The sequence below is a fragment of the Micromonospora desertarenae genome, from assembly GCF_056150265.1.
In genome coordinates, this window is record NZ_JAXCFQ010000016.1 from 1 (window position 1) to 57671 (window position 57671).

50 protein-coding genes and 1 pseudogene (1 of these 51 running past the window's edge) are annotated in these 57671 nt (G+C 72.3%); 17 read left to right on the top strand and 34 right to left on the bottom strand.

Annotated features, from left to right (window positions below):
* A partial coding sequence (locus SM577_RS26645) for a hypothetical protein (protein WP_474580914.1) occupies positions 1 to 201 on the top strand: 201 nt, incomplete at its 5' end.
* A 353-nt stretch (positions 202 to 554) separates the two neighbouring features.
* A complete protein-coding gene (locus SM577_RS26650; protein WP_474588253.1) occupies positions 555 to 2489 on the top strand; it encodes an NHL repeat-containing protein in 1935 nt (644 codons plus the stop codon).
* 77 nt (positions 2490 to 2566) lie between these two features.
* Here SM577_RS26650 and SM577_RS26655 read toward each other — a convergent pair whose 3' ends face one another.
* Positions 2567 to 3085, bottom strand: coding sequence for a hypothetical protein (locus tag SM577_RS26655; RefSeq protein ID WP_474588254.1), 519 nt, complete (start codon positions 3083 to 3085; stop codon positions 2567 to 2569).
* 187 nt (positions 3086 to 3272) lie between these two features.
* Between SM577_RS26655 and ligD the strand changes: the two genes are divergently transcribed.
* Entirely contained in the window at positions 3273 to 4226 is a 954-nt protein-coding gene (gene ligD / locus SM577_RS26660; protein WP_474580915.1) for a non-homologous end-joining DNA ligase, read from the top strand.
* 65 nt (positions 4227 to 4291) lie between these two features.
* Here ligD and SM577_RS26665 read toward each other — a convergent pair whose 3' ends face one another.
* From SM577_RS26665 to SM577_RS26685, 5 genes are all read right to left on the bottom strand, one after another.
* Positions 4292 to 5221: a diacylglycerol/lipid kinase family protein gene (locus SM577_RS26665; RefSeq protein ID WP_302919719.1), complete on the bottom strand. Its 930-nt coding sequence runs from the start codon at positions 5219 to 5221 to the stop codon at positions 4292 to 4294.
* Between the two features lie 127 nt (positions 5222 to 5348).
* On the bottom strand, positions 5349 to 6188 hold the full coding sequence (locus SM577_RS26670; RefSeq protein WP_302919720.1) for an amino acid ABC transporter ATP-binding protein: 840 nt from the start codon (positions 6186 to 6188) through the stop codon (positions 5349 to 5351).
* 5 nt (positions 6189 to 6193) lie between these two features.
* Positions 6194 to 6988 carry an amino acid ABC transporter permease gene (locus SM577_RS26675; RefSeq protein ID WP_302919721.1) on the bottom strand — a complete coding sequence of 265 codons (795 nt, stop codon included), beginning with the start codon at positions 6986 to 6988 and terminating at the stop codon, positions 6194 to 6196.
* A gap of 67 nt (positions 6989 to 7055) precedes the next feature.
* Entirely contained in the window at positions 7056 to 7874 is an 819-nt protein-coding gene (locus SM577_RS26680) for a basic amino acid ABC transporter substrate-binding protein (protein ID WP_474588255.1), read from the bottom strand.
* A gap of 231 nt (positions 7875 to 8105) precedes the next feature.
* Positions 8106 to 8288, bottom strand: coding sequence for a hypothetical protein (locus SM577_RS26685; protein ID WP_474588256.1), 183 nt, complete (start codon positions 8286 to 8288; stop codon positions 8106 to 8108).
* Between the two features lie 85 nt (positions 8289 to 8373).
* Here SM577_RS26685 and SM577_RS26690 point away from each other — a divergent pair, with 85 nt between their 5' ends.
* Complete coding sequence (locus SM577_RS26690) at positions 8374 to 9030, top strand: HAD family hydrolase (RefSeq protein ID WP_474588257.1); 657 nt, start codon at positions 8374 to 8376, stop codon at positions 9028 to 9030.
* A gap of 10 nt (positions 9031 to 9040) precedes the next feature.
* Here the strand turns inward: SM577_RS26690 and SM577_RS26695 are convergent, their stop codons facing one another.
* Entirely contained in the window at positions 9041 to 9979 is a 939-nt protein-coding gene (locus SM577_RS26695) for a LysR family transcriptional regulator (RefSeq protein WP_302919725.1), read from the bottom strand.
* A 125-nt stretch (positions 9980 to 10104) separates the two neighbouring features.
* Here SM577_RS26695 and SM577_RS26700 point away from each other — a divergent pair, with 125 nt between their 5' ends.
* From SM577_RS26700 to SM577_RS26710, 3 genes are all read left to right on the top strand, one after another.
* A complete protein-coding gene (locus tag SM577_RS26700) occupies positions 10105 to 11364 on the top strand; it encodes an MFS transporter (RefSeq protein WP_474588258.1) in 1260 nt (419 codons plus the stop codon).
* A gap of 92 nt (positions 11365 to 11456) precedes the next feature.
* Positions 11457 to 13493 carry a hypothetical protein gene (locus tag SM577_RS26705; protein ID WP_474588259.1) on the top strand — a complete coding sequence of 679 codons (2037 nt, stop codon included), beginning with the start codon at positions 11457 to 11459 and terminating at the stop codon, positions 13491 to 13493.
* A gap of 247 nt (positions 13494 to 13740) precedes the next feature.
* Positions 13741 to 14754 carry a LysR family transcriptional regulator gene (locus SM577_RS26710; protein WP_302919728.1) on the top strand — a complete coding sequence of 338 codons (1014 nt, stop codon included), beginning with the start codon at positions 13741 to 13743 and terminating at the stop codon, positions 14752 to 14754.
* Here SM577_RS26710 and SM577_RS26715 read toward each other — a convergent pair.
* The 9 genes from SM577_RS26715 to SM577_RS26755 all read right to left on the bottom strand — a co-directional run bounded on the left by SM577_RS26715 (position 14637) and on the right by SM577_RS26755 (position 23100).
* Positions 14637 to 15434 carry a serine hydrolase gene (locus SM577_RS26715; protein WP_474588260.1) on the bottom strand — a complete coding sequence of 266 codons (798 nt, stop codon included), beginning with the start codon at positions 15432 to 15434 and terminating at the stop codon, positions 14637 to 14639. The two genes, SM577_RS26710 and SM577_RS26715, sit on opposite strands and share 118 nt — an antisense overlap.
* Positions 15431 to 17053, bottom strand: coding sequence for an N-acyl-D-amino-acid deacylase family protein (locus tag SM577_RS26720; RefSeq protein ID WP_474588261.1), 1623 nt, complete (start codon positions 17051 to 17053; stop codon positions 15431 to 15433). The genes SM577_RS26715 and SM577_RS26720 overlap by 4 nt, the downstream gene beginning before the upstream one ends.
* Complete coding sequence (locus SM577_RS26725; RefSeq protein ID WP_302919731.1) at positions 17053 to 17817, bottom strand: amino acid ABC transporter ATP-binding protein; 765 nt, start codon at positions 17815 to 17817, stop codon at positions 17053 to 17055. Before SM577_RS26725 ends, SM577_RS26720 begins: the two co-directional genes overlap by 1 nt.
* Positions 17814 to 18770 carry an amino acid ABC transporter permease gene (locus SM577_RS26730; RefSeq protein ID WP_302919732.1) on the bottom strand — a complete coding sequence of 319 codons (957 nt, stop codon included), beginning with the start codon at positions 18768 to 18770 and terminating at the stop codon, positions 17814 to 17816. The genes SM577_RS26725 and SM577_RS26730 overlap by 4 nt, the downstream gene beginning before the upstream one ends.
* A gap of 8 nt (positions 18771 to 18778) precedes the next feature.
* Positions 18779 to 19666, bottom strand: a complete 888-nt coding sequence (locus SM577_RS26735) for an ABC transporter substrate-binding protein (RefSeq protein ID WP_302919733.1) — start codon at positions 19664 to 19666, stop codon at positions 18779 to 18781.
* 204 nt (positions 19667 to 19870) lie between these two features.
* Positions 19871 to 20056 (bottom strand): VOC family protein, encoded by a 186-nt coding sequence (locus SM577_RS26740; RefSeq protein WP_474588262.1) that lies wholly within the window; start codon positions 20054 to 20056, stop codon positions 19871 to 19873.
* 32 nt (positions 20057 to 20088) lie between these two features.
* On the bottom strand, positions 20089 to 21594 hold the full coding sequence (locus tag SM577_RS26745) for a tripartite tricarboxylate transporter permease (RefSeq protein WP_474588263.1): 1506 nt from the start codon (positions 21592 to 21594) through the stop codon (positions 20089 to 20091).
* A 20-nt stretch (positions 21595 to 21614) separates the two neighbouring features.
* A complete protein-coding gene (locus tag SM577_RS26750) occupies positions 21615 to 22076 on the bottom strand; it encodes a tripartite tricarboxylate transporter TctB family protein (protein WP_302919736.1) in 462 nt (153 codons plus the stop codon).
* A gap of 1 nt (position 22077) precedes the next feature.
* Positions 22078 to 23100, bottom strand: a complete 1023-nt coding sequence (locus SM577_RS26755; RefSeq protein ID WP_302919737.1) for a tripartite tricarboxylate transporter substrate-binding protein — start codon at positions 23098 to 23100, stop codon at positions 22078 to 22080.
* Positions 23101 to 23274: 174 nt separating this feature from the next.
* Between SM577_RS26755 and SM577_RS26760 the strand changes: the two genes are divergently transcribed.
* A complete protein-coding gene (locus SM577_RS26760) occupies positions 23275 to 23958 on the top strand; it encodes a response regulator transcription factor (protein ID WP_302919738.1) in 684 nt (227 codons plus the stop codon).
* A 6-nt stretch (positions 23959 to 23964) separates the two neighbouring features.
* On the top strand, positions 23965 to 25425 hold the full coding sequence (locus SM577_RS26765; protein ID WP_302919739.1) for a sensor histidine kinase: 1461 nt from the start codon (positions 23965 to 23967) through the stop codon (positions 25423 to 25425).
* A 27-nt stretch (positions 25426 to 25452) separates the two neighbouring features.
* Here the strand turns inward: SM577_RS26765 and SM577_RS26770 are convergent, their stop codons facing one another.
* From SM577_RS26770 to SM577_RS26820, 11 genes are all read right to left on the bottom strand, one after another.
* A complete protein-coding gene (locus SM577_RS26770) occupies positions 25453 to 26412 on the bottom strand; it encodes a TAXI family TRAP transporter solute-binding subunit (RefSeq protein ID WP_474580926.1) in 960 nt (319 codons plus the stop codon).
* Between the two features lie 62 nt (positions 26413 to 26474).
* On the bottom strand, positions 26475 to 28037 hold the full coding sequence (locus SM577_RS26775; RefSeq protein WP_302919741.1) for a family 10 glycosylhydrolase: 1563 nt from the start codon (positions 28035 to 28037) through the stop codon (positions 26475 to 26477).
* Between the two features lie 163 nt (positions 28038 to 28200).
* Positions 28201 to 28425, bottom strand: coding sequence for an OmpA family protein (locus tag SM577_RS26780; RefSeq protein ID WP_474580928.1), 225 nt, complete (start codon positions 28423 to 28425; stop codon positions 28201 to 28203).
* A 55-nt stretch (positions 28426 to 28480) separates the two neighbouring features.
* Positions 28481 to 29491, bottom strand: coding sequence for an acetylxylan esterase (locus tag SM577_RS26785; protein WP_474588264.1), 1011 nt, complete (start codon positions 29489 to 29491; stop codon positions 28481 to 28483).
* Between the two features lie 62 nt (positions 29492 to 29553).
* Positions 29554 to 30234, bottom strand: coding sequence for an N-acetylmannosamine-6-phosphate 2-epimerase (locus tag SM577_RS26790; protein ID WP_474588265.1), 681 nt, complete (start codon positions 30232 to 30234; stop codon positions 29554 to 29556).
* On the bottom strand, positions 30231 to 31169 hold the full coding sequence (locus tag SM577_RS26795; protein ID WP_474580930.1) for an ROK family protein: 939 nt from the start codon (positions 31167 to 31169) through the stop codon (positions 30231 to 30233). The genes SM577_RS26790 and SM577_RS26795 overlap by 4 nt, the downstream gene beginning before the upstream one ends.
* Positions 31170 to 31171: 2 nt before the next feature.
* On the bottom strand, positions 31172 to 32110 hold the full coding sequence (locus SM577_RS26800; RefSeq protein WP_302919745.1) for a dihydrodipicolinate synthase family protein: 939 nt from the start codon (positions 32108 to 32110) through the stop codon (positions 31172 to 31174).
* Positions 32107 to 33174 carry an oligopeptide/dipeptide ABC transporter ATP-binding protein gene (locus SM577_RS26805; RefSeq protein WP_474588266.1) on the bottom strand — a complete coding sequence of 356 codons (1068 nt, stop codon included), beginning with the start codon at positions 33172 to 33174 and terminating at the stop codon, positions 32107 to 32109. Before SM577_RS26805 ends, SM577_RS26800 begins: the two co-directional genes overlap by 4 nt.
* Positions 33171 to 35129 carry a dipeptide/oligopeptide/nickel ABC transporter permease/ATP-binding protein gene (locus SM577_RS26810; RefSeq protein WP_302919747.1) on the bottom strand — a complete coding sequence of 653 codons (1959 nt, stop codon included), beginning with the start codon at positions 35127 to 35129 and terminating at the stop codon, positions 33171 to 33173. The genes SM577_RS26805 and SM577_RS26810 overlap by 4 nt, the downstream gene beginning before the upstream one ends.
* Complete coding sequence (locus SM577_RS26815; RefSeq protein WP_302919748.1) at positions 35129 to 36085, bottom strand: ABC transporter permease; 957 nt, start codon at positions 36083 to 36085, stop codon at positions 35129 to 35131. The genes SM577_RS26810 and SM577_RS26815 overlap by 1 nt, the downstream gene beginning before the upstream one ends.
* A gap of 103 nt (positions 36086 to 36188) precedes the next feature.
* On the bottom strand, positions 36189 to 37814 hold the full coding sequence (locus SM577_RS26820) for an ABC transporter substrate-binding protein (protein ID WP_474588267.1): 1626 nt from the start codon (positions 37812 to 37814) through the stop codon (positions 36189 to 36191).
* A 144-nt stretch (positions 37815 to 37958) separates the two neighbouring features.
* Here SM577_RS26820 and SM577_RS26825 point away from each other — a divergent pair, with 144 nt between their 5' ends.
* The 3 genes from SM577_RS26825 (at position 37959) to SM577_RS26835 (ending at position 40795) form a co-directional block, all read left to right on the top strand.
* Complete coding sequence (locus SM577_RS26825; RefSeq protein WP_302919750.1) at positions 37959 to 38690, top strand: FadR/GntR family transcriptional regulator; 732 nt, start codon at positions 37959 to 37961, stop codon at positions 38688 to 38690.
* A 369-nt stretch (positions 38691 to 39059) separates the two neighbouring features.
* The gene (locus SM577_RS26830; protein ID WP_474580934.1) at positions 39060 to 40058 is read left to right on the top strand and encodes an RNA polymerase subunit sigma-70; all 999 of its coding nucleotides are present in this window, start codon (positions 39060 to 39062) and stop codon (positions 40056 to 40058) included.
* 5 nt (positions 40059 to 40063) lie between these two features.
* Positions 40064 to 40795: a DUF6069 family protein gene (locus SM577_RS26835; protein ID WP_474588268.1), complete on the top strand. Its 732-nt coding sequence runs from the start codon at positions 40064 to 40066 to the stop codon at positions 40793 to 40795.
* A gap of 146 nt (positions 40796 to 40941) precedes the next feature.
* On the opposite strand, the gene SM577_RS26840 is transcribed toward SM577_RS26835, so the two are convergent.
* Positions 40942 to 42282 (bottom strand): FG-GAP-like repeat-containing protein, encoded by a 1341-nt coding sequence (locus SM577_RS26840; protein ID WP_474588269.1) that lies wholly within the window; start codon positions 42280 to 42282, stop codon positions 40942 to 40944.
* Here SM577_RS26840 and SM577_RS26845 point away from each other — a divergent pair.
* Positions 42281 to 42607, top strand: coding sequence for a hypothetical protein (locus tag SM577_RS26845; RefSeq protein WP_474588270.1), 327 nt, complete (start codon positions 42281 to 42283; stop codon positions 42605 to 42607). The two genes, SM577_RS26840 and SM577_RS26845, sit on opposite strands and share 2 nt — an antisense overlap.
* Before the next feature lie 1170 nt (positions 42608 to 43777).
* Here the strand turns inward: SM577_RS26845 and SM577_RS26850 are convergent.
* The 3 genes from SM577_RS26850 to SM577_RS26860 all read right to left on the bottom strand — a co-directional run bounded on the left by SM577_RS26850 (position 43778) and on the right by SM577_RS26860 (position 50952).
* Positions 43778 to 45973, bottom strand: a complete 2196-nt coding sequence (locus SM577_RS26850; protein ID WP_474588316.1) for a S8 family serine peptidase — start codon at positions 45971 to 45973, stop codon at positions 43778 to 43780.
* Between the two features lie 93 nt (positions 45974 to 46066).
* Complete coding sequence (locus SM577_RS26855) at positions 46067 to 48322, bottom strand: hypothetical protein (RefSeq protein WP_474588271.1); 2256 nt, start codon at positions 48320 to 48322, stop codon at positions 46067 to 46069.
* A 281-nt stretch (positions 48323 to 48603) separates the two neighbouring features.
* The gene (locus SM577_RS26860) at positions 48604 to 50952 is read right to left on the bottom strand and encodes a hypothetical protein (RefSeq protein ID WP_474588272.1); all 2349 of its coding nucleotides are present in this window, start codon (positions 50950 to 50952) and stop codon (positions 48604 to 48606) included.
* Positions 50953 to 51208: 256 nt separating this feature from the next.
* Here SM577_RS26860 and SM577_RS26865 point away from each other — a divergent pair, with 256 nt between their 5' ends.
* From SM577_RS26865 to SM577_RS26880, 4 genes and pseudogenes are all read left to right on the top strand, one after another.
* Complete coding sequence (locus SM577_RS26865) at positions 51209 to 52234, top strand: helix-turn-helix domain-containing protein (protein ID WP_474580939.1); 1026 nt, start codon at positions 51209 to 51211, stop codon at positions 52232 to 52234.
* A gap of 602 nt (positions 52235 to 52836) precedes the next feature.
* Complete coding sequence (locus SM577_RS26870) at positions 52837 to 53676, top strand: hypothetical protein (RefSeq protein WP_474588273.1); 840 nt, start codon at positions 52837 to 52839, stop codon at positions 53674 to 53676.
* A 251-nt stretch (positions 53677 to 53927) separates the two neighbouring features.
* Positions 53928 to 54068: pseudogene (locus tag SM577_RS26875) on the top strand (rRNA methyltransferase); the annotation flags it as partial.
* 348 nt (positions 54069 to 54416) lie between these two features.
* The gene (locus SM577_RS26880) at positions 54417 to 55121 is read left to right on the top strand and encodes a hypothetical protein (protein WP_474580941.1); all 705 of its coding nucleotides are present in this window, start codon (positions 54417 to 54419) and stop codon (positions 55119 to 55121) included.
* Positions 55122 to 55300: 179 nt separating this feature from the next.
* Here the strand turns inward: SM577_RS26880 and SM577_RS26885 are convergent, their stop codons facing one another.
* From SM577_RS26885 to SM577_RS26895, 3 genes are all read right to left on the bottom strand, one after another.
* The gene (locus SM577_RS26885) at positions 55301 to 56185 is read right to left on the bottom strand and encodes a helix-turn-helix domain-containing protein (RefSeq protein WP_474588274.1); all 885 of its coding nucleotides are present in this window, start codon (positions 56183 to 56185) and stop codon (positions 55301 to 55303) included.
* Positions 56186 to 56194: 9 nt separating this feature from the next.
* A complete protein-coding gene (locus tag SM577_RS26890; RefSeq protein ID WP_474588275.1) occupies positions 56195 to 57031 on the bottom strand; it encodes an alpha/beta fold hydrolase in 837 nt (278 codons plus the stop codon).
* Positions 57032 to 57196: 165 nt separating this feature from the next.
* On the bottom strand, positions 57197 to 57671 hold the 3' portion of the coding sequence (locus tag SM577_RS26895; RefSeq protein ID WP_474580944.1) for a TetR/AcrR family transcriptional regulator. It continues 122 nt past the right edge of the window; only the last 475 of its 597 coding nucleotides appear in the window; the start codon falls outside the window, past its right edge; it ends in the stop codon at positions 57197 to 57199.

Sequence of the window (57671 nt, forward strand, 5' to 3'; positions counted from 1 at the left end):
ACCCTCGGCGGCCTCGGCATCGGCACCGGGCAGGGCGGCGTCGTCCCGCCGATCGACGTCCCCTCCACCGTGGACGGCGTCACCGGCCAGGTCGACGGCGTCCTGTCCGGCACCGTCGGGGTGTCCACCGGGGTCGGGCTGCACGGTGAGGCGTCCGCCTCGACCGGCGGCGTGCTGGACGTCACCGACGGCCTGATCTGACCGGACACCGGCGTACGCCCCGAGGGCCGGACCACCGCGGGTGGTCCGGCCCTCGCCGGCTGCCGGCCGCCGCGCGCGTGCGCGCCGGCGCCGTCCCGCGCGAGCGACCCCTGGGCGTCCAGCCGCGGCCCACCGACCAACTCCACCTCCTCGGGGTTACGGGCTGCCCTCAAATGCAGGGAGGAAAAGCCTTCGCCGGCCGTATCCGTGGAACCGCCTCCGGTACTAGACTCTGGCGCAATTCCGGTCCCGACCGAAAGGCGGCATCGGACGCCGCCGCCGTTCTCGCGAGCGGACGGCGACGGCTCGACCCGCGCGTCCGAGACCTCACTCACCGAAGAGGAGCAGGTGCCATGACGCATCTGAACCGGCGTAACCTCATCCAGCTCACCGCGCTGTCCGCACTGGGCGGTGCCGTGCTCGGCGAACTGCCGGCGGCGGCGGACGGCCCGCGTCAGCCGGGGCAGTACGGCCCGGCCTCGCTGAGCGCGGCGATCGTCGGCATGGCCGTCGACGGCACCACCGGATACTTCGTCACCCGGGGGCAGACGCCGCCGAAGGTGGTCACCTACGACATCCCGTCCCGCACGGTGACCGACGTGGTGTCGCTGGAGCGGGGCGACGGCGGGTGGGCCTGCACCGTCTCCGGCGGCAAGGTGTACATCGGCACGTACTCCTTCGGCGACGTCGTCGAGTACGACCCGGCGACCAGGACCGCCCGGCGACTCGGCACCATCGGCCCCTCGGGCACTATCGTGTTCGCCGCCACCACCGCGCCGGACGGCGTGGTCTACTTCGGCACCTACCCCCGTGGCGAGGTCTGGTCGCTGCAACCGGCGACCGGAGTGCTGACCAACCTGGGGCGCGCCTTCCCCGGCTCCCAGTACGCCCGCCTGCTGGCCGCCGACGAGCGCTACGTCTACGCCGGCACGATCCCCGCCCACATCGTCCGGATCGACCGCGGCACCGGCGAGAAGGTCGACATCATGCCCACCGGCACCCCGCTGGACGCCGGCCTCGGCGCGCTGGCCGCCGCCGGCGGTCGGGTCTACGCCGCGTCCGCGTTCGGGGTGCACGACATCGCCCGCGACGGCTCCGGCCACGTCGAGGTGCCCGCCGACGGGGAGTACCTGGTCGACTCGCTGGCCGTCACCGGCGACGGCGGGCTGCTCGCCCTGGGCCGGCAGACCGGATCGATCCTGCGCCGGGAGGGCGACCGGCTGGTCAGGATCGCCCAGGGCCCGGCCGGCGACGAGGGACGCGGCGTGGCACAGCTTCCCGACGGCACCGTCTTCACCGCCAACGGCAGCGGCCTGGTGTCCGTCCTCGCGCCCGGCCGGGACACGGTGGAGCAGGGCGACCTGACCGACGACCCGCGGGCGGCCGGGCCGGAACTCCTCCAGTCGATGTGCGCCGCTCCCGACGGCTCGGTCTACGTCGGCGGGCACTTCGCGATCACCGTGCACGAGCCCGCGCGCGGCGTCAGCCGCCGCTATCCCGTCGCCGGCGAGGCCAAGGACGTCGTCGCCTGGCGGGACCGGATGATCAGCGCCCTGTACCCGAGCGGCGAGATCATCGAGCTGGACCCGCGCACGGGTCGGGTGCGCAGCTTCGGCCCGATCGGCCACAACCAGCAGCGGCCCTGGGACGCGGTGCACCACAAGCCGTCCGGCCTCGTGCTGATCGCCTCGGCGCCGCGGTACGGCAACCTCCAGGGCGCGCTCACGCTGCTGGACCCGGCGACCGGCCAGATGGAGGTACGCCTGGACATCCTGCCGAACCAGGCGCTGAACGCCATCGCGCTGGACGGGGACCTGGCCTACGTCGCCGGGGACACCTGGGGCGGCAACGGCATCCCGCCCACCGAACCGACCTCCCAGGTGGCGGTCTTCGACATCCGCCGCCGGGAGGTGGTCGACCGGTTCGCACCGCTGCCCGACCAGCCCAGCATGCAACACGTCGAGGTGTTCAACGGCGTGCTCTACGCGTCGTACAAGCGCACCAGCGGCACCTGGATCTCGTACGACCTCACCACCCGCACGGTGCTGCGCTCCGGCAAGCTCAGCGGGTACGGCGAGATCGTCGCGCACCACGGCCGGGTCTACGCCGCGACGAACTTCGGCGACACCATCTACCGGCTGGGACCCGGGCTGGACGCGGCGGAGCCGCTGTACAGCGGCATCGGCACCAACTGGTACACGGTTCCCCGGATCGAGCCGGTCCCCGGCGCCCGCAAGGCGTGGACCGCCGTGGACCGCAACCTGGCCCTGGTCGACCTGCCCGCCTGACCGTCGCACCGAGGTCCCCCGCCGCGACCGGGTGGGGGACCTCGCGTCCCCCGGGCGGTCGCACGTCGGCCGCGGTGTCACCCGTTGGCGTAGACCAGGTCCATCGTGTCGGTACGCCCGGACCACCGGAGTTCGAGGTGCCAGCAACCGGCCCGGGGCATGTCGATGATCGACGGTCCCGGACCGCCGGTCACCTCCCGGGTCACCCGGGTGTCGGTGCCGTGCAGCGTCGCGGTGATCGCCAGCGTGGGCGACGACGTCGGGTCGGGTGACGCCACGGCGGGGCGGGACACCCAGAGGATCTTGTTGTTGCTGCCGTCCGTCCGGGGCTGCCGCAGCGGGTGGCCGAACAGCACCGCGACGATCTCGCCCTTCGCGCCGAAGACGTGCGCGATCCGGGGCTCTCCGTGGAACCCGGCGTCCGCCCAGTCCGGCAGCAGGCCGGTCTCCACCCGTGAGCCACAGCCGGTCGCGGTCGCCGCGCTCGACGGCGCGGAGGTGGCCGGCGCGCCGGCCGGCGTGGCCGACCGGTCCGTGGGCGTGCACGCCGCCAGCAGGACCACCCCTGCCAGCACCACCCTGCCCCGTGAACCCATCTCGTCACCTTCCCCGTGGACGTCGGGCGGAACTGACCCGTCCCGTTGTCAGGACACCGGCCGGACGCTCCCGGTTCCGCGCGAGGTCACCGGCAGGGTCACGGGTCGGCACAGCCGGACGGTCGGATCGGCCGAAGGCCGGGTGCCGGCGCGTCGGATTGGTGATGATCGAGGCGTGGGTGCCAGGATGCCGACCCTCGTGCCGCCGATGCTCGCCACGAGCGGCGCGCTGCCCGGCGGGTCGGGGTGGGGATACGAGTTCAAGTGGGACGGCGTGCGCGCGATCGCGTACGTCGCCGACGGGGTGCGGCTGCTCAGCCGCAACGACCGCGACGTCACCCGGGCGTACCCCGAGCTGGCCGAGCTGGCACGGCTGCTGCCCGGCCGGCGCGCGGTGCTGGACGGGGAGATCGTGGCCCTGGACGGCAGGGGCCGGCCCAGCTTCGCGGCGTTGCAGCGCCGGATGCACGTCCGGACGCCGTCCGCCGCACTGGTCGGCAGCACTCCCGTCCGGGTGTACCTCTTCGACCTGCTGCACCTCGACGGTGAGGACCTGACCTCCCGGCCGTACACCGAGCGCCGCGCCGCGCTGGAGGGCCTGGACCTCAGCGGGCAGAGCGTCGACACGCCGCCCTACTGGACCGGGGACGCCGGCCGTGACCTGGCCACGGCCGCCGCCGACCTGGGCCTGGAAGGGGTCGTGGCCAAGCAGCTCGGCGCGCCGTACGAGCCGGGTCGCCGCTCGCCGGCCTGGGTGAAGGTGCCCCTCAACGACACCGTCGAGGTGATCGTGGGCGGCTTCAAGCCCGGCGCGGGCCGGCGCGCCGGCACCATCGGTTCGCTGCTGCTGGGCATGTACGACCGGGCCGACAAGCTGACCTTCATCGGCCACGTCGGCACCGGCTTCACCCAGACCGCGCTGCGCGACCTGCAGCGACGCCTCGACCCGTTGCGCCGGACGGATTCCCCGTTCGACACCCCGGTGCCGCGCGAACACGCCCGCCACGCCGTCTGGGTCGATCCGGTGCTGGTCGGCGACGTCACCTTCCGCTCCTGGACCCCGGACCACCGGCTGCGCCACCCCTCCTGGAAGGGACTGCGCAGCGACCGCGAGCCGACCGAGATCCGGCTGCGCGGCTGAGCCCGCCGGGCGTGGGCGCCGGCCGGGCGCCGCGCGGACCCACCACCGGGATGGCGGGTGCGGTCCTAGCGGTCCGGGCTGTCGGCCGGAGCCATGATGCGCAGCGCGTTGGGGTCCAGGCCGATCCGGATCGGGGTCTCGCCGTACAACTCGCCGTCGACCTCGACCGGCGCCGGCCGGTCGGTCTCCAGCCAGAGCTGGCGTACGGCGAGGAAGGGCTCCTCGCGCAGGGTGCGGCGATGTCCGGTGGCGGCGTTGCGGGCCGTGTCGCGCAGCAGCTCCCGGCGGGTCGGACCGCCCACCGGGTAGCCGACCAGCAGCCGGTCGTCGGCGTCCGCGTCGGCGGTGATTGGCCGGCCGGCGTGGAAGCCACCGTTGGCCACGTACAGCTGGTGGGTGACGAACTCGCGCTCGCGCCCCTCGGCCCGGACGGTGGCCCGCAGCGGCCGGTGCCGGGTCAGCAGCGCCAGCGCGGTGAGCGGGTAGGCGAGCCGGCCGGTGGCCCGCTTCAGGCGCGGCGGCGTCCGGAGCATGACGTCGGCGGAGAGGCCGATGCCGACGTGGTTGGTGAACCGCATGTCGCCCACCAGGCCGAGGTCCACGTCGATCACCTTGCCGTGGGCGAGCACCTCCACCGCGGCGTCGAGGTCGAGCGGGATGCCCACCGTGCGGGCGAAGTTGTTGGTGGTGCCCAGCGGCAGCAGACCGAGCGCGATGTCGCGGTGGGCGAGCAGCCGGGCGGCGGTGCCGATCGTGCCGTCCCCGCCGCCGGCGACCAGGAGGTCCGGCCCGAGGTCGGCGGCCGCGGCGAGGGTCTGCTCCAGCTCGCGGGGCCGGTCGACCGGGTAGGCGCCGAGCAGCGTGAAGCCGGCCGCCGCGAGCCGTGAGCGGGCGCCCTCGTAGAGCCGCCGGCCCCGCCGGGAGTGGGCGTTGACCACCAGCACCGCCCGCCGGTCCCGGCGGATCGTCGCGCTCAACTCCGGCTTCGTCCGCATAGGGCCAGACCCTATCGCCGTACGGGCGGCCGGAGCGCACCAACGGGTGCCGGGCCGGCCGCGCCGAGCCGGCCGTCGGCGTGACCGCCCGCCGCTACCTCGGCGTCACCGGCGTCGCAGGCGGCCGTCAGAGGTGGTGGCGGTCGTCGGCCGCCAGGCGCGGCGGTTCCGCCGGCTGCGCGGTCTGCTCGGGCTGACCGAGCTGCGCGACGTGGGTGGGGTCGAGGACCCGGGCGAGGAAGGAACGGGTCCGCTCGTGCCGGGGCGCGCCGAGCACCTCCTGCGGCGGCCCCTGCTCGACCACCACGCCACCGTCCATGAAGACGACCCGGTCGGCCACGTCCCGGGCGAACGCCATCTCGTGGGTGACCACCATCATCGTCATGCCGTCCTCGGCCAGCTTGCGCATGACGGTGAGCACGTCGCCGACGAGTTCCGGGTCGAGCGCGGAGGTCGGCTCGTCGAAGAGCATCAGCTCGGGGTCCATCGACAGCGACCGGGCGATCGCCACCCGCTGCTGCTGCCCGCCGGAGAGCTGCGCCGGGAACGCCGTGGCCTTGTCGGTCAGGCCGACCCGCTCCAGGTTCTCCCGGGCGATCCGCTCGGCCTCCGCCCGGCCGCGCCGGAGCACCTTGCGCTGGGCGACGGTGAGGTTGTCCAGCACCGTCAGGTGCGGGAAGAGGTTGAACGACTGGAAGACCATGCCGATGCCGCGGCGGACCGCGTCGATCTCGACGTCCGGGTCGGTCATCTCGACCCCGTTCACCCAGATCCTGCCGGCGGTCGGCTCCTCCAGCAGGTTGACGCAGCGCAGCAGCGTCGACTTGCCGGACCCGGACGGCCCGATGACGCAGACCACCTCGCCGTGGCCGACCTCGAAGTCGATGCCCTTGAGCACCTCGATCGGGCCGAAGGACTTGTGCAGATCGCGGATCTCGACGGCGGGTCGCGGTTCAGGAGTCGTCATGTGGGTCACCGAGCCTTGGCGTAGCGGAGTTCGAGGCGTCGTACCACCTGGGACAGGGGCAGGGTGATGATCAGGTAGGTGAAGCCGGCCACCAGCAGCGGCGTGGCGTTCACCCGGTCGTTCAGCGTGTCCCGACCGAACTTGGTGATCTCGATGGTCGACGCGGTCACGCCGAGCACGTAGGCCAGCGACGAGTCCTTGGTGAGCAGGATGAGCTCGTTGGTCAGCGGCGGGATCACGATCCGGAACGCCTGCGGGATGACGATGGTGCGCATCGCGGTGAAGTGCGACATGCCGAGCGTGCGCGCCGCCTCCATCTGCCCCTTCGGTACGGCCTGGATGCCGGCCCGGATGGTCTCGGCCATGTACGCCGCGGCGGTCAACCCGAGGCCGATCGCGATCGAGCCGAACACCCCGCCCGGGATCTCCCGGTCCGGGAAGGCGATCGGGATGCCGTACCCGACCAGGAAGAGGACCAGCAGCGCGGGCAGGCCCCGGAACAGCTCGATGTACCCCGTGGCCACCCAGCGGTACGGCGCGACCCGGGACAGCCGCATCAGCGCGAGGATGGTGCCGAACACCAGGCCGAAGGCGAACGCGCCGAGCGTGTAGAGGATCGTGTTCCGCAGCGCGACGGTGATGATCGTCGGGAACATCGACTCGATGATGTCGACGCGGAAGAAGGCCTCCTTCAGCCGGCCCCAGTCGGCCGCGAGGACCACCACGGCGACGACGGCGATGAAGGCCAGGTACTGCAGCCAGAGGGACAGCCGCTCTCGCTGGCGACGGCGCAGCTTCACCGTTCGATGCTCCTTGCCCACACGGAGGGCGCGCGCCGGGCGCGCGCCCTCCTGCCACCAGTTCCGGTCACTTGGCCGGCTGCTTGCCGATCCACTTCTCGTAGATCTTGTCGTACGAGCCGTCCTGCCGGGCCTTGGCCAGCGTCTCGTTGATCTTCTTGAGCAGCTCCGGGTTGCCGTCCTTCTTCACCGAGAAGCCGTACTGCTCGCCGGTGTCGAACTCGGCGGTCACCTCGAACCCGCCCGGGTTCTCCTTGATGTACTCGGTCCAGACCGGCAGGTCGTTGATGGCGGCCTCGACCTGGCCGTTGGCGAGCGCCTGCTGGAGGGCGGCGAGGTCCTCGAACTCGACGAGCTGCAGGCCCTTCTCCGCCTCGTACTTCTTGGCGTAGTCGCGGCCGGTGGTCGCCGCCTGGACGCCGAGCTTCTTGCCCTTGAGGTCGTCGAGCGACTTGTACGCCTTGCCGGTCTTCACCAGCAGCGCCTGGGTGGCGTCGAAGTAGGGGGCGGAGAAGTCCATCACCTTCTGCCGCTCCTCGGTGATCGTCATGCCGGCGGCGGCCGCGTCACACTTGCCGGTGTTCAGGTCCTGGCCGGACTTGATCCCCTCGAACGGCGTGTCGACGATCTTCTGCTCGACGCCCAGTTCCTTGGCGACGAGGTCCATCACGTCGACGTCGAACCCGACGACCTTGCCGCTGGCGTCCTTGGACTGAAACGGCGCGTACGGCAGGTGGGTGCAGACGGTGAGCTTGCCCGCTTCGATGAGCTTGACCCCGCTCGCCTGGACCTCGCCCTCATCCTTCTTGGCGCATCCCGCGGTCACCGCGAGGGCGGCGATCGCCGTGATCAAGCCAGCCTTGCGGACTGCGCTGTGGAACGTCACTGCGGTGTCCTCCCCGATTCGACCCCCGTATGACGGGCGGCCCGTGTTGGTGCAAAGACGGTGTGACAGGGCACGCTACCCGATCGGCGGAGCCGCACCTAGATCAAGTAGGGCGGTTGTGGCCATGCTGTAGCCATCACGGTCAGTAAACCCGGCAGTCGGCCCACAACCGGACTGTCACTGGTGACACCGCCGGCCCGGAACTCGCCTGAGCAAGATCGTTACCTACGGTCACCGAACGATCATGACGCGGCCGCCTGGCGGCAGGATGCCCGGACCGGTGAACCACCAGACCGCCACCGCCGGCATCGCCACCGACAGGACGAGCGGCAGCACCCGGCGCGAGCGGTACTCGGAGTCCGACGGCTCGCTCGCCGCCGGGTCGCGGTACCGGTGCCCACCCCGACTGGTCACGCCCGCCGGGCGTCCGGCAGGCTCTGCGCATGGCTGGACGAGCGATGGTGGCAGCGTGCCGGTACCGCCGTTGTCGGGACCGGCGGTGACCCGGCCATCCCGGGTCGGCCCGGCCGCTGTCGTGTTCGACCTCGACGGCACCCTGGTCGACAGCATGACCATCGCCCCGGCCGTGTACAGCGACACGATCCGGGCACTGGGTGGGCCCGAGGTCTCGCCGGCCGCCGTCGTGGCCACCTGGCACATCGGCCACACCCCGGTGGTGCTGGCCCACTTCCTGCGACGGCCCGTCACCGCCGCCGACCTGGAGTGTTTCCACCGCCGCTTCGAGGCCGCCTTCGCCGACGTACGGCCCTTCCCCGGCGTGGTCGACCTGGCCGAGGAGCTCCGCCGGGCCGGCTGCCGGCTCGGTATCTTCACCGCCGCGCTGCGCCGGACCACCATCCGGGTGCTGGCCGGTACCGGGCTCGACCGGCTCTTCCCGGTGGTGGTCTGCGGCGACGAGGTGGCCGCGCCGAAGCCCGCGCCGGACGGACTGCGGCTGGCCTGCCGGCGCCTCGGCGTCGACGTCGCCGAGACCGCGTACGTCGGCGACGCGGCGGTGGACCTGGCCTGCGCGGAGGCGGCGGGAGCGGTGCCCGTGCACGCCCGCTGGGCGGCCACCGCCACCGCCCGCGCGGACGTGCCGCTGGTGGCCCACCGGCCCGCCGACGTCCTCGACCTGCTCGCGGCCCCCGAGTGACCGGATCCGGCTACCGCCGGCGGGCCCAGCCCGGCACCCAGGCGTCGACCGGGCGGGCCGGCCGGGTGGCCGCCAGGTGCCGGCGGAGCGCGGTGAGGGTGGGGTGCGGGTTGCCGGCACGGCGCACGAACGAGTGCGGGTAGACCGGCGTCGGGCCGTGCAGCGGGATCCGGCGCAGGTCGTGGGTGGCCGGCCAGACGTGCCGGTCACCGGCGCCCACCAGGGTCGCCAGGTCGGCGGAGTCGGCGATCGCGTCGAGCAGCGCCGCGCTGCCGAAGTTCGGGCCGATCGCGTCGATCCGCAGGTCGAACGCCTCGGTGAGCTCGTCGTAGTAGACGGCCCACTCGGCGCCCTGCCGGATGCCCGGGATCCAGATCCGGTGCCCGGCCAGCGCTGCCGGGGTGAGGGCGGTGGCGGCGGCGAGCGGGTGGGCCGCGCCGACCAGCAGGTGCAGCGGATCGTCCAGGACCCGGTCGACCAGGATGCCGTCGGGCAGGTCGCGAGCGGGTAGCGGCACCGCCCGGAAGCTCGCGTCGATCTCGCCGGCGTGGACGGCCTCGATGGCCGCCTCGACGTTGGCGTCGGCGAGGGTGACCACGTCCAGGTCGGTCCCCGGGTGGGCGCGGTAGAAGCGGTGCAGCGCCTCCGCCGGGGCGCTGCGCCGGTTCAGCACGTCCACCCGCAGCGCCCGGTTGCCGGGCCGGACCGAGGCGGCGGCCCGTTCCGCGGCGTGCAGCAGCTCCCGGGAGTGCGGCAGGAACGCCTCCCCGTCGAGGGTGAGCCGGACGCCGCGGGCGGTGCGGGTGAACAGGGTGACGCCGAGGCTGCGTTCGAGGTTGGCCACCCGCTTGGACACGGCCTGCTGGGTGATCCGCAGGTCGACGGCGGCTTCCTGGAACTGCCCCGCGTCGGCGACGGCGAGGAAGGTGCGCACGGCCTCGATGTCCACCCGCGGATGGTACGGAGGCACAAGCGTCGGTTGTGGCTCGCCCGCCCGGCGGTTGTTGGATTCCGGGTCGCCCGGGCTGGTCGAATCCTCGCCGTCGACGACCGGTGGCGACGGGAGGGTGCGGCGTGGGGCGACAGCGGCTGGGGCGTTCGTTCGGGTGGTTGTGGTCGGCGTACGCGGCCAGCACCGTGGGCACCTGGTTGGGGTTCGGAGCGTTCCCGCTGATCGCGATCCAGGTGCTCGACGTCGGGCCGGCCGCGGTCTCCGCCCTGACCGCTGCCGGCCTGGCGGTGGGCACGGCGCTGGCCCTGCCCCTCGGCCCGTGGGTCGAGCGCCGGCGCAAGCGGCCGGTCATGGTCGCCACCAACGTCGTCCGGTGCGCGGCCCTGCTGAGCGTCCCGATCGCCTTCTGGCTCGGGCTGTTGAGCTACCCCCAGCTGCTGGTCGTCTCGGTGGTCGGTGCGGCGGCGAACATCGCCTTCACCTCCGCCAGCGGCGCCTACCTGAAGTCGGTAGTGCGCCCCGGCCAGCTGCTGGTGGCGAACGGGCGGTTCGAGTCGACCCTCTGGACGGCCACCGCCGTGGGGCCGACCCTGGGCGGGGCGGCGACCAGCCTGCTGGGGCCCGTCGTCACGGTGATCGCCAACGCGGCCGGGTTCCTGCTCTCCGCGCTCGGCATCGGCAGGATCCGGGAACCCGAGCCGCGCCCGGCTCGGCCGACCGGGGCCCGACCGCGCGGCGCGGAGCTGCTGGCCGGATGGCGGTTCATCCTCGCCGACCGTGAGCTGCGCCCGCTGCTGGTGAACACGGTGACCGTCAACGCGCTGATCATGGCGACCGAACCGCTGCTGGCCGTGCTGCTCCTCGGCGACCTGGGCTGGGCGGCCTGGCAGTACGGCCTGGCGTTCGGGCTGCCCTGCGTCGGCGGGTTCGTCGGCGCCCAGCTCGCTCCGCGGCTGGCCGCCCGGTACGGGCGGCGGCGGGTGCTGCTCGCCTCCGGTGTGCTGCGCGCACTGTGGCCGGTCGGCCTGGTCCTCGTCGGGCCCGGTCCGGGCGGCGTGCTGCTGGTGATCGCCGTCGAGTTGGCGCTGATCACCTGCGTGGGCGTGTTCAACCCGCTGTTCGCCACCGAACGGCTCCAGCGGGTGCCGGCCGACCGGGTCGCCCGCGTGCTGGTCGCCTGGCGGGTCACCGGCACCGGGGCGATCGCGCTGCTGACCGCGCTGTGGGGGGTGCTGGCCGCGGTCACCGGGGCGCGCGTCGCGATCGGGATCGCCGGCGCGGCACTCCTGGCCACGCCGTTCCTGCTGCCCTGGCACGGCAGCGGGGCGCGGCGCGCGCCGGAACACCCGGGCGACGTGCCGGACCTTGCCGAGGTTCCTTGATCGGCGTAGGAAGGACGCACGCCCCACCCCCGGCTCCTCCCACCAGCGTCGGCCGGCGCGGCTCGCGTCCACTCCGGCCACCGACGAAGGAGATGCGTGTGACCACCCCCAGACGGCTCCGTCTCGCCGTGTCGGTGGTGGTGACGGTCGGTGCTGTACTGCTCGGCACCGCCGCCGCCGCCGAACCGCCCGCCCGCCAACCGGCCGCGTACGGCGCCTGCGACCCGATCGACCCGACGGCCTGCCTGCTGCCCTTCCCGAACGACTACTTCACCGTGCCCGATCCCGCCAGCCCCACCGGCAAGCGGGTGCGGTTCGCGGCCTCCGCCATGCCGGCCAACGTGCAGGGCACCCCGATCGACCCGACCGAATGGAACCGGCAGGACGGCTTCAGCCCCGGCTCACCGATCCTGGTGCGCGTGCCCGGCCTCGACGCCGCGGCCACCGGGATCGCTCCGGTCACCGACATCGGCCGTTCGCTGGCGCCGGACGCGCCGATCGTGCTGCTCGACACGGCCACCGGGAAGCGCACGCCGTACTGGGCGGAGCTGGACGCGCACGCCGCCGACCAGCCCGACCGGCGGCTGCTCATCATCCGGCCGGCGGTGGCGCTGACCGAGGGCACCCGGTACGTCGTTGCCCTGCGCGGCATGCGCGACCGCGACGGGGAACTGATCCCGGCGCCCGCCGCGTTCCGGGCGTACGTCACCGGCGCCGGCGTCGGCCTCCGGGACCGCCGCGCCCCGCAGATCAAGCGGATCCTCGCCGAGCTGACCCGGGTCGGGGTCAAGCGGCACAGCCTCCACCTCGCCTGGGACTTCACGGTGGCCAGCCGGCAGGGTCTGACCGGACGGATGCTGGCGATCCGCGACGGCGCGTTCGCCAGGCTGGGTAGGGCGGCGCCGTCGTTCACCGTCACCCAGGTGACCGACTACCCGGAGCAGCAGGACGCCCGGATCGCCCGGCAGGTGACCGGCACCGTCGACGTGCCGTCCTACCTGACCGGCGGCGGCGGGCCCGGCTCGCGGCTGCACTACGGCCCGGCCGGCGGCGACGGCCGGCCCGCCTCGGCGTCCGCGCTGCCCACGCCGTCCGGCACGACGCTGCGGGCGGACTTCGTCTGCAACATCCCGCGCGGCGCGTCCGCCGCCGAGCCGGCCCACCTCTCGCTCTACGGCCACGGCCTGCTCGGCCGGCCGACCGAGATCAACGCCGGCAACGTCAAGACCATGTCGGCGGAGTACGACTTCACCTTCTGCGCGACCAGCTGGATCGGGATGGCCGCCGCCGACGTCCCGTACGTGGCCGGCGCCTTCACCGACCTCAGCGCCTTCCCCGCGGTGGCGGACCGGCTGCAACAGAGCTTCCTGAACTTCCTCTTCCTGGGCCGGGCGATGATCCACCGGGGCGGGTTCGCCGCCCACCCGGCGTTCCAGGACGCCGCCGGGCGACCGCTGATCGACGTGGCCGGTGGGCTGCACTACGACGGCAACAGCCAGGGCGGCATCAACGGCGGCGCGCTCACCGCCATCGCCCAGGACTGGACCCGGTCGGTGCTCGGGGTGCCGGCGATGAACTACTCCACCCTGCTACAACGCAGCGTGGACTTCGCGCCGTTCCAATCGATCATGGACGGCTCCTACCCGGACAAAGTCGACCAGCAGCTGATCTTCGCCCTGTTGCAGATGCTGTGGGACCGCTCCGAGGCCAACGGGTACGCCCAGCACATGACCGGCAACCCGTTGCCGCGCACCCCGGCACACCAGGTGCTGATGCACGTGGCCTTCGGCGACCAGCAGGTCTCCCCCGCCGCGGCCGAGGTGCAGGCGCGCACCATCGGCGCCCGCCTGCACACCCCGGCCCTGGCCGACGGCTGGTCGCTGGACGTGCGGCCGTACTGGGGCATCGAGCCGATCCGGTCGTACCCGTACACCGGCTCGGCGATGGTGGTCTGGAACAGCGGTGCGGCGTACGCCCCGCCGCCGACGAACCTCGCCCCGGCCGGCCCCGAGTACGGCGACGACTCGCACGAGTTCCCCCGGGCCCAGCCCGGCGCCCAGCGGCAGAAGGCGATCTTCCTGCTGACCGGCAAGATCATCGACGTCTGCGCGGGACGGCCCTGCCCGTGACCCGCTGACCGGCCGCGCCCCATGCGGGCGCGGCCGGTCAGCACGGGCCGTTGCGGCGGCCGGTCACCCCGGGCCGGCGCGGCGGCCGGTCCCCCTGGCCGGCCCGGCGGCCAGCGGGTTCCGGCTCCGGCGGTCGTGCGTATCCTCGGTGGGCCGCCGGCCGACGACCCGGCCTCCGATCCCGGTGCGGCCCGCCGGGCGACCGCGAGGGTGCTCCGGCGGCGGGAGCAGGGAAGGCGGTCCACGCATGTTCAACACGGCACGCCTGCAGGTCGTGCTGGAGATCGCCCGGCACGGCACGATCGTCGCCGCCGCCGAGCAGCTCCGGCTCAGCCCGTCCGCGGTCTCCCACCAGCTCGCCACCCTGGAGCAGGAGGCCGGCGTGGCGCTGGTGGACCGGGGACCGCGCAGCCTGCGGCTCACCGTGGCGGGCCAGCGCCTGGCCGACTACGCCCAGCAGATCGCCGACCTGATGTCGGCCGCCCGCGACGAGCTGTCCGCGCACGGGGAGGGCCGGCGCGGCGTGCTGCGGATCGGCTTCTTCGCCACCGCCGGCACCGAGCTGCTGCCGCGCGCCCTGTCCAGCTTCACCGCCGCGCATCCCCAGGTCGAGCTGGCCCTCATCCTGGGGCAGCCGCCGGAGCTGCTGCCCCGCCTCAGCCAGGGCGAACTGGACCTCGTGGTGGTGTTCAACCACCCGCTGAGCCCGATCCGGGAGGCCTCCTTCGCGACCGTCTCGCCGCTGCTGGTGGACCCGCAACTGGTGGTGCTGCCGGCACACCACCCGCTCGCCGGGCGGCGGCGGCTGCGCCTCACCGACCTGGCCGACGAGCCGTGGATCACCACCCTCGGCGTGCAGGGCGAGGTGTCGGTGCTGGAGCTGGCGGCGCGGGCCGAGGGGTTCCAGCCCCGGATCCGCTGCCGTAGCGACCACTACGAGGTGGTGCTGGGCCTGGTCCGGGCCGGCGTCGGCGTCGCGCTGGTGCCGTCGCTGGGCCTGCGCAACCCCGGCGGGGTGGCGGTCCGGCCGCTCACCCACGCCAGCCTGCACCGCGAGATCGGGGTGGCGCTGCGTCCCGGCAACCCGAACCCGGTGGTCGGCAGCTTCGTCGACCGGTTGACCGACGCCGCGACGGGGCTCAGTCAGGAGTTGGCCGAGCGGTGGCCGCCGGCGAGCCGGTCGACCGCCGTACCCCACCGGCGCAGCTCCGCCACCGCGACCCGCTCCGCGCCCGGCGGGAAGGCCGCGACCACGGCGTAGACGACGGTGTGCGGGCCGACGACGATGCCCGCGTCGGCGCGTACGCCGGTGTCGGTGCCGGTCTTGTTCGCCACCCGGACCCCGCCGGTCGACCAGGGGTCGTGCCGGATGCTGTCGGCGACGAGCGAGCGGTCGGTGTTGCCGGCGACCCACCCGCGCAGCAGGTCCGACGCCCGCGGGCTCTGCCACGTCCCGGTTGCCACGTCGGCGAGGAGGGCGCAGAGGTCGTGGGCGGTGCCGGTGGCGAAGGTCGGCGGCACGCCGGGGCCGCGGGTGGCCCGGATCCGGTCGTGCACGGTGGTGGCGCGCAGGCCGCTGGCGCGGGCCAGGTGCTGGACGGCCGCCAGCGTCACCAGCCGGAGCAGCGCGTTGGTGGCGGCGTTGTCGCTGACCGCGGCGACCGCGGTGGTGAGGTCGGCGACGGTCCACCGGCGCGGCGAGAGCAGGCCGAGCAGGCCGGTTCCGCCGAGTGCCCGGTCCTCGTCGAGCAGCTCGACCCGCTGGTCGGGCGCGAGGGTCCCGGCGGCGAGGCGGCGGGCGACCTCGCCGAGCAGCAGCACCTTGCCGACGCTGGCCAGCGGGAGGACCAGGCCCGGGTCGTGCGACAGGACCCGCCCGTCGTCCAGCCGCCGCACCATCGCCCCGATCCGCACCGGGACCGCCGGGTCACCGCCGGTCACGGCCGCCCCCGCAGGGCGGGCTCGCGGTCCGGTACGGCGAGCACCCGCCCCGGCCGGGCGCCGGTGACCCGGTCGCCGTCCACGACGACCCGCCCGTCGACCAGCACCCGGTGGATCCCGCGTGGCGGAGCCAGCGGGTCGTCGTAGGTCGCACCGTCGGCGGCCACCGCCGGGTCGAGGATCACCAGGTCCGCCGCGTACCCGTCGGCGAGCAGGCCGCGCCCGCGCAGGCCGAAGCGGCGGGCGGGCATTCCGGTCATCTTGTGCACCGCCTCGGTCAGGTCCAGCAGCCCCACCTCGCGAACGTAGTGGCCGAGCACCCGGGCGAAGCTGCCCGCCCAGCGGGGATGCGGCCGGCCGGGCTTGGGTACGCCGTCGGAGCACACCATCGACAGTGGGCTGGCGAGCACCCGCCGCACGTCGTCCTCCCGCATCGAGTGGCTGATGATGGTGACGTTGCCCGCCTCGGCGGCGAGCAGGTCGCAGACGTAGTCGACCGGGTCGACGCCGCGGGCGGCGGCGAGGTCGGCGACGGTGTGCCCCTCGACGGCGGGGCTGAGCGGGGCGGAGGCGACCCGGATCAGGTCCCAGCCGCCGTTGCCGACGGTGTTCTCCCAGCCCGGCAGGCCGGCGGCCAGGTCCACCCGGATCCGGTCGCGGACGGCCGGGTCGGCCAGCGCGGCCAGCATCGCCGGCACGCCGTCGGCGATGACCCAGGGCGGGAGCATGGCGTGCAGGGCGGTGCTGCCGGCGGTGTACGGGTACACGTCGCACCGGACGTCCAGGCCGTCGGCCCGGGCCCGCTCGAGCCGGGCCAGGGTGCGCACGGTGGCGCCCCAGGAGTGCCGTCCGGCCGTCTTGTGGTGCGAGACCTGCAACGCCGCGCCGGCGGCGGTGGCGATCTCGATCGCCTCCTCCAGCGCCGACTCCACCTGCGACATCTCGTCGCGCAGGTGGGTCACGTACGGCTTCCCGTGCGCCGCGGCCACCCGGGCGAGCGCGATCACCTCGTCGGTGCCCGCGTTCACCCCGGGCGAGTAGATCAGGCCGGTGGACAGCCCGGCGGCGCCGGCGGCCAGCGCCTCGTCGAGCAGGTCGCCCATCCGCCGGACCTCGTCGGGGGTGGCGCGCCGTTGCGCGAAGCCGACCACGGCGGCGCGCAGCGTGCCGTGGCCGACCAGGGCGGCGAGGTGGTTGCGTCGGCCCGCGCCCTGCGCGGCGGCGAACCGCGCGAAGGACGGGTAGGTGGCGGCGGGCGGGCCGAACGTCGCGGCGACCAGTTCCCGCACCGTCTCCGCGCGTTGCGCCGGGACCGGGAAGGGGCTGATCCCGCAGTTGCCGCAGATCTCGGTGGTGACGCCCTGGCGCAGCGGCGCCAGCCGCAGCGCCGCCCGCCGCTCGTCGTCGCCGGCGAGCAGGTCGGAGTGGGTGTGCACGTCGATGAAGCCCGGGGTGACGACCAGGCCGCCCGCGTCCACCACCTCGGCGGCGGCGCCGCCGCTGCCGGCGGGGAGCAGCAGCAGCCGGCCGTCGCGCACGCCCACGTCGGCGGTACGGGCGGGCGCGCCGCTGCCGTCGACCACCGTCCCGCCGGTGACCAGCAGGTCCAGCCGGGCCATCAGAGGACCTTGGAGAGGAAGGCGCGGGTCCGCTCGTGCCGGGGCGCGGCGAGCACCTCCCGCGGCGGGCCCTGCTCGATGATCAGGCCGTCGTCCATGAAGACGAGGTGGTCGCCGACCTCGCGGGCGAACCCCATCTCGTGGGTCACCACCACCATCGTCATGCCGCTGGCCGCGAGGTCCTTCATCACCTCCAGCACCTCGCCGACCAGTTCGGGGTCGAGCGCCGAGGTCGGCTCGTCGAAGAGCATCAGCTTGGGGGACATCGCCAGGGACCGCGCGATGGCCACCCGCTGCTGTTGCCCGCCGGAGAGCTGCGCCGGGTAGTGGTGGGCCCGGTCGGCGAGCCCGACCCGGTCGAGCAGGTCACCGGCCCGCTTGCGGGCCTCGGCCGTCCCGACCCCCTTCACGGCGACCAGCCCCTCCATCACGTTCTCCAGGGCGGTGCGGTGCGGGAAGAGGTGGAACCGTTGGAACACCATCCCGATCGACTCGCGCTGCCGGCGCAGCCGGGCGTCCGGCAACGGTCGCAGCCGCCCGTCGCGCTCGTCGTAGCCGATCAGTTCGCCGTCGACGTAGACCCGGCCCGCCTGGGGCTCCTCCAGGTGGTTGAGGCAGCGCAGCAGGGTGGACTTGCCGGAGCCGGAGGGGCCGACCACGCAGACCACCTGGCCTCGCTCGATGACCAGGTCGATGCCGCGCAGCACCTCGATCCGGCCGAAGCTCTTGCGCAGCCGCTGGCAGCGCACCATCGGCGCGGTCATCGCGCGCTCCCGGTGAAGCGCAGGTTGCGGCCGATCCGGCCGCGCAGGGTGCCCGGGACGGTGCCGCCGAAGCCGCGGCTGAACCGGCGCTCCAGGTGGTGCTGGCCGACGCTGGCGACGGTGGTGAGGACCAGGTACCAGATGGACGCGACGATGAGCAGGGCGATCACCTCGAAGTTGGTCAGGTAGAGCCGCTGTGCGACGGTGAGCAGGTCGGCGCCGGCGATCACCGAGACCAGCGAGGTGGTCTTGAGCATGGAGATGAACTGGTTGCCGGTGGGCGGGACGATGATCCGCATCGCCTGCGGCAGCACCACCCGTCGCATGATCTTCGAGCGGGACATGCCCAGGGCGGCGGCGGCCTCCTGCTGGCCGGGATCGACGGCCCGCAGTCCGGCCCGGACGATCTCGCTCATGTAGGCGCCCTCGTTGATGCTGAGCCCGAGCAGCGCCGCGACGAAGCCGGTGACCAGCGTGTTCGTCTCCCAGGTCACCAGCTTCGGGCCGCCGAACGGCACGCCGAGGCCGATCTCCGGGAAGATCAGCGCGATGTTGAACCAGAAGATCAGCTGCACCAGCAGCGGGGTGCCGCGGAAGAACCAGACGTAGGCCATCGCGCCGGTGCGCAGGATCCGGCTGCTGGAGGTCTGCATCAGCGCCACCGCCACGCCGAGCACCACGCCGATCAGCATCGACGCGACAGTCAGCTGGATGGTGACCCAGAGCCCTTCCAGGATGACCCGGTCGAACTGGTAGTCGACGACGATGTCCCAGTGCAGGTTCGGGTTGACGGCGATGGTCCAGCCGAGCCAGACCAGGACCAGGGCGGTGACGCCGGCGGCCAGCCACCGCCCCGGTCGGAGCGGGTGGCTGATCCGGTTCGGCTGCGCCAGGTCGGGTCCGTCGGGCGCCGGGCCCGCGGCCGCGTCCCGCTTGTCGACCGTACGGTCCACCGGCGCGCTCACTTCTGGTCGTTGACGGTGGCCGCCTGGACGGCGCTGCCGGTCACGCCCCACTTCTCCAGGATCCTGGTGTACTCGCCGCTGTCGATCAGCTCCTGGAGTGCGCGCTGCACCGCGTCGCGCAGCTGGCTGTCCTTCTTGTCGATCGCGATCCCCCACGGGCCGGCCTCGTACTGCGCCTCCAGCACGTCGTACTTGCCGCTCTCCTGGGCCAGCATCTTGGCCACCGGGTAGTCGACGATGGTGGCGACGGCGCGGCCGGCGTCGATCTGCAGCAGGCCGGTCGGGGCGTCCTCGCTCTGCGAGATCGTCATCTTCTTCGCGCACTTGGCGTTCTGCCCCTCACCGATGGCGAGGTTGGAGCTGCCCTTGGCCAGGACGACGGCCCGGCCACAGAGGTCGGCGAGGTCCTTGACGCCGGCGGGGTTGCCCTTGGCCACCATGATCGCGCCGCCGGCCTGGAAGTAGTCCACGAAGTCGACGGCCTTGCGCCGCTCCTCGGTGTCGCTCATGGAGGACATCGCCAGGTCCCACCGGTCGGCCTGCAGGCCGGGGATGAGGCCGGGGAAGCTGGCGTTGGTCATCTCCAGCTTCAGCCCGAGCCGCCCGGCGATCGCCGCGGCCAGGTCCGGGTCGACGCCGATCAGCTCCTGGGTGCCCTCCTTGTACATCTCCATCGGCGGGTAGCCCTCGGCGGTGGCGACCCGGAGCACACCCTTCTCCTTGAGCGCGGCGGGCACCAGGTCGGCCGCCTTGGCGTCGGCGGCGACCGAGGCGGCGGCGCCGGGCTGCGGGGTCTGCCCGCTCGTCGACCGGCCGCAGCCGGTTGCCGCGATCGAGAGGGTGACCAGACCGATGACGACGTGGAGCGCACGCTTCCTGAGCACGGTGAACCTCCTGGCTGAGCGACTGGCGGGGACCCTATCCGGGATCAGCCAGCATGAACAGCCTGAATGCTGTGCAGGGTGAGCATCGATCCGCTCGATGCTCGCGCGCCAGGCCGGACTGGTGGCCAGCACCGCGCGTCGAGCTCAGCCCGGCGAAGGCGCCGCCCGAAGGGCGGCGGTCGGGTGCGGATACACACCCGGTCGTCAGCGGGTGGCGGGCCGGCCCATCTCGGCGAGGACCCCGGCGCCCTGACCGAGTTCGATCAGGTAGCCGTCCGGGTCGCGCAGGTAGCGGCGGATCTCCACGCCGTGGTCCTTCGGCTCGGTCGGGAACTCCCCACCCCGCGAACCCCACAACTCGTCGACCGCCCGGGTTCGCGGTGCCGGCACACCTGTCGTCCGGCCGGTGCGGGTGGGTGCCGCTACTCGTCCTCGGCGAACACCACCTCGCGGCGCCGGCGGATCGCCGGCAGGACGGCGACGACGAGCGCCGCCACGGCCAGGGCCAGGAACACCGCGGAGATCGGCCGGGTCAGGAAGACCGACGCGTCGCCACGGGAGATGATCAGCGCCCGCCGCAGGTTCTCCTCGAGCAGCGGGCCGAGGACGAAGCCGAGCAGCAGCGGAGCCGGCTCGCAGCCGCACTTGATCAGGACGTAGCCCAGGATCCCGAAGAACACGATCGCGTAGACGTCGTACGCGTTGAAGCTCAGCGAGTAGGTGCCGATCGCGGCGAACAGAATGATCATCGGAAAGAGCACCTGGTACGGGATGCGCAGCATCCGCACCCAGACGCCGATCAGCGGCAGGTTCAACAGCACCAGCAGCACGTTGCCGATCCACATCGAGGCGATCAGGCCCCAGAACAGCGCCGGCTCGTCGCTGATGACGTTCGGGCCGGGGGTGATGCCGTGGACGATGAACGCGCCGACCATCAGCGCCATCACCGGGTGGGCGGGCAGGCCCAGGGTGAGCAGCGGGATGAACGACGTCTGGGCGGCGGCGTTGTTCGCCGACTCCGGGCCGGCGACGCCCTCGATCGCCCCGCGCCCGAACTCCTGCTGCCGCTTCGACACCCGCTTCTCGACCGCGTACGAGGTGAACGAGGCCAGCACGTGGCCACCGCCGGGCAGCACGCCGAGCGCCGAGCCCAGACCGGTGCCCCGCAGGATCGGGCCGACGATCCGCCGCCGGTCCTCGCGGGTCGGCCAGAGGTTCCTCACCCGGCTCACCACCGCCGTGCGGGTCTGCTCGTCCTCCAGGTTGCGCAGGATCTCGGCCACCCCGAACATGCCCACGGCGACCGACACGAAGTCGATGCCGCCGTAGAGTTCGCGCTGGTCGAACACGAACCGGGGCAGGCCGGTGTAGATGTCCTGGCCGACCATCCCGAGCAGCACGCCGAGCGCGATCATCGCCAACGCCTTGAGCGTGGAGCCGCGCGCCAGCGCGATCGACACGATCAGGCCGAACAGCACCAGCGAGAAGTAGTCGGCCGGCCCGAACTGCAACGCGACGCGGGCCAGCGGTGGGGCCGCGACCGCCAGCGCGACGGTGGCCAGGGTGCCCGCGACGAAGGAGCCGATCGCGGCGGCGGCCAGCGCCGGGCCGGCCCGGCCCTGCCGGGCCATCTCGTGGCCGTCCAGCGCGGTGACCGCGGCCGACGACTCACCGGGCAGGTTGATCAGGATGGCCGTGGTCGAGCCGCCGTACTGGGCGCCGTAGTAGATGCCGGCCAGCATGATCAGCGCCGTCACCGGCTCGAAGTTGAAGGTGATCGGCAGCAGCATCGCCACCGTCGCCGTCGGCCCGATGCCGGGCAGCACGCCGACCGCCGTCCCGAGCAGCACGCCCACGAAGCAGTAGAGGACGTTCTGGACCAGGAAGGCGGTCGAGAAGCCCAGTGCGAGGTTGTCGAGAAGGTCCATGCCTCAGTCCGGGTGGCACGTCAGAACGACAGCCACGGGCCCCACAGCGGGATCCGCAACTGGAGTCCGACGACGAAGATGAGCGTGCTGGCCACGGTCAGCCCGGCGGCCACGGCCAGCGCCGTGAGCCACCGCACCTGCCGGCTGGCCAGGGTGATGAGCAGGGCGGTCACCGCCGACGTCGGCACGAATCCGAGGCGCCGGACGCTGTAGCCGAAGAACACGACGGCGACCACGATGACGCCGACCGCCCGCCACGGCACCGCCCCGAACGAGAGCACCTCGCCGGCGACGAGACCCTTGCCGACGATCAGCAGGCCCAGGGCGGCCAGGATCACGCCGACCAGCAGCGGGAAGTAGCCGGGGCCCATCCGCAGTGGGGTGCCCAACTCGTAGTTGAGCGACCCCACCACGAACGCGCCACCGATCAGGACGAAGATTCCTCCGGCGAGGACGTCCGGAAAGGACCGTCGGCGTTCCACCTCAGGAGGCCTCGACCCCGGCGTCGGCGATGATCTTCGCCCAGGTGCCGAGCTGCTCCTCCAGGTGCGTCCGGTGCGCCTGCGGGGTCGCGTCCGCCGCCGCGACGGGCGCGGTGCCCAGCTTGGCCATCTGGTCGACCACCGCCGGGTCGGCCAGCGCCACCTTCAACGCCTCGGAGAGCTTGTCGACGACCTGCTGCGGGGTGTCGGCCGGGACGTAGAGGCCGTGCCAGACGCTGACCTGGAGCTGGGACAGCCCCGCCTCGGCCGTGGTGGGCAGGTCGGGCAGGCTCTTCACCCGCTCCGGGGTGGTGACCGCGTACGCCTTGATCTCGCCCGCGGTGATCTGGCCGCTGGTGTTGGTCGTCTGGTCGCACATGAAGTCGACCTGGCCGCCGACGAGGTCGGTCAGCGCGGGCCCGGTCCCCTTGTACGGGACCTCCTGGAGCTTGACACCGACGGCGTGCTGGAACAGCAGGCCGCACAGGTGCGACGCGGCGCCGACACCGGCGTTGGCCAGGGTGACCTTGCCGGCGTTGGCCTTCACGTGGTTCACCAGATCCGGCAGCGTCGCGGGCGGGAAGTCCTTGCGGGCGACGATCGTCATCGGCACCTCGGTGACCAGCCCGACCATCTCGAAGTCCTCGAGCGGCTGGTACCCCAGGTTCTTGTAGAGGGCGGGCGCCGTGGACATGCCGATGTGGTGCATGAGCACGGTGTAGCCGTCGGGCTCGGCCCGGGCGACCTCGCCGGCACCGACCGTGCCGCCCGCGCCCTCCACGTTCTGCACGACTATCTTGGCGCCCAGTTTCGCGGCCATCGGCTCGGCGATCATGCGGGTCACGGTGTCCGTGGGGCCACCGGCGCTGAACGGCACGACGAACGTGATGTTCTGCTCCGGGTAGTTCCCGGCGTCGCCTCCGCTGCCACCGCCGCCACCGTTGCCGGAGCAGGCGGCCAGGAACGAGAGGGCGCCGATCGCGGCGATCATCCGCGCCGCGGCCCGGTGCCTGGTCGTTGTCATCTCGGGGCCTCCTCGTCAGCGCACGCACACCCGTCGACGGATGCGCGGCCTCAGTCTCGGCGGGCGGGGACGCGGATGGTGTCAGAGAAATCCCAAGGAATGCGCGGGACGTCAGAGGAATCCCAAGAAATCGAGGGCTATCCGGAGCATGATCCGGGCGTACAATTCGCCGATATGCGGATCACCGTCATCGAGGATGACGACCGCGTGGCGCGGGGTCTGGTGACCGTCCTGGCCCAGGCGGGCTTCGAGGTCCACCGCATCGCCACCGCCGCGGAGGCCGTGCGGGCCGCGCCGTCCGATGTGGTCCTCGTCGACCTGGGCCTGCCCGACGGCGACGGCCTCGACGTGATCCGCAAGCTGCGGGACCGCCCGGAGACCGCGGTCATCGCCGTGACGGCACGGTCGGAGGAGCACGAGCGGGTCCGTGGCCTGCGCGCCGGCGCCGACGACTACATCGTGAAGCCGTTCGGCATTCCGGAGCTGCTGGCCCGGATCGACGCCGTCCTGCGGCGCACCCGGGCGGCGCGGGCCCTGAGCCACCCGGCCGAGCCGCTCGTCCTCGGCCCGATGCGGATCGGCGTCGGCACTCGCGAGGTCACCGTCGACGGCACGCCCGTGACGCTGACCCGCAAGGAGTTCGAGCTGCTCCTGCTGCTGGCCCGGCGGGCGCCGAACGTGGTGAGCCGCGACGTCATCCTCGACCAGATCTGGGGCGCGACCTGGGAGTCCTCCAGCCGCACCCTGGACACCCACATCGCGGCGCTGCGGCACAAGGTCGGGCCGGCCGTGGTCATCCGCACGGTCCACGGGGTCGGCTACCGGCTCCTGGCCGACCAGCCGGAGCTGATCGGCTGACGTGCCGTGCACCGTCGCCTGCTCGTCGTCCTGCTGCCGCTGGCCGTGCTCCTCGTCGCGGCGCTGGGGGTACCGCTCAGCGTCACCGTGGCCGAGCGGGAGATGCAGGAGACCTACGTCGACCGGCTGGGCGACGTCGGCCGGTTCGCGTCGCTGGCCGAGACCGCGCTGTCGACCGGACGCACCGAGGCGCTCCACCAGGAGTTGACGCGCTACCACCAGCTCTACGGCATCCCGGCCGCGCTGATCGACACCTCGGGCACCGTACTGCTGGGGCCGGCCGGCGCGTACCGGGAGGCGGCGCGGGCCGAGCCGGCGTTGCCCCGGATCGTGACCGCGGCGCTGGCCGGGGCGAGGTCCGAACCGTCCGGGGAGTGGGCGCCGTGGGACGACTCCGCCCTCGTGGTGGCGGAGCCCGTGGGCCGGGACAGCGAGGTCGTCGGCGCCGTCGTGACGATCTCCGACCTGTCCGAGACGCGCCGGCACATCCTCGTGCGCTGGGCCCGGCTCGCCGCGCTCGGCCTGCTGCCGTTGATCGCGCTGGTGGCCGTCGCCTGGCCGGTGTCGGCGTGGGTGCTGCGGCCGGTGCGGGAACTGGACGCGGCCAGCTCCCGGATCTCGCGGGGCGACTTCACCATCCGGGCCGACGCCGAGGCCGGCCCGGTCGAGCTACGGCGGCTGGCTGGGTCGTTCAACACCATGATGGACGCGGTCGAGAACGCCGTGCAGCGGCAGCGGGCGTTCGTGTCCGACGCGTCGCACCAGTTACGCAATCCGCTGACCAGCCTCCGGCTCGCGGTGGAGAGCCTGCGACCGCACCTGCGTCCCGACGGCGACGGGCACCAGCTGTTCGACGTCGCCGTCGACGAGCTGAAGGCGATGCAGCGGATGTTGAACTCACTGCAGGCCAGCGCCCGGATGGAGAGCATGCGGACGGCGTCGCCGGTCGACCTCGACGCGGTGCTGGCGACCCGGGTGGAGCGGTGGCGGGCGTTGACCGCGACGGCGGGGCAGACCCTGGTGGTCGACGTCCCACCGGGGTTGCGGTTGCTGGAGCCGCCGGGCGGGCTGGGCAGCGTCCTGGACGAGCTGATCAGCAACGCGTTACGGCTGTCGGGCTCGCGGCTGGTGGCGGTGAGCGCCCGGGTCGTCCCCGGTGCGGACGCCGGCGACGACGCCGCGGGCGTGGTCGCCATCGCCGTCCGTGACGACGGTCAGGGGATCGACGCCGCCGAGCGGGCCCAGGCGCTGCGGCGGTTCTGGCGGTCGCCGCGGCACCAGAACGTCTCCGGGACCGGCCTGGGGCTGGCGATCTGCGCCGACCTGGTCGGGGCGGCCGGGGGCGAGCTGCGCCTGGAAGACGGCCTGCCACGGCCGGACGGGTCCGGGCACGGGTTCGCCGCGGTGGTCGCGCTGCCGGTCGTCGCTCGGATGGCGCCCTCGGCCGACGCGCCGGCGCCGGCCTGAGGACTCCCCCGCCGGCCGGTCTCCGGGTCAGCGCTTGCGCTCGCGGAACCAGGCGGCCGCGCCGGGGTGCAGCGGGACCGACGCGGTGGAGATCCCGGTACGCACGTTGATCTGCCACGCCTCGGGAACGGCCTCGGCGTCGTCGCGGCCGGCGGAGGTGATCGTGCGGGTGTGCGTGAAGATCGTGTCGGTGATGGCGTAGATCAGGTCGGCGGGCAGGTCGTTGCGCGCGAGGAGCACGTTCGGCACCGCGACGGTGCGGGTGGCCGGCACGCCGGCGTAGGCCGTCGCGGGGATCCGGGCCGGCGCGTACGGGCCCGGGTAGGCGGTGAAGAGCGCGCCGGCCTGCGCGTCCAGCGGGATCAGCCGGATCGGGTGCCGCTGCGCCAGCTCCGTGATGGCGGGCGTCGGGACGCCGGTCAGGGAGAACATCGCGTCGATCTGGCCGGCACGCAGGGCCGCCGCCGACTCGGCCTGGCTGAGGTACCGGCCGTCGGCCCGCACCCGGCCGAGGTCGAGCACCCGCAGCGAGGTGAACTCGGTGCCGGAGTCGCGGGCGCCGAGGGATATCCGCCGGCCCGCGACGTCCCCGAACTCGTCGATCGCGGAGGCGGCCAGGACCACGAGGTGCAGGTGACTGTCGTAGAGCCGGCAGATCGCCGAGAGCCCCTCGGGGGCGCTGCCGTCGGTGGTGATCAGCGCGTCCAGGCTGGTCAGCCCGAGGTGCACGGTGCCGGCCCGGAGCATCCGGATGTTGTCGGTGGACGCCCCGCTCGGCACGGTCGTCACCGTGGCGCCCGGTACCTGCTGGGAGATGTGTTCGGCGATCGCGCCGCCGATGCGCCGGTACACCGCCCCCGCCGGTCCGGTGGCCAGCCGCAGGTGGACCGGGTCGACCTCGGGCTGTCGGGAGCAGCCGACGAGCAGCCCGCCGGCGGCCAGGAGCACCGCCCGCCGGCTGGACCGTACCGGCGACGTCAGCGCCATGCGCAGATGATACGGAGGGTCCCGCCCATCCGATATCTGGCGGATGGGCGGGACCCAATCGGCTACAGCTGGATGAGACGGGTCAGGTCCACCTTGGAGATCGCCCCGGCGCGGACCTGGGCGACCGCTACCGGTTGGCCGACGACGCCGTGGGGCAGGTCGACCTGCACCAGGTAGGTGCCGGGACGCAGGTGCACGAAGCCGAACCAGCCGTCACCGTCGGTGGGCCGGGTGATCGGCGCACCGCCGGTGGTCAGCGGCCGGAGGGTGACGGTGGCCTGGTCCAGCGGCGCGCCGGTGCGCAGCGCGACGCGGCCGGAGACGTGCCCCTCGTCGGGGGTCGCCTTCCACGGCATCACCGGCACCGCCGGCTTGTCGGCGAACGGGGCGTCCGGCCCCGTCGTCAACGCCTCGGCCAGCCGGTCCCGCTCGGCGTTCCGGACGGCCAGCGGCTGGTTGACCCCGGCGCGGGTGGGGTTGGCGTACGAGTAGCCGCTCCAGCCGGCGGCGGTGTTGCCCGCCGCCGTAGGGGCGAGCGCCGTGCGTACCTGCTCGACGCTGTCCGGGATGTCGTTGAGGTACAGGGCCGGGCCGATCACCGCCTGCCGGTCGCCCTGCCAGTCGGCGAGCACCTCGGTCCACTCGTCGTACATCTGCTTCTGGTCGGGCATCCAGTTGCGCTTGTAGTTCATGGCCACGACCGTGTCCATGATCCCCTCGGCCATCCAGCCCTTCCAGTCCTGCAGCACCTCGGCGTACGGCCGGGTCTTCTCCCAGCCGCCCATGGTCTGCGGCCCGTAGCTGTAGGTGATGCCGTCCATCGACAGGCGCGCCCGCGGATCCACCTCCCACATGCCGAGGTAGATCTTGCGGACCAGGTTGGTCATCTGGGCACGCCGCCAGTCCGAGAACTGCTGGTCCGAGGGCAGCGGCGTGTCGGTGCGGCCGGTGGCGGCGCGGAAGCGGGCCAGCGAGGTCTCGCTGTAGCCCCAGTCGCTGTGCGTGGTGGTGGAGTTGAAGTCGGGGTAGCGCACGTAGTCGAGGTTGATGCCGTCGACGTCGTACTCCCGCACGATGCTCTGGATCGCCGCGACGATGTAGTTGACCGCGGCCGGGTTGGCCGGGTCCATGTAGGCGTTGGCGCCCATGAGTTCCTGGCCGTCGTAGCGCTTGTTCAGCCAGCGGTCGGCGCCGGTGGCGGACCGGCCGTGCTTGTTGAAGACGTGCTCGGGCGAGGAGTGCGGGGTGGCCGAGTTCCACATCGTGTTGACGTTGACCCAGGCGTGCACCTCCATGCCCGCCGCGTGCCCCTGCGCGATCATCTCGTCGAGCGGGTCGTAGGGCAGCGGAGCGATCGCCGCGTCGGTGCGCGGGTAGAGCGCCCGGTTGCAGAAGCAGTCGTAGCGCCGGGCGATCTGGACGATCAGGGCGTTGGCGTTGATCTTCTTGGCGTCCTGCACGAGCTTGGTGACCTGCGCGGGGGTGTAGACACCCTCGTTGAACGCGTCGACCCAGTAGCTGCGCCACTGTTGGGTGGGTTCCGCCTCCGGGTCCGCCTTCGCGGCGGTGGCCATGCTGAGCGTCAGGACGATGGCGGTCAGGACGGCTAGTGCTCGTCTTGTCACTGGACCCTCCACGTGAGGGAGTGCGCTGAAGGATATCTGCAAAAAATTGCAGTAAATGTGAAGGTAAGCTACGACCCGCGCCAGGGCAAGGACTCGGATGTGCCGGCGCTGGCCGCGTCCGTTGTCGCGCCGACCGGTCCGGTCGACGAGCGCCGGCCCGCCGTCACCGGTCGAACCGGATCTCCACCCGCCGGTTCCTGGCCCGGCCGCCCGGGTTGTCCCTGCCGTCGACCGTGTTCGGCGCCACCGGCCGGGCCTCGCCGTAGCCCGCGGTCTCGATCTGGATCGGGGTGCCGGCCAGCATCCGCAGGATCTCCTGCCGGACCGCGGCGGCCCGCCGCCGGGACAGCGCCAGGTTGGCCGCGTCGCCCCCGACACGGTAGAACATCGCCACACACCATGATCTATCCCCTCGGGGTCGCGAACGCCTTGGCCCGCCCGGGTCAGGGCTGCCGGCGCTGCGCCCCGACGAGCCGGCGGTCCACGGGCTCCCGGCCGAACACCGTGCTGAGCCAGGCGAGTTGGGCGCGCTGGTGGTCGGCCTCGCCCCCCTCGTGGTCGTTGAACTCGTACACCCGCAGCTCCTTCTCGCCGCCGTAGCGGTGGTAGGCGGCGAAGCAGGTCGAGGGCGGGCAGACCTGGTCCAGCATCGCGACGGAGAAGAGCGCGGGCGCGCCCGCGCGGGGTGCGAGCACGGCGGCGTCGACGTAGGACAGCGTGCGGAACACCTGGTCGGCGCTGTCCCGGTGCAGCCTCAGGTATTCGGTGATCTCGCCGTACGGGCCGCGGCTGGCGACCCGCACGCCCCGCCGGATGTCGCAGAGGAAGGGCACGTCCGGCATGGCCGCCGCCACGCCGGGGTCCAGCGCGGCCACCGCCAGCGCGAGGCCACCGCCCTGGCTGACGCCGGTGACGGCGACCCGGCCGGGGTCGACGGCGGGATGCTCGCGCGCGGCGCGGGCGAACCGCACCGCGTCGGTGATCAGCCGGCGGTAGTAGAAGGTGTCCGGGTCGGTGACGCCGCGGGTGAGGAAGCCGGGCACGGTGCCCGCCGGACACGGGTGCGGGTCGGCGGTGCCGCCGGCCGCGGCGCTCCAGCCCTGACCGCGGCTGTCCATGATCAGGTGTGCGTAGCCCGCCGCGGCCCAGAACAGCTTCTCGTGCGGCAGGCCACGGCCCCGGCCGTAGCCGAGGTACTCGACCACGCCCGGCAGCGGCCGGTCGGCGTGCGCGGGCAGGTGCAGCCAGCCCCGCACGGGTTCGCCGCCGTATCCGGGCACGGTGACGTCGAAGGTGCGGACCTGGGTGAGTCCGGTGTCGACGGGCCGGTAGGCCGCCGGTCCGGGTTCGCCGGCGTCCAGCGTCCGCGCCCAGAAGGCGTCCAGGTCCGCGGGCACGTCCAGCTCGGGCCGGTACGCCCAGCAGTCGGCGAGGGTGAGGTCGGTCAAGGGCACCGTGTGGCCTCCGGTCAGCGGGATCGTCGGTTGTCGTCGTGGTGGGGTGGCGGGCCGGTCCGCTACCGGACCCCGGCCACGGCCGAGGCGAACCAGCCGGTGATGGTGGTCGGGTGGGTGATGGCGGTGCCCACCACCACCGCCCACGCGCCGGCCCGCAGCGCCTGCGCCGCCTGCTCCGGGTGGTGGATCCGGCCCTCGGCGACCACCGGCACGTCGATCGCGGTGGCGAGCCGCGCGACCAGGTCCAAATCGGGGCCGGGCTGCTTGCTGGTGTACGGCGTGTAGCCGGCCAGCGTGGTGCCGACCAGGTCGGCGCCCGCCCCGGCGGCGGCGATCCCTTCCTCCAGCGTGGAGCAGTCGGCCATCACCAGGGCGCCGGTCCGCTCCTTGACGGCGGCGACGGTCTCGTCGAGGGACCGACCGTCGGGCCGGGGCCGGGACGTGCCGTCGAGCGCGACGATGTGCGCGCCGGCCCGGGCGACGGCCAGCGCGTGGTCGAGCGTGGGTGTGATGAAGACGTCGTCGTCCCCGTCCTTCCAGAGCCCGATCAGGGGGAGGTCGACCGCGTCCCGGATGGCCGCGATGTCCGCCAGCCCCTGGGCGCGGATGCCGGCGGCGCCGCCCCGGGCGACGGCGAGCGCGACCCGGCGCATGGTGTCCGGGTCGCGCATCGGCTCACCGGGATACGCCTGGCACGACACGACCAGGCGGTGGCGGAGCTGTGCGATCAGCGGGTTCACGCCAGGGCCTCCCGGGCCAGCGAGGCGGCGCCGAGCAGCGGGGCGTCCGCGCCGAGGGCCGAGGCCAGCACGGGCACGTCGGCCAGGCTGGGCAACGTCTCCCGCCGTACCGCCTCCCGCAGTGCCTGCCACCAGGGCGCGCCGAGGCCGGTGACGCCGCCGCCGACCACGACGGCGTCGGGGTCGAGCAGGTTGACCAGCCCGCCGAGCGCCGAGCCGACAGCGGTCCCGCCCAGCGCGACGACCTCGCGGGCCGCCTCGTCGCCGGCCTCGGCGCGCGCGGCCACCGACCGCAGGTCGGCGACCGGCCGGCCGGTGCGCCGGGCGTACTCGGCGGCCAGGCCGGGCCCGGCGGCGATCGCCTCCAGGTGTCCCTGCCCGCCGCAGGTGCAGCGCAGCGATCCGGCGTACGGGGAGGGCTGGTGGCCGGCGTGGCCGGCCGCGGAGTGGGCGCCGGCGAGCACGGTGCCGCCGACGACGAACGAGGCGCCGACGCCGGTGCCGACGGCGAGGTAGAGCACCGTCTCACGCCCGGCCGCGATGCCGTGCCGGGCCTCGCCGAGGGCGTGGGCGTGCACGTCGTTGATGACCGTGACGGGCAGTCCTAGCCGCCGGCGCAGCGTGCCGCGCAGGTCGGTGCCGGCCCAGCCGGTCAGCACGTCGGTGGCCGAGCGGACCCGGCCGCTGCGGTGGTCGATCACCCCGGCGCTGCCGACGCCGAGGGCGCGGACGGGTGTCCCCGCCGCTCTCCCCCGCAGTTGCTCGACGAGGCCGGCGGCGGTGTCGAGCACGGCGGTGGCACCGGCCCGACCCGGGGTCGTGGCGGTGGCCCGGTCGAGGAGTTCACCGCGCCCGGTCACGAGCGCGGCCGTCGTCTTGGTGCCGCCGATGTCGAGCGCCGCGACCGCTCCGGCGGGATCGGTTGCCTCGGGCATGGTCAGAGCAGCCCCGCCAGTTCCAGCTGGGTCCGCACCCGGGCGGTCTCCGCGGCGTCGAGCGGGCGCAGCGGCAGGGACACCGCGTTGCTGGCGATGACACCGAGCAGGTTCAGCGCGGTCTTGAACGCGCCGACCCCCCGGGTCGCGCCCGCCGAGGTGGCCGGGTCGGCCGCCTCGACGATGCGGAACAGCCGGGTCAGCCGGTCCTGCTCCCGGCGGGCGGCCGCCCAGTCGCCGCCGGTGCAGGCCCGGTGCAGCCGTACGTAGCCGGCCGGGTCCACGTTGCCCAGTCCGGGCACCGAGCCGGCGGCCCCGGCCAGCATCATCGCGTCGACCACCACCTCGTGCCCGGTGAGCAGGCTGAAGCCGGTGCCGGGTGCGTGGTCGGCGATGGACAGCGCCAGTTGGCGGAAGGCGACGTCGTCGCCGCTGGAGTCCTTGACGCCGGCGAGGATCCCCTCCGCCGCCAGCCGGGTCAGCAGGCCGGTGGAGAGCTTGGTGTGCACGCAGACCGGGATGTCGTACGCGAGCAGGGGAAGCTCCACCCCGGCGGCGAGCGACCGGAAGTGCCGCTCGATCTCGTGCGGGCCGACGATGGCGTAGAAGGGGGCGGTCGCGACCAGCCCGTCGGCGCCCAGCCGGGTCGCCACCTCGGCCCGGTCGAGGACCCGGCGGGTGGTCGGCTCGATGCAGCCGGCGATGACGGGTACCGCACCGCCGACGGTCTTCACGATGACCTCGAGCGCCCGGTCCCGCTGCGGGTCGGTGAGGAAGACGGTCTCGCCGGAGCTGCCGAGGGCGAAGATGCCGTCGACGCCGGCGTCGAGCAGCCGCTCGACGAGCCGCTCCAGGGAGCTGACGTCGACCTCGCCCTCCTCGGTCAGGGGGGTCACGGTCGGCGGCACGACTCCGGCGAACCGCGGGGCTGGGCTGGTCACGCTGTCTCCTGGGCAGGTAGAGGGGCGGTGCGGCCGCTGGCCAGTTCGACCAGCTCGGCGTTGCTGGTCCCGGCCGGGACCGGGTGGTGGCACCGGAACTCGTGGACGGTGGCGCCGTCGGCGTCGGTGCGCTGCGCCGGCGGCATCTCGGTGGCGCACCGGTCGGTGGCCTTCCAGCAACGGGTCCGGAACGGGCATCCGCTGGGCGGTCGGGTGGCCGACGGGACCGGGCCGACCAGCGGGATGGGGTCGATGGGCGAGAGCAGCCCCGGCGTGGCCGACAGCAGGGCCCGGGTGTACGGGTGCCGGGCCCCGCCGGGTAGCAGGGCGGCCGGCGTCTGCTCCACGATCCGGCCGAGGTACATGGTGACGACGCGGTCGCTGATCCGCTTGACGGTCTGGATGTCGTGGGAGACCAGGACCATGGCCAGGCCGAGCCGGTCCTTGAGGTCCAGCAGCAGGTTGAGGATCTGGGCCCGTACCGAGACGTCGAGGGCGCTGGTGGGCTCGTCGGCGATGACCAGCCCCGGCTCCAGGGCCAGGGCGCGGGCGATGGACACCCGCTGGCGTTGCCCGCCGGAGAGCTGGCTCGGCAGGACGTCGGCGACCGAGCGGGGCAGGCCCACCAGGCCCATCAGCTCGGCGACCCGCGCCTCCCGCTGAGCCCGGGTGCCCCGGCGGTGCACGTCCAGCGGGTCGCGCAGGATGTCGCGGACCGCCATCCGGCGGTTCAGCGAGGTGGCCGGGTCCTGGAAGATCATCCCGACGCCGGCCCCGATGTGCTGGCGCCGTTCCGCCGCGCTCATCGACCACACGTCCCGGCCGGCGAAGGTGACCGTGCCGCTGGTCGGCCGCTGGAGCCCGACGAGCACCTTGGCCAGGGTGGACTTGCCGCAGCCGGACTCGCCGACGATGCCGACGGTCTCCCCCGCGTAGACGGTCAGGTCCGCCGCGGTGAGGGCGTACACCCGCTCGCGGCTGAACATCCCGCCGCCGCGGGTGCGGTGCACCACGTGGGTGTCGCGCAGCTCGACGATCGGCCGGGGTGCGGCTGTCGCGCTCATCGGGCCAGCTCCTTCTCGCTGACGGTGACGGCCGGGTGGTGGCAGGCGTACCCGTGGCTGTCGGTGCCCGCCAGGTGCGGGGCCGTGTCCTGGCAGACCCGGGTCGCGGCGGGACAGCGGTCGGCGAACCGGCAGCCGCGCGGGAAGTCGGCCGGCGACGGCACCACGCCGCGGATCTGGGTGAGCCGTTCCGCGCCGGCCTCCAGGGAGAGCACGGACCCGAGGAGCCCGCGGGCGTAGTGGTGCGCGGGCGCCTCGATCACGTCGGCGGTGACGCCGGTCTCGACGATCTGCCCGCCGTACATCACGACGACCCGGTCGGAGATGTCGCTGACCAGCGCGAGGTCGTGGCTGACCAGGATGAGGGCGAAGCCCAGCTGCTCGCGCAGCCGCAGCAGCAGCTCCATCACCTGCGCCTGGACGGTGACGTCGAGCGCGGTGGTCGGCTCGTCGGCGATGATCAGGCGCGGGTCCCGGGACAGCGCCATGGCGATCACCACGCGTTGCCGCTGCCCGCCGGAGAGCTCGTGCGGGTACGCCGCGAGGGTGCGCCGCGGGTCCAGGCCCACCAGCCGCATCAGTTCCTCGGCCGACCGGGTGCCGCCGCGACGGATCATCTGGGCGAGCTGCGTCCCGACCCGCAGCGCGGGGTTCAACGCGGAGAGGGCGTCCTGGTAGACCATGGCGATCTCGCGGCCCATCAGGGCGCGGCGCCGCTTCGCGGTCAGCGACAGCAGGTCCGTGCCCTGGAAGCGGATCTCCCCGCCTACCCGGGCGCCCTGCGGCAGCAGCCCCATGACGGCCAGCGACGTCAGCGACTTCCCAGAGCCCGACTCCCCCACCAGGCCGACGACCTCGCCGGGGCGGACGTCGAAGGAGATGCCGTCGACGATGTCGACGCCCCGGTGGCGCCCGTCGAAGCCGATCGAGAGGTTCCTGACCTCGAGGACGGGCTGGCCCTGCGGCAGCGGGCGGGCCCGTTCCCGCAGCCGCGACGCCGCCTCCCGGAGACCGGGCAGGCTCACCGCCTCGCCGGTGCCGGGCCGCGGCTGCTCCAGCGGGTCACCAGCCGAGGTGGTGGTGGCGCGGCGGGCCGCCGGGGCGGCCCAGGCGTCGGAGATCCCCTCGGAGAGCACGTTCAGGGCCAGCACGGTCACCAGGATCAGCAGGCCGGGGAAGAAGGTGGCCCACCAGCCGCCGATCTGCACCATCTCCTTGCCGAAGGCGATCACCGAGCCCCACGAGGACTCCGCCTCCTGCGGGGCCAGCCCACCGCCGATGAAGGAGAGCGACGCCTCGAAGACGATGGCGTCGGCGACCATGACGGTGACGAAGACGAGCACCGGGGCGGCGCAGTTGCGCAGGACGTGCCGCCAGAGGATGTGCGGCCGCCGGGCGCCGATGATCCGCTCGGCCGCCACGTAGTCCTCGCGGTACTGCGACAGGACGTTGGCCCGGACGATGCGGGCGACCGACGGGGTGAAGACGAAGCCGATCGCGATCACGAGGACCAGCAGGCTGTTCTTGCCGAACGAGATGATCAGCAGGGCGGAGAGCACGATGGCAGGGAAGGCCATGACCACGTCGAGGCAGCGCATGATGACCTCGTCGACGGCGGTCCGGCTGCTGCCCGCCAGCGCGCCGAGGATCCCGCCGACCAGCAGGGCGAGGCCGGCCGCGCCGGCGCCGACGATCAGCGACCGCCGGGTGCCGGCCACCAGGCGGGAGAAGACGTCCCGCCCGAGCTTGTCCAGGCCGAACCAGAAGTCGCCGTTCGGGCCGGTCAGCGCGGGGCCGAGGCCGGCCTGAGCGGGGTCGTGCCGGATCAGCAGCGGGGCGAAGAGGCCCACCAGGACGATGAGCAGGACGAAGCCGAGCGCGACACGGGCCGGTACGCCGAGCCGGGTGAAGGCGACGCCGGGGCGGGAGAGCCGGGCGGTGAGGGTGCGGCGCATCAGTGGCCTCCGCGCAGTCGAGGGTTGGCGAAGAGGTAGAGGATGTCGACCACCAGGTTCACCAGGACGAAGCCGAGCGCGATCGTCAGCACGGTGCCCTGGGCGAGGGCGGTGTCGTTCTGCTGCACCGCGCTCATGATCTGGGTGCCCATGCCGGGCAGCGAGAAGATGGCCTCGATGACGACCGTGCCGCCGATCAGGTAGCCGATCCGCAGGCCCAACGCGGTGAGCGGGTTGACCAGCGCGTTGCGCAGCACGTTGCGTCCGATCACCACCCGGGGCGGCAAGCCGGCGCCGATCGCCGTACGCACGTAGTCCCTGTCGAGTTCCTCCACCATCGAGGTGCGGACGATCCGGGCGAGCGAGCAGCCGACCGGCACGGCGAGCGCGAGGGCGGGCAGGGCGAGCGACTGCAGCCAGAGGCTGACCGAGTCGGCGGGGTTGACGTACCCACCGGTCGGCAGGATCGGGCGGCGGACCGCCAGCTCCTGGATGAGCAGCAGGGCCAGCCAGAACGACGGCGTGGCGATGCCGGCCATGGAGACGAACCGGATGACCTGGTCGGGCCAGCGGTCCCGGTAGAGCGCGGCGAGGATGCCGAGGGCCAGCGCGATGACCAGCGCGCCGAGCACACCGAGCGCGGTCAGCTGGATGGTCAGCGGCAGAGCGGTGGCGATCTTGTCGGCCACCGGCACCGACGGTGGGAAGGTCATGCCCAGGTCACCCCGGGCCAGGTCGCCCAGGAAGTGCAGGTAGCGCAGCGGCAGCGGGTCGTCGAGGCCGTTGGCGGCCTTGAACGCCTCGATCTGCGCGGGCGTCGCCTGGTCACCGAGGACGGAGAGCGCGGGGTCGATCGGCGAGAACTGCATGATCAGGAAGACGAAGAGCGTGATGCCGAGCACCAGCGGGATCAGCGTCAGCAGTCGTCGCGCGACCAGGCTCAGGACGGTCAGCATGGTTCTCTCTCTCGTGGCGGGGCGCCGGGGCGTCCCGCCCGGCCGATCGCGTGGGCCGGGCGGGACGCGGTGGGGCGGGGGTCCGGTGCCCCCGAGCGCAGGCTCAGCCGGTGCGGCTGGCGCCCAGGAAGTACAGGCCGGTGGTCGCCGCGCCCGAGAAGCCGGTGAGCTTGCCGGGGTCGTACGCGGTGACGACCTTGGTGTGCAGGATCGGGTAGAGCGGAACCTCGTCGGCCACCGTGTCCAGGGCCTGCTTCCACAGCGCCTTGCGGGCCGCCTCGTCGGAGGTCTGGGCCGCCCGGTCGAGCAGCGCGGCCATGGCCTTGCGGTCCGCGTCGCTCCAGCGGTAGCGCTTCCCCGGCCAGGTCTCGCCGTAGTAGAACCAGCGCATCAGCAGGTCGGTGTCGACGCCGAAGACGCTGGGGTCACCGGTGGCCATCAGCACCCGGAAGGTGTCCTTCGGGACGACGTCGCCGTAGATCGCCGCCGACGGCACGGTGTTCAGGCTGGCGTTGACGCCGATCTTCTTCCACTGCTCGACGACCAGCGGCGCGACGTCCTTCACGATGGAACTGTCGGTGGTGTCGAGCTGGATCGACAGGTTCGCCACGCCGGCCTCGGCGAGCAGGGCCCTGGCCTTGTCCGGGTTGTGGTCGTAGACGGTGGCGGCCTTCTGGTAGTCCTTGTTGCCCTCGTCGAGGTAGCTGGTCGCCGGGCTGCCGTAGCCGTTGAGCGCCGTCTTGATGACCGCGTCCTTGTCGATGGCGTAGTGCAGGGCCTGGCGCACCCGCTTGTCGTTGAACGGCGCCGCCTGCGTGTTGAACATGAGGAAGACCTGGTTGAAGGCCTGCTTCACGTCGACGGTGTACTTGCCCTTGAGCGAGTCGACGTTCAGGTACGGCACCGACTCGATGGCCTGGACCCGGCCACCCTGCAGGTCCGACACCCGGGCCGCGGCCTCGGTGGTGGTGTTCCAGGTCATCGCGTCCGCGGTGGCGGGACGAGGGCCGTTGTAGGTGTCGTTCTTGCTGAGCTTGATGCCGGACTCCTTGGACGCGCTGTCCATCTTGAAGGGTCCGGAGCCGATCGGCGCGGTGTCGAAGGCCTTCGCGGCGGCCGGGTCGCCGGTCTTCGCCTTGGGCACGATCTTGACGACCGAGATGCGCTCGGCGAAGAGCGCGAACGGGTACTTCAGCGTGAACTCGGCGGTGGTGGCGTCCTTCGCGGTGACCGCCTCGATGAACGGGATGAACCCCTGCATCAGCGGTGGGGCCGCGGGATCGGCCGGCTTCAGCACCCGGGTGAACGACCAGGCGACGTCCTCGGCGGTGACCGGGGAGCCGTCGGAGAACTTGGCACCGTCGCGCAGGGACACGGTGTACGTCAGCCCGTCCGCGCTGGCCACCGGGTCGGCCTTGGCCAGTGCCAGGTACGGCTCGCGGGTGATCGGGTCGAGGTCGACGAGACCTTCGAAGATGTGCTGGTTGACCGCCGTCGCGACGGCCGAGGAGGCGTTCGCCGGATCGAACCCGCTGGAGAGGGTGAACGCCAGCGTGGCCTCGATCGTCTTTCCGCCCTTGCCGCCCTCGACCGCGTTCGTCGAGGCGGGGCCGCCGCTGCAGGCCGCCAGCCCGAGCGCCAGGGTGGTCGCGGCAGCCGTCAGGGCCAGCGCGCGACCACGGCGCGCGGTGCCGAGGCGGCGCCCCGACGGCTTGTCGGTGGTGCTCACGTAGTTGCCTCCATAGGCTCTGCATGCGCTCCGCGTGGCCGCTCAGCGCTGCGGGGGTGTGAGGGTGGGGTATGGGTATGACGTCTGACGTCTGATGCCGTTAGGCTGAGCGTGACAGATCCGTGAAGGAAGGGCAAGGGGCAGATGACGACGATTGACGCGAGCCCGCTGCGCGGGCCGGAGCGCCCGGGTCCCCGCCGCCAGGAGGTCGTGACGGGGATCAAGGAGTACATCCTGCGCAATCGCCTGAAGCCGGGGGACCTGCTCCCCACCGAGACGGAGCTGTGCGAGGCCATCGGCGCCAGCCGGTCCAGCGTCCGCGAGGCGGTCAAGATCCTCTCCGCGCTCGACATCGTCGAGGTGCGGCACGGTCACGGCACCTTCGTCGGCCGGATGTCGCTGAACGCCCTGGTGGAGAGCCTGGCCTTCCGCGGGCTGCTCAGCGGCGAGGAGGACCACCGGGTGCTGGGCCAGGTGGTGGACGTCCGGCAGACCCTCGAACAGGGCCTCGCCGCCGACATCATCGCCGTCCTCGACGCCGAGCACCGCGCGGTTCTCGCCGCGCTCGCCGACCAGATGGCGGACCTGGCCGCGCAGGACAAGGACTTCCTCGAGGTCGACCGGGAGTTCCACCTGAAGCTGATGGAACCCCTGGGCAACGACCTGATTCTCCAGCTCACCGAGGCGTTCTGGCAGGTGCAGGCCATCGTGGCGCCCACCCTGCGCACCGAGCCGGAGGACCGGGTGATCACCGCGCAGCGGCACCGGGCGATCGTCGAGGCGATCAGCGCCGGCGATCCGGCGGCCCTGCGGTCCGCCATCGCCGACCACTACGCGCCCGTCCGCGCCAGCCTGGCCCGCGCCGTCCAGTCCTGAGTGGTACGACCGGCTCACCCGTGGGGAACGGTCTACGCGGCGGCGGGGCTGGCGCTCAGCACCTCGCCGGGACACCGAGCCGGAGCAGCCGCGCCCCGGCCGTCCGCCGCCTCCCGCCGGGGACGACGGACGGCGTCGCGGCACCGTCCCACTCCCCCACCGGACGCCTGATCGAAGCTGATCGCGGTCACCTCGCGCTGAAACCGATGCGCGGCCGAGGAACCGACCGGACCGCCCGCGCCCTCCGCGCCGTACCGCGCGTCGTGCTCCGCCATCGAATCAGCCCTGCCGGCCGGCCGTGGTGATGAGTTGTCGCGCCCGGACCCGTCACACCTACGACGGGACACGACGAGCCGGAAGGATGACGCGATGAGGACGGACACACGGCTGGAGGAGCTGGGCGTGAGCGGGCTGGGCGAGGTCGACGAGCCGGCGTTCTCGGGGTTGGCCGAGCGACACCGGCGGGAGCTGCACGTGCACTGCTACCGGATGCTCGGGTCGTTCGAGGACGCCGAGGACACCGTGCAGGAGACGTTCCTGCGTGCCTGGCGGCGTCGGGAGACCTTCGCGGGGCGGTCGACGTTCCGGGCCTGGCTGTACCGGATCGCCACCAACGCCTGCCTGGACCTGCTCGCCAAGCGCCGCCCGGAGCCGGCGACCGGCGGCGAGGTGCGGTGGCTGCAGCCCTACCCGGACCGGCTGCTCGACGAACTGCCCGCGGCCGACGCGGACGAGCCGGAGACCGTCGCCGTCGCGCGGGAGACGATCGAGCTGGCGTACCTGGTCGCGGTCCAGCACCTCGCGCCGCGTCCGCGGGCCGTGCTGATCCTGCGGGACGTGCTCGGCTGGCCGGCGAAGGACGTCGCGGAGCTGCTCGGGGACTCCGTCAACTCGGTGAACAGCGCGTTGCAGCGGGCCCGCGCCGGTATGCGGGAGCACCTGCCCGCCGAGCGGCAGGACTGGACCGGCGGCGAGGAGGACGCCGGGACGCGCGACCTGGTACGCCGCTTCACTGAGGCCAGTGTGGCCACGGACATCCCGGCGATCACCGCGATGCTGCGGGACGACGTCCGGTGCTCGATGCCGCCCACGCCGGGCCTGCAGGTCGGCCGCGACGCGGTGGTGAACAGCTGGATCGAGGACGGCTTCGAGGGCATGACGGGTCTGCGCGCCGTCCCCACCGCCGTGAACCGGCAGCCCGCCGTCGCCTTCTACCACTGGCGGGAGCAGGAGCAGGCGTACCTGCCGCTGACCATCGACGTCCTGCGCATCACCGGCGGGGCGATCACCGAGATCATCACGTTCCACGACGACCAGTTCCCGCGGCTCGGGCTGCCGGAGCGCCTGCCGGCGGACGGCACGGAGTAGCTCCGGTGCGGACGCTCGCGCTGCGCGCTGGCGCGCGTGTCGCGGTGGTCGCAACGGAGTGGCACGACGCGTTCGGCGTCGTCACTCGTGGCCGGGTGCAGCTGGAGCTGCGCGACGGCCAGCCCGGCCCGGTCCTCGGAACCGACGCCGCCTTCTGGCTCCGCGGCACCGGCGTCCGCGCCCTGCGCAACCCTGGCCGTCGCACGGCGACGGTACGCATCGTCACGCCCAGGACCGTCACCGGTCAGTCAACACAGCCTGTGCGCCAGTTAGCTGGAGGAACAGCCATGAACAGCATGAATGACACCGTCGCGGGCCCGGCACCGGGCCGGACCAGCCGCACTTACCGATTCCGCGGGCTCGTCGGTACCGGCCTCGTCGCCACGCTCGCCGCGATGGTGGCCACCACCCTCGCCGCCGCGCTCGCCCGGGCCGTCGGCGTCGGCTTCGAGATCCCCGATGGTGGCGAGGCGATCCCGTTGGGCGGGTTCGCCGTGGTGACCGGCTTCTGCTCGGTCGTAGGCGTGGTCATCGCCGCCGCTCTTCTCCGGTGGAGCGCCCGCCCCGCCGAGCGATTCGGGTGGACGGCAGTGGCGCTGACGGTGATCTCGTTGATCCCACCCCTCCTCTCCGGGGCGGACGCCGCGACCACCACCGCCCTACTCGGGCTGCACCTCGTCCCCGCGGCGGTGATGATCCCCACCCTGACGCGGAGCCTCCGCACCCGGACCGAGTGACCATCCCGCGGCGGAAGAACGCGGGGCGCCAGCGCACCGACGTCGCCCCCGGTCGCGCTCACCCTGGCGCTACCGGGGCCCGGCGTCCCTCGTCGTACGCGACACGGCGCGCCCGGCCAGGCCGGGCGCGCCATCAGGTCACGCGGTCAGCTGATGGTGGTGAAGGAACCCCAGCCGCTGCCGATCTGCCGGGAGTCCGGGCTGCTGTACGGCACGCCGTTGTCGCGCTCGATGTTGTTCGGGTACATCCACAGCGTCCCGTCGGTCCTGCGGACCACCAGGTCGGTGTAGCCGTCACCGGTGACGTCGGCGCCGACGACGTGGTTGAAGCCGCCCCAGCCGCTGCCGATCTGGCTGGCGCTGCCGTACGGCACGCCGCCGTCGCGGACGAAGTTGTTCGGGTACAGCCACAGCGTCCCGTCGGCCTTGCGCGCCACCAGGTCGGTGAACCCGTCACCGGTCACGTCAGCGCCGATAAGGGTGTCGAAGCCGCTCCAGCCGTGGCCGATCTGCCGGGCCGTCGAGCCGCTGTAGGGCACGCCGTCGTCGCGGACGAAGTTGTTCGGGTACAGCCACAGGGTGCCGTCCGTCTTGCGCGCCACCAGGTCGGTGAACCCGTCACCGGTCACGTCGGCGCCGATGATCCGGTCGAAGCCGCCCCAGCCGCTGCCGATCTGCCGGGCGTCCGCGCTGCTGTACGGCACGCCGTTGTCCCGCTCGATGTTGTTCGGGTACAGCCACAGCGTCCCGTCGGTCTTGCGGGCCACCAGGTCGGTGTAGCCGTCACCGGTGACGTCCGCGTTCACGACCTGGTTGAAGGTGCCCCAGCCGCTGCCGATCTGCCGGGCGGTGCCGTACGGCACGCCGTCGTCGCGGACGAAGTTGTTCGCGTACATCAGCATGGTGCCGTCGGCCTTGGTGGCGACCAGATCCGCGAACGAGTCGCCCGTCACGCTGTGGCCGACGTTCCGCTCGTCGACGGGCGTTCCACTGCCCACGCCGGCGGGTGAGACGTACCCGTCGATGTCGACGTTGGTGCGCGAGTAGCTGGCCCGGCTGACCTTGCTGGAGTAGTTGTTCGAGGAACCCTGGTTGCCGCCGATGGTGTTGACCTGGGTGCTGGTGGCGCTGGTGACGATGGCGACGTGGTCGATCGGGTGGCCGTCGCCGGAGGCGTGGTCCCAGTCGAACACGATGGCGTCGCCGGGCTGTGGCACGTATCCACTGGAACGGGAGTGGTAGAGCCCTCGGTTGATTCCGTACGTCTTGAACGACTGCGCCCACGAGTCCAGGCCGCTCACGTCCGAGACGCCGGCGGTGCGCCACACCCAGCGGGCGAACTCCGCGCACCACTCGATGCCGCAGCTGTTGTAGTAGCCCGGGTTGCAGCCGGTGCCACCGAGCTGGTTGGTGGCCACGCTGACGATCTGCTGCCGGCTCGTGGCGGCGGCCGCGGGCGGCGCCATCAGGCCGACACCGCTCGCCATGGCGAGCAGGGAAACCAGTACGGTGCGGCCGAACCGTCGTCGTATGGCGCGCGCTGTTCGCGGCGGGCCGGTGACGGAGTTGTCGCCGGCGCCGGCGCGGCTGTCCGCCTTCCTGGTGGTCGAGCGTCGCATCAACATCTGCTCCTGGGTCCTTTCCGAAGTTTCGATTGGTTCGGGATGGATCTGCTGGTACGGGTCGACCGGCAAGGTATCGACCTGGCATCCATTGTTTTACTTAGATATATCGATGTCCTTTCCACGGCTGTACCGCTGGCTGATGCTCGGGGGGCTGCTCGGCGGATCTCCGGTGGATCCCCCGCGCTGAATGAAGCATCACGGACCTGGCGGAGGTTGTCACCAGCCCTGACCTGGCGGAAAGGCGCCCGGCCGGATCACGCCAGCGTCAAGACATCGAGTTCGACCTCGTCGACGGGCTGCGCATGTTCGCGCTGTCCGGTCGATCGGCAAAGGCCACGCTGTTACCAGGGCGGCACTTGACCTGCACGGTGGAGTGCTATCCGAAACGGGAGCGACGTGCTGGCTTCGCGGTCGGGTAGGACGTCGACCGACCGGCCGCTGTCTACCAGCCGCGCGGCTCGGATGAACTGGTCGGCGATGGGCGCGAGCGGCCGGCACCACGCCCCCAGGCCGAACCCGGCGATCGCGTCTACCCGCAGGGCTCCGGCAAAGTCGGGCCACTAGGCTCCGCGCATGCAGCATTGCCGACTGTCCTCCGCCAAACGCACGGCGATCGGGGCGTTACTGCTCGTCTTGGCCGTAGCCGGCTGCGACTCCGAGGCGGAATCGTCCTCCGATGCCACGTGGTCGAGCCCTGACACCGCCGCTACCGCGACCGCCTCCCGCGCTGCTTCCCCCCCAAGTCCCCGTGACGCCGAACCTTCCGCATCTTCCTCCCCCACCACGGACGAGTCACGGGAGGCCGAAGCGGCGGAGGAGCCCGAAGCGGCACAGCGGACGGAGGCGCCGAGCGGGGGCGGCACCAAGTACGCGGCGTGTGCCGACGGCGACTGCAAAGTGTCCTTCTCCCGCTCGGTCACATTTCCACTCGGCAGGTGGACGGTGTCGTCCTCCGTGGAGGATGGCGGTGTCAGGGTGCGACTGACCGACGCCAATGGCAGGGGCGGCGGTGGCGGCTTCCTGGCAGGGCCCGGGTGCACGGTGGCGATTCACGCCGACGGCGGCGGGCGAGTCGGATGCGACCAACCCGGAGCCGAGCCCGAACCGGGAGGGTGGGTCGTACACCTGCTGGAACTGGACGGGGACACCGCGGTCATCCGAGCGATCCTGGGCTGACTGTGAGGATCCTGTCGCAGCCTGATGGTGCTGGGCTGTGGTCTGGTGGCCGGCCGTGGCTCGAACAACACTGGGTTGCCGGCATCGCGCCAGCTCCCGGGACGGGCGCTTCCCTGACCGGAGCCCAGCGGGTGTCGAGGGCCCCGGTCAGGGGAGAACCGTGGGTACGGGATGTGGCCGCCTAGAGGTTCAGCGTCCAGCTGTTGATATGGCCGGTGTCGCCGGAGGCCGAGTCCCGCACTCGCAGGGTCCAGGTACCGTTGGCCACCTCCCGGTCCAGGTCGACCGTGTAGGTCTGGTCGATGTTGTCCGCCGCGCCGCCGGTCCGGTTGCGCAACGGGTAGGTGCGCCCGCCCGGCGCCACCAGCGTCACCACCAGGTCACCGACGTAGCTGTGCACGATGTGCACCTCCACGGTGGCGTCCGAGGCGGCGTTACCGGCGCAGCCCGAGATGGTGATCGTGCTCTGCACCGTGCTGTTGTCGGGGATCGACACGTCAGCGCCGTTGGTGCCGGCGCAGACCGGCGGTGGGGTACGGGTGCCTTCGAGGTTGAGCGTCCACCTGTCGAGGTAGCCGGTGTCGACGGCGGCGGCGTCCTGGATCCGCAGGTGCCAGGTGCCGTTGGAGACCTCACCGGACAGGTCGACCGTGTAGATCTGGTCGAGGTTGTCCGTGCTGTTGCCGGTCCGGTTGTGCAACGGGTACGTGCTGCCGTCGGGCGCCACCAGCGTCACCACCAGGTCACCGATGTAGGTGTGCACGATGTGCACCTCCACGGTGCTGCCCGAGCCGGCGTTACCCGCGCATCCGGAGATGGTGAACGCGGTCTCCACGGTGTTGTAGTCCGGGATCGACACATCTTTGCTGGCGGTCTGCGCACAGCCGGGTGGCCCGTTGACGGTCAGGCGGTACGACGTGGAGTTTGTGGTCTCCGGCCCCCTACCGGTGATGGCCACGACGTACGTGCCCGGCTCGGTGCTGCCGGTGGTGCTGATGGTCACCGTCGAGGAGCCGCCCGAGGTGACGGATGGCGGGCTGAAGCTCGCCGTCGCCCCGTCGGGCAGGCCACTGGCGGAGAAGGTGACCGGGTGCGGGCTACCGACCGTGGTGCTGGTGCTGACCGTGGCGGTGACCGAACCGCCCGGGTCGAGCGTTCCGGCGGCCGGGGCGACCTCGATCGAGAAGTCCTGGGTCGGTGGCTGGATGTCACCGGTGTAGAGCAGCTTGTTGGGCGAGCCGTTGCCGGGGTCGGTTATCACGCCGTCGGTGGCCTCGTTGACCAGCTTGTCCCGGACCTGCCGCGGGGTGTACGTCGGGCTGGCCGCGAGCACGAGCGCGGCGGCCCCCACCACGTGCGGGGTGGCCATCGACGTGCCGTTGATGGTGTTGGTCGCGGTGTCGCCGGTGTGCCACGCGGAGGTGATCGCAGAGCCCGGGGCGAAGATGTCCAGGCAGGAGCCGATGTTGGAGTAGCTGGCCCGGACGTCGTTGCTCTGGGTCGCGCCGACGGTGATCGCGTCGGGGGTGGCGGCCGGCGTGACGCCGCAGGCGTCGATGCCGTTGTCGTTGCCCGCCGCGATACCGTAGACGACCCCGTCGGCGATCGACGCGGTCACCGCGTCGTTGACGGCCTGGTCGAAGCCGCCGCCGAGGCTCATGTTCGCCACCGCGGGCTCACCCGGGTCGTGGTCCCCGGTGACCCAGTCGATGCCCTCGATGACCTGCGCGTACGTGCCGTTGCCACCGTCGTCGAGCACCCGTACCCCGACCAGGGTTACGTCCTTAGCCACGCCGTAGGCGGTGCCGCCGACCGTGCCGGCGACGTGCGTACCGTGGCCGTTGCCGTCGTCGGCGGTGCCGCCGTCGATGGCGTCGAAGCCGCTGACCGCCCGCCCACCGAAGTCGCTGTGGGAGAACCGGATGCCGGTGTCGAGGATGTACGCCGTCACGCCGGTGCCGGAGTTCGGGTAGGTGTACGAGTTGTTCAACGGCCGGGCGCGCTGGTCGATCCGGTCCAGCCCCCAGGAGGGGGTCGGCGTCTGGGTGCCGGCGATCGTGACGGTGTGGTTCTGCTCGACGTACCGGACGGCCGGATCGGCGGCCAGCCGCCTGGCCGCCCGCTCGGTCAACCGCGCCTCGAAGCCGCGCAGCGCGTGCCGGTAGGTCCGGGCGACGGTGCCGCCGTGCTTGTTGGCGAGGCCGCGAGCCTTGTCGGTGACTCCGGCCGCCGCCACCGCGGTGTCCTTGAGCACCACGATGTACGAGTCGGTGACTGCGGTGGCGCCGCCGGCGCTGAGGATCTGCCCTTCGGCGGGCGCGGCGATCGCCGGTGTGCCGGCGAGGCCCACCGTGGCGGCCGCCGCGACCGCCCCTATTCCGAGCCGCCAGCGGCGTTTCGCCGGCGGTGTGGAGAGTGTCATCGTTCGTAGACCCTTTCTGACGCCAAGCCCTTCTCCGATCTCGTCATGTCACTCACCGCCACAGTCGTTGCGGATCGCGTACGTGTAGAAGCCGTCGCTGCCAAAGCCGTTCGGCGCATGCGACCGCAGCTCCGCGCCGACCGCCCAGACGTTTTTCGGGCCGCTGGCGTCGATCCCGGTCAGGCCGCTGGTCCAGCCCTCCGGGACGTCGACAACCGTCCACTTCTTGCCGTCCCAGTGCTCGACCACGTAGCCGCCGTCGGACTGGGTGGTCCAGTCGCCGGCCACCCACACGTCGTCGGGGGCGATCGCCGTCACATCCGTGAGCTTGGTGATCGCCGAGATGACGCCGCCGTCGGGCGTCTCCGTCCACTTCTTGCCGTCCCAGTGCTGGATCAGCGGCACCTCACCGCCGGGCACGTGCTTCTCCCCGACGGCCCACACATCGTTGGGGCCGGTGGCGTCAACCGAGAAGAACCAGCCGGAGGCGGCGTCGTACGGCACCTCAATCGGCGTCCACTCCTTGCCGTCCCAGTGCATCGTGTACGGCAGGTCGCCGATCCGGCCGACCGCCCAGACGTCGTTCGACGCGGTTCCGTACACGTCGTGCAGCGTGATCGGGCCGTCGGTGAAGGGGAAGTCGACAAAGCTCCACGTCCGGCCGTCCCAGTGCTCGACGTACGACCTGGCCGGGACGGTCATCCCGAAGTCCTTGTATTCGACCAGGGTGACCCAGACGTCGGTCGGGGAGATCGCGGCCACCCCGGTGGCCTCCACATGGGCCGGACGGGTCTGGCCGAGGGCCTCGTAGGTCCCGCCGACCGGGTTCAACACCGGGCTGAGCGACCAGCTCCTGCCATCCCAGTGCTGGACGTGCGGCACGTTGGAGTCGACGTTCCGGCGATGGCCGACCACCCAGCCGTCGTCCGGCCCGGAGAACTCCATCTCATCGGCCAGCACCCGGACATCGCCCCACTGCGGATGAGTGGGGTGTGGTGAGGGCACGTGTTCCCACTCGGACCCGTTCCAGTGCTGGATGTCGATCATTTCTCCCTTGCTGTGGCCGGGGCCGCGGCCGGCGTGTTCGAAGTACTCGCCCAGGGTCCACACGTCGGACTCCGACAGCACGGCGACGTCAGCAAGGGTGGAGTAGACAATGCCGTTGATCTGGCTGGGGTTGGGCGTCCTCACCTGTTCCCAGTTGTTCACACACCGGTCGACGGTCGGGTCGATCCCGGCCAGGTTCGGGGTGCCCACCCCGGTCGGCCCGTCGTACCCGACGCCCGCGGTGCAGAGCACCGCCGGGCTGCACGATCCCGGGATGTCGGCACCGGGGTCGGCGCCGGTGTTGTTTCCGCTGGTGATGTCGAAGAACTTCTCCGGATGGCGGTAGGCGTAGGCGCCGCCCGGCTCCTCGCGGGTCTCCTCGCCGATGAGCGCGTACACCCCGGCCACCAGTGACGTGGCCACGCTCGTGCCGCCGACCCGGACCCAGCCGCCCGCCTGGTGGGTGTCGTAGACCGCGACCGCGGTGGCCGGGTCGGCCACCGCCGAGACGTCGGCCGTGGCCCGGTGCGAGCAGCCGGTCTCCGCCCGCTGCCAGGACGGCTTGTTGACGTACGCGGAGCAGCCCGAGCCGGCGGCGCCCCAGGCGTACTCGTAGTATCCGCGGGCGCCATTGGCCGGCCACAGGCTGGTGCCACCCACCGACGTCACGCTCGCCGACGACGCCGGGTAGCTGACGCCGTAACCGGTGTCTCCGGAGGCCGCGAAGATCGAAACCCCGGGGTGGTCGAAGAACGGCTCGTACTCCAGGATCCCCGGACGCTCCAGCAGCCCCCAACTGCTGACGATCTGCGTCGCGCCCAGTCGGGCGGCCGTCGCCACCGAGGCGGCCAGGTTCCCGATCAGGTTGTCGTTGGCCTCCACCAGCAGGATCTTGCACTGCGGGCAGGCCGCCGAGACCATGTCCAGGTCCACGACTGCCTCAAGCGCCCAGCCCGCGTGCGGCGGCGGCAGCGGACCGGATTCCCCGTCCTGGTTGACCTTGCGGAAACAGCCGTTCTCCGTGGTGCACGGCGGCAGGCCGTACATCTCGCGGTAGACCGCCAGGTCCTGCTCCGCGTTCGGCGCGTCGTACGCCACCACCACCGCCACCGTCTGGTCGGCGCCCTTGCTGGCCGCGGCCTCCGTCAGGCCGTACGCGGTCTGCAGCTGCGCAACGCCGTACCCCGGTGGCAGCTGCGCCTCGGTCGCCTTCGGATCGGTGGTCAGCGGCTTACCGCCGGCGTCGCTCTGCACCAACGCCGAACACGTGGCCCGCAATGACTCCGGACCTGCCGACTGATCCGTCGAGGGCTCCTCGGCACACACCTGCTTGACGTCTGCCTGCGGTTGCTGAACCTCGGCCGCTTTCTGCGGCGGGGTCTGGGTGGCCGTCGCCTGGGGTGGGGTCTGGGTGGCCGCCGTCTGCGGCGGGGACCCGGTAGCCGGCGCACCGACCAGGCTCACGCCCAGCACCGCGGCGACGGCCATCACCAACGTGCGCGAACGACGCACGGACGCTCCCTTCCTCCTGCTCATGCTCATGCACCCGCCAGCCCGTACGCGTGGATCACCGTTTGCTCGAACGAGTCACCGGCCGAGTCCGACAGGTTGACCTTGACCGACGCGAAGCCCGAGCCCTCCGACGCGGCCGGGTTCTGCACCGACACCTGGAACTTCCCGCCTCCCCGCGCCGTGACCGCCGCCGGGGTCCAGGTCTTGCCGTCGTCGAACGACACCTCCACCGCCGCCTTCGTCACCTGCCGGCCGGTCACGCCCCGCTGGTAGTAGCCGGACACGGTGAAGGTGTGCGGCCCAGCCGCGGGCACCTTGCCCCGCAGGTCCGCCCCGAAGTCGTACGCACCGAAGATCAGCGGCAGGTAGGAGCAACCCCGGTTGACGTCCGGCGTGCACTCCTGGTATTTCGGCAGCCGATCGTTCTTCTTCGGGGTGCTCGACCTGAAGTCCCAGGTGGTCTCCACCCGAGTGCCCAACGTCGCCCACTCCGGCCGGGTCTGCGTCCACTCGATCCGGTACGACGCCGTGCCGGGCAGCATCGGGAACACCTGACCGGACGCCGCCGCCACCTGGGTCAGCTGCCCGTCGCGGTAGAAGTTGATCGTGCTGGTCGGGCCGCCGCTGGTGTCGGTCAGGGCGTGGATCGTGTACTCATAGTGCGAGGTCGTGTGGGTCGGATCGCTGTCGCCGGAGCTGACCACGCTGAATCCCATGACGTCGCCCTGCCGACAGGCCGGGCAGAAGTAGGTGGTGGTGGCCTTCGCAATTCCGGTTGCCTGAGTGGCCCCGTGCGGCAGCCCCATGTTCTGCCATTCCGGAGCTGGCACCGACGGGCCGTTCGCCCACGTTGTGGTGATCTCCTCACCCGGCCGGAACGTCCGCAACGGCCCATAGATTCTCGGGTAGTAGCCGTCTCTGACCGGGTTTGGAAGGGTCGCGACTCCCCGGTGCCAGACCGTCGTCCTCGACCCACCGTAGTAGTCGGTCCGCTCGACCGGCAGCGCCATCTGGCCCATGAGCGGCGTCCCGAGCCCCATGGTCATCGTCGACCACGAATGGAACGGGGTCATCGTGCTCGCTCCGCCGAGATCGGGATTCAGCGTTCCGATCCTGGTGTGGTCGATGGCCAGATCGGCCTCGGTCATCCGGTGGGTGAGCTTGGCCGGCACCCCGTTCTCGCTGGGGAAGTCCAGGTTGTAAAGGTACTCCTGGGGTGTGCCGTCCAGCCCGGTGCCGGGCGGCGCGAACATCCACGAGTGGCTGAAACCCAACGAGCCCCGCCGCGGAGCCGGGGTCGGCTTGGCGAAGTAGCGGACCTCCGGCACGATCTCGTGGACCGCCGGGCCGTAGGACCACCACAGGCTCTGCAGCGAGCCGCCGGCGGCCGAGTGCCGCGCGAACTTCATGGCGGCGATCATCGGTTCGGCCTCCGCGCGCGGCACGGTCACGTCGATCGGCCGCGCCTCCCGGGCGTCCAGGGTGACAGCGGTGTCCTTCGACACCGTGACATCCGCCGGCACGAACGTCAGGTTCTCGTCGAAGCCCGTCTCGTTCATGTCGAAGATGAACGCCGAGATGCCGTACGGGCCCGCCGGCACGCTCACCGCGATCGGGCCGCTGCCGGGCGTCGGGTAGTGGATGCTGTAGTAGGTCTCGGCGTTGTCGAGGTTCTGGATCGCGATGATCGCGGTACCCTCCACACCCTGCCGGTTGAGCTGGTTGACGGTCAGCGTGTGGGACTGCCTGCCCTTGGCCGCCGAACGCATCGTGAGTGGCGCCGCGCCGGGCACCCCGGCCGCGTCCGGCGCGGCACCCAGCGAGATCTTCTTCACCTCACTCAGCGCGTCCGCCCCGTGCCGGGTCAGCGCCCGGCCGAACGCGGCGGTCCCTGCGGCATCGATCGACCCCTCGGTCCGCGTCCCGGTCTTCGGCGCGGTCACTCCGGGGACCGCGCCGTGCTCGGCCGTGCGCCATTCGATCGACAGCGGCAGCTTCGGCTGCGCCGTGTAGCCGGCCCGTTCGAGGTAGGACACATTGAACAGGGCCGGGTCGAGCGTCTTACCGAGGTGCGGGATCGCGGCCGCCGGCACCGCGTAGACGTCGCCACCGAGCGCCAACGTCAACATCCCGGCGGAGTCGGCCAGCGCGTCCTCGGGCGACTGCCCGGAGTCGACCGCCAGTGCCGGCGAGACCACCGTCTGGCCCCCCGCGACCCGCTCCACGCGCACCGAGTCGCCGGTCACCAGGGTGACCTTCGTGCCGGCGGCGGTCGACGGCGTGGCTGCCGTCAACTCGGCGGGTATGGCGGCCGGGGGTGCCGCGGCGTCGTCGCCGCCGAGCGGGCCGTTGACCGCCAGCGCGGAGGCACTCACTGCGGCGACGAGGCCGGCGGCGAGCAACACCGGTCGCTGTTTGAGTCGTCTCCGGATCAGTGTCTTGATACCAACGGGTACGGGGTCATCAGCCATATTCCGGCTCCGTCCGTGTGTGACGAATGTGAAACAGAAAGCGATCTTGTCTCACGGAACGCCGATAGTGTTGCGGCTGCGACATCCGTCTGGGAAGGTCCGTCGATGGCGGCTAGTCGTCGTTGGCGGGTATTCGTCATCCCTGAAGTCGGGAGGGTGCGTGCTCGAGGTGATCGGCCTATCGGCCGAGGCGGAGCTGATCTACGAGCGGCTGCTCGACGGTGGCCCAGCCACCGCGGGGGAGCTGGCCACGGCCACCTGCCTCAGTGACCAGCAGGTGCGGAAGGCGCTGCACGACCTGGCGGAGCGCGGCTTGACGCGCCACACATCGGAGAGTCCGATCTGCTACACCGCCGTCGACCCCGACGTGGTGCTCGACATCCTGTTGCTGCGGCGCGAGGAAGAGATCAAGCGCGCCCGCGTCCGGGCATCGCAACTGTCCGAACGCTTCCGACTGGCCGCGGCCAGACAGGATCCCAGCCAGTTGGTGGAAGTCGTCACCGGCCGGGAGGCCGTGCTGGAGTGGTCACTGAACATCGTGCGCAGCGCCCGTAAGGAGCTGAGAGGGCTCGACAAGCCTCCCTACGCGACGCGGCAGTTCGGAGGTACGGCGACGTCCCTCGTCCAGCCGGGCGCGACGGTCCGCACCATCTACGAACAGGCGGCCGTCGAGACGCGCGGCGGAATCACCGGCGACATCGCGGAAGGCGCACGGCTCGGGGAGCAGGACCGGGTTCTCCCACACCTGCCGACGAAACTGATCATCGCCGATGACCGGATCGCGATCATCCCACTGCAGGCGGCGCCCGACGTACTCGAAAGCGCCGCCGTCATCCACCCCTCCGCACTGTTGGAAGCCATCGCGGCGATGTTCGAAGCACTGTGGCGGGTCGCCCTGCCGCTGGACCTGGCCTGGTCCGGCGCCACCGACGCCAACCAACCCTCGCAAGAGGATCGGCACATCCTGGCGCTGCTCACCACCGGACTGCCCGACGACGCCATTGCCCGCCAGCTCGGTCTGAGCGACCGTACGTACCAGCGTCGGATGCGCAGCCTGATGGAACGGGCGGAGGCACGTACCCGATTCCAGCTTGCTCGCCAAGCCGCCCGCCGCGGCTGGCTCAGCGACCCCGTCGAGCCACCACCTGAGACCCGGCCTCACCGATCGACCACTGCGGGGCGCTGAGGATCACCGGGAATGCGGCAGGGAGCAGATGTTCCACCAACCCGTGCCACCTTCGCGCCTACCACCTGCTGGTCGACCAGTTGACCACCGTCGATCCTACCGGCGCCCGGGGGACTGTGAAACGAACGGCACCTCTCTGTCTCAAGCCGCCGGCGACAGAGAGAGGTCTCCGTTCGTTTGACAGGCCCTCCGGCGGATCACCGTCCGGGACGCCCGGCGGACCTGCGCCTCGCTCCTGGCCGGCCTGGACGTGCACCCTCGGGTGGCGATGCAGATCCTCCACGCGCAGTTCGCGATCACCATGGAGATCTACACAAAGCACATTCCATCGTGTGTTTCGGCTGGTCTGGACGTGATGTAGGACGAGGTTGGCCGGGACGATCGTGGTGGCACGTCGGGGCAGCAGCGGAGCTTGGCCAGGAGCTTACAGAGCAGCTCTTCTCACTCGACCCGGCCGACAGCCGGCCCCGGTGACGGGCGCCTGCGCTGCGCTCCGACTCCCGAGCCGGTCGCCGGAGCGCCCCACACCACGTGGCGACCGTGGATCCTCGGGTAAGGCCACCCACATCGACCGTCGATCCTCTGGAGGAGAGCAGTGGCCCGTGCGTGTGATCAACACCTCGACGCGTCGTCGGTCGATCGCCCCCGATCAGGGCCGATATGCGAATGGCTATCAGAGGCTCCGCTGGATGGTCTTGGACACATCGTCTGACCTGCTGATTGACTCCTGCGCCATGACCGGTCCGCCTCGCACTGATATCTCCGGTGGCGGATCGGCGTCGGATCGCCGACTCCCCCTGGGCGGGCGCATCCGTGGCATCGGACGGCCCGCCGCCAACCCGGGGCGGGCCGAGATTGAGGTGAGGAAGACGATGATCCGATTGACCCTGCGTAAGACGCTCGTGACGGGCGGCGTAGCGCTCGCGCTCGGAATGGTTGCCGGTTGCGGCACCGACGACGGCGCTGAGGAGTCAGTCGTGCCGGAGACCACGGGTTCGAGCGCCGCGGCCACGGCGTCGGCGCCCGCTGCCGCACTCCCGGCCGCGGCGTGCCCGCTGGTCGACACCGAGCTGTTGCCGACCCTGTTCGAGGTGAGTGCACCTCGCGTGCAGGAGAACGACCCGGTGACGAGCGCGGGCAGTGTGACCACGTACTCCTGCGACGTGTCCGACGGCGGGGAGCTGTTCCTCACCGTCGGTACCTCCGTCGGCCCGAAAAGCGGCAGTGCCGAGGCGAACGTCCGCGCGGCGTTGGAGGGCGCGGCCGGCGAGCCGGTGTCCGGCGTGGGTGAAGCCGCGGCCTTCGGCGCCAAGGACGGTGTCGGTACCGTCGCGGGGGTCAAGGAGGTCGGTGGAAAGTACGTGCTGGTGTTCGTTCACGGTGCCGCCGACGACAAGGAACAGCTGGTCGCGGTCGCGCGCAGCGCGGCGAGCAAGGTCTGACGCGACGCCTGCGGGGCGAACACCGCTCCCGTAGGCGGGCCGCGCGGGCGCCGGGCGACCGGCGCCGGCGCGGCCAGGCAGGCGAGCGCTGCACCGAGCAGGACGCCGCCTACGTGTCGCCGCACCGGTGCCACCCTGTGATCATGGTGGCGGAGGCGACCACCGAGACGGCCGCCGCTCCCGGCCCGGCGGCCCACGACCGAGCCCACCGCGGAACGTCGTCACCGTTCCCGCCTGGCGTCGACCGGCCCAGCGTCGGCTGGCGTGAGGCCCGCGACCAGCTCGTCCGGGTCCCGATGTCCGGGGCCGCCAGCTCCCTGAACGCGGCGGCCGCCGCGACCGTCGTGCTCTACGAATCGGCACGCCAGCACAGCGCTGCCGCCCGCCGGTAGCGCACCGGCCACAGTGGTGGGCCGATCACCCTATGACGGCGACGACCCGCCGAGGCGGCCGGTGTCGGTCGCGGAGGCGCCTGGCCTGCGCCCTCTGCTGCGCCGCACGGTCTGGCATGCCTTGGCGGGCGCCGGTGAACCGTCTCCGGTCATCCGTCGAGGCCGCGAGGTCGTCGGTCAGACGGGGCCGTCGGACGAGGCACGCGGTTGCCCACCGCACCACCGCGATCGTGCGGGCCATCCTCGTTCTGCGCCCCGTCGGAGCCAACCGCTGTGCAGGATGAAAATGGCTCAAGGACTCGGCCGGCCAGCGCGGGGAAGCACGGCGCCGTAGGCAAGAATGCCCTCATGGGCCTTGATCTCTACGTCGGACCGTTGACCCGCTACCACCTGAGCGACTGGCTGACCATCACACAGCAGATCGGCGCACAGGACGGATTCGCCGTGCGGGTCATCCGGGCGCAGGAGGAGGATCACGAGACCGACCCGGAGGTGGTGCAGCACGCCGTACGGGAATGGCAGCAGTGGCTCGGCGAGGCGCTCGGCGGGCCGGTGGACTGGCCGGAGGGCGCGACCCAGCCGTACTGGACCGACAAGCCGGATTGGGACGGATTCGGCGCCGTGCTGCTGCTCGCCGCGTACGACGAGCGGCCGGACCTGCAGCCGAGCCCCTGGGAAAAGCCGGACAGCCCGCGTGAGTTTGCCGACGCTCCCGCATACCAGGCGGCCTCGGCCCAGCCCGAGCGCTACCTCACCCTACTGTCCGGGGTGGAGTGGTGGTTGCCGCTCGGCACGGATCCGATCGTTATCGAGGCGTCCCGGCCGACGGGTCAGCCGACCCGGATGGGTTCGGTTGACCGGCTGGCCGCGGAGCTGTGCCTGCTTGCCGAGCGCACCGGCCTTCTTGCCGGGTACGACCCTGCCGAGTTGCGGCGCGGGCTGTTCACAGAGGATCCGACGGTGGAGGACCTCGCGCGGTTCGGCCTAGCGGTCATGCTCGACCTGGCCGAGACCGCTATCGAGCACCGTCAGCCTCTCCTTCTGGACTACTGAGGTGATAGACACGCGCGAGACCGGCTCAAGACCGACTCGGGACGCGGTGACGAATCGGTCTGAACCCCCCGGGTTTGGTAGCGGCTAGCTGGGTCGGGTTTCCGGCTGGGTCAGCCGGTGTTCGGTGGGATCGTAGCGGGCTTCGAAGGCGGCTGGTGGTAGGTCCGCGGGCAGGCTGTTCAACGACGGTCGGGGATGCGTTCGCGACCCGTTCCAGGGCTCCGGGTTGGCGATGAAGCCGGCCACGCAACGTCGTCAATCGCGAGCCACGGTGCGACGGCCACGGCCGTGGGTGTAAGCCCAGTGAACGCCTTGACCTCGCGGTGGAGGTGGGACTGGTCGACGTAGCCGCTCTCGGTGGCAACGCTGGCGGGGGCGTGTCCCGTCGCGAGAAGGTGGGCGGCGTGGTCGAACCGCACCAGTTGGGCGGCGCGTTTGGGTGTGATGCCGAGCTGGGACCGGAAGCGGGACCACAGGCGCTTGCGGCTCCAGCCGACCTGGTCCGCCAGGGCGTCGACCCGTACCCGCCCCCGGCTGGTGAGCGTCCGCCGCCAGGTGTAGGCGACCTCCGGATCGACCGGTGGGCGGGCGCCCAGCCGTCGGCCGAGGATTTCCTTCGCGATCGTGAACCGTTCGTCCCATGACGCGGCGGCGCGCAGCTTGTCCTCGACTCGCTCGGCATCGCGGCCCCAGACATCTTCCAGGGATACCACCGTCCCGCTGAGTTCGGTCGATGCGCCGAGCACCGCAGCCGCCGCGGCCGGCTCCAGCCGGATCTGGAGGCACTCGCCGATCCCCCGGCCACTTGCCCGAAGATTGCCGGGGAGGAGCCCGACGACGACACTGCCGCGCCCGTGCCGGCCAGGGGTGTCGTAGGCGAGGCCTTCCCCCTCGCTCAGGTCGATGAGCAGGGTGACGGCTGGGTGCGCGACCATGGCGATGTCCGCCAGGGCGGGGCCACGTTGGCGGAACCCGGCCATGCTGGTCCCCGGCAGCCGAGCTGACGGGCGCGGGACTGCGATCTCCACCGACGCCCAGTCGGGTGGCGTCCCGGTCGGCAGCATGTGACCAGTCTATGTCTGAGGGATCACGGGCAGGGTGTCAGCGGCCGTTGCCGTGAAGCCCAGCAGCAGTTCGCTGGTCATCTCGGGGGCCTCGAGCATGGGTATGTGCCCGACACCGGGCAGCAGCTCGACCCGCGCGTTCGGCACCGTGTCGTACTGGTGTGCCGACGACGGCTCCCAGCGGGGGTCGGCGGTACCGAAGATCACCAGCACGGGGACATCGAGGGCGGCGAGACGCTCGGGCACGCTTCGCTCCGCGATGTACGCGGTGTTGCGGCGCAGCACCGTCCTCATCGCCCGGTACGTGGTGCTTCGTAGGTCGGCGACTAGGTCGTCGGGGACCTCCACGGGGCGAGCGCACGTCACGCTTATCCCCCTGCGGATCATCGCGTCCGAACGCCTCAACCAGAGCAGTGGGCCGAGAGGCGGGGCCAACAGGACCCGAAGAAGGACCGGCTGCCGAAGGAGCGCATCGGGACGCGGGCCGGTGCTGATCAGCGCGAGCGACCTCACCAGGTCGGGGCGCTGTTCGGCAAGGGCGGTGGCGATGTACCCGCCGCTGGAGTGCCCGACCGTGGCGACCCGACGAACGCCGAGGTCGTCGAGCAGCGCCGCCACCCGGCCCGCCTGCACGGACACGTCGTATGACAGCCCGGGCGGGGACTGGCCGCAGCCCGGGAGGTCAACCCGGATGACGTGGTGGTAGCCGGCGAGTGCCGGGACCACCGGACTCCAGGAGCCGCCCGAGAACCCCGATCCATGGATGAGCAACAGCGGCGGTGCCTGCCGCGGGCCGTCGTGGACCACATGCATCGCCTGCGGCTGCTCAACGTCGTACTCACTCATGCGGGGGATGATGCATGGGCTGCCGACTATCAGTCTTGGACAAATGTCGTCGTGGAAGGGGCCCGGGCCGACTCCGAGCTGCACGCGGCCTGGCGCGAGGCGTTACGGCCCAGCTGGCCACCCGTCCAGGCCACCGCGCGAGCGTAACCCCGTGCCGGGACGCGCTCAGGATGGCTGGGGTGCGGCGTGGGTTCGGATGAGTCCCTCGACGCCGCGGAGGAAGGTCTCGGAGATCAGCGCCCGGTCGAAGAGGCAGCCGGCCGCCATGGCGCCGTCGCGGAGCATGACGAAGTGCCGCGCGGCGGGCTCCGCCTCGGCTTCCCGGATGCCCGCCAGCAAGGTGTTGATCGTGTCGAGGAACCACTGCCGGTGCGCGAGGACGGCCTGGTGCACGGGGTGGTCGGGATCGGGATACTCGGCCACGGCGTTCAGGAAGGCGCAGCCGCGGAAGCCGGTGGACTGGATGTCCCGGGCGATCCCCTCGGCAACGGCCCGGAGGGCCTCGGGCGCCGGTAGGCCGGCGGTGACGGCCGTGTCCACCTGGTCGCGGATGGCCCGATCGGCGACCTTCAGATAGGCGAGGACGAGATCCTCCTTGCCGGGGAAGTGCCGGTAGAACGTGGCCCGGGTCACTTTCGCC

Bases quoted from the DNA above. Each gene is read 5' to 3' on its own strand.
- SM577_RS26770 (WP_474580926.1), bottom strand. From the start codon at position 26,412: ATGGCGCTGACGTCGCCGGTACGGTCCAGCCGGCGGGCGGTGCTCCTG.
- SM577_RS26825 (WP_302919750.1), top strand. From the start codon at position 37,959: ATGACGACGATTGACGCGAGCCCGCTGCGCGGGCCGGAGCGCCCGGGT.
- SM577_RS26710 (WP_302919728.1), top strand. From the start codon at position 13,741: ATGTTCAACACGGCACGCCTGCAGGTCGTGCTGGAGATCGCCCGGCAC.
- SM577_RS26655 (WP_474588254.1), bottom strand. From the start codon at position 3,085: ATGGGTTCACGGGGCAGGGTGGTGCTGGCAGGGGTGGTCCTGCTGGCG.
- SM577_RS26705 (WP_474588259.1), top strand. From the start codon at position 11,457: ATGCGTGTGACCACCCCCAGACGGCTCCGTCTCGCCGTGTCGGTGGTG.
- SM577_RS26650 (WP_474588253.1), top strand. From the start codon at position 555: ATGACGCATCTGAACCGGCGTAACCTCATCCAGCTCACCGCGCTGTCC.
- SM577_RS26840 (WP_474588269.1), bottom strand. From the start codon at position 42,282: ATGGCGAGCGGTGTCGGCCTGATGGCGCCGCCCGCGGCCGCCGCCACG.
- SM577_RS26795 (WP_474580930.1), bottom strand. From the start codon at position 31,169: ATGCCCGAGGCAACCGATCCCGCCGGAGCGGTCGCGGCGCTCGACATC.
- ligD (WP_474580915.1), top strand. From the start codon at position 3,273: ATGCCGACCCTCGTGCCGCCGATGCTCGCCACGAGCGGCGCGCTGCCC.
- SM577_RS26845 (WP_474588270.1), top strand. From the start codon at position 42,281: ATGGCGAGCAGGGAAACCAGTACGGTGCGGCCGAACCGTCGTCGTATG.
- SM577_RS26670 (WP_302919720.1), bottom strand. From the start codon at position 6,188: ATGACGACTCCTGAACCGCGACCCGCCGTCGAGATCCGCGATCTGCAC.
- SM577_RS26815 (WP_302919748.1), bottom strand. From the start codon at position 36,085: ATGCTGACCGTCCTGAGCCTGGTCGCGCGACGACTGCTGACGCTGATC.
- SM577_RS26810 (WP_302919747.1), bottom strand. From the start codon at position 35,129: ATGCGCCGCACCCTCACCGCCCGGCTCTCCCGCCCCGGCGTCGCCTTC.
- SM577_RS26720 (WP_474588261.1), bottom strand. From the start codon at position 17,053: ATGGCCCGGCTGGACCTGCTGGTCACCGGCGGGACGGTGGTCGACGGC.
- SM577_RS26890 (WP_474588275.1), bottom strand. From the start codon at position 57,031: ATGAGTGAGTACGACGTTGAGCAGCCGCAGGCGATGCATGTGGTCCAC.
- SM577_RS26665 (WP_302919719.1), bottom strand. From the start codon at position 5,221: ATGCGGACGAAGCCGGAGTTGAGCGCGACGATCCGCCGGGACCGGCGG.
- SM577_RS26885 (WP_474588274.1), bottom strand. From the start codon at position 56,185: ATGCTGCCGACCGGGACGCCACCCGACTGGGCGTCGGTGGAGATCGCA.
- SM577_RS26725 (WP_302919731.1), bottom strand. From the start codon at position 17,817: ATGACCGCGCCGATGGTGCGCTGCCAGCGGCTGCGCAAGAGCTTCGGC.
- SM577_RS26755 (WP_302919737.1), bottom strand. From the start codon at position 23,100: ATGACAACGACCAGGCACCGGGCCGCGGCGCGGATGATCGCCGCGATC.
- SM577_RS26760 (WP_302919738.1), top strand. From the start codon at position 23,275: ATGCGGATCACCGTCATCGAGGATGACGACCGCGTGGCGCGGGGTCTG.
- SM577_RS26830 (WP_474580934.1), top strand. From the start codon at position 39,060: ATGAGGACGGACACACGGCTGGAGGAGCTGGGCGTGAGCGGGCTGGGC.
- SM577_RS26745 (WP_474588263.1), bottom strand. From the start codon at position 21,594: ATGGACCTTCTCGACAACCTCGCACTGGGCTTCTCGACCGCCTTCCTG.
- SM577_RS26780 (WP_474580928.1), bottom strand. From the start codon at position 28,425: ATGTTCTACCGTGTCGGGGGCGACGCGGCCAACCTGGCGCTGTCCCGG.
- SM577_RS26880 (WP_474580941.1), top strand. From the start codon at position 54,417: ATGGGCCTTGATCTCTACGTCGGACCGTTGACCCGCTACCACCTGAGC.
- SM577_RS26805 (WP_474588266.1), bottom strand. From the start codon at position 33,174: ATGAGCGCGACAGCCGCACCCCGGCCGATCGTCGAGCTGCGCGACACC.